39 protein-coding genes, 5 tRNA genes and 1 other annotated feature (1 of these 45 running past the window's edge) are annotated in these 44187 nt (G+C 48.2%); of the genes, 36 read left to right on the forward strand and 8 right to left on the reverse strand.

Annotated features, from left to right (window positions below; all coding sequences use genetic code 11):
• Together M3079_RS04965 and M3079_RS04970 are read left to right on the forward strand one after the other, a co-directional pair.
• On the forward strand, positions 1 to 730 hold the 3' portion of the coding sequence (locus M3079_RS04965) for an SLC13 family permease (protein WP_249077638.1). The gene continues 527 nt to the left of window position 1, outside the view; 730 of the gene's 1257 nt are visible here — the last part of the coding sequence; the start codon falls outside the window, past its left edge; its stop codon occupies positions 728 to 730.
• Between the two features lie 34 nt (positions 731 to 764).
• Positions 765 to 1040, forward strand: a complete 276-nt coding sequence (locus tag M3079_RS04970; protein WP_021715915.1) for a metal-sensing transcriptional repressor — start codon at positions 765 to 767, stop codon at positions 1038 to 1040.
• Between the two features lie 108 nt (positions 1041 to 1148).
• Here the strand turns inward: M3079_RS04970 and M3079_RS04975 are convergent, their stop codons facing one another.
• Complete coding sequence (locus tag M3079_RS04975) at positions 1149 to 1325, reverse strand: hypothetical protein (RefSeq protein WP_021715914.1); 177 nt, start codon at positions 1323 to 1325, stop codon at positions 1149 to 1151.
• 233 nt (positions 1326 to 1558) lie between these two features.
• Here M3079_RS04975 and M3079_RS04980 point away from each other — a divergent pair, with 233 nt between their 5' ends.
• Positions 1559 to 3382: a cation-translocating P-type ATPase gene (locus M3079_RS04980; protein ID WP_249077639.1), complete on the forward strand. Its 1824-nt coding sequence runs from the start codon at positions 1559 to 1561 to the stop codon at positions 3380 to 3382.
• A gap of 51 nt (positions 3383 to 3433) precedes the next feature.
• On the opposite strand, the gene M3079_RS04985 is transcribed toward M3079_RS04980, so the two are convergent.
• The 3 genes from M3079_RS04985 to M3079_RS04995 are packed head-to-tail and all read right to left on the reverse strand — an operon-like array spanning position 3434 to position 5716.
• A complete protein-coding gene (locus M3079_RS04985) occupies positions 3434 to 3913 on the reverse strand; it encodes a DUF523 domain-containing protein (RefSeq protein WP_249077641.1) in 480 nt (159 codons plus the stop codon).
• Complete coding sequence (locus M3079_RS04990; RefSeq protein WP_249077642.1) at positions 3910 to 4809, reverse strand: EamA family transporter; 900 nt, start codon at positions 4807 to 4809, stop codon at positions 3910 to 3912. Before M3079_RS04990 ends, M3079_RS04985 begins: the two co-directional genes overlap by 4 nt.
• Before the next feature lies 1 nt (position 4810).
• Positions 4811 to 5716, reverse strand: coding sequence for a YitT family protein (locus M3079_RS04995; RefSeq protein WP_249077644.1), 906 nt, complete (start codon positions 5714 to 5716; stop codon positions 4811 to 4813).
• Between the two features lie 211 nt (positions 5717 to 5927).
• Here M3079_RS04995 and ispE point away from each other — a divergent pair, with 211 nt between their 5' ends.
• The 7 genes from ispE to M3079_RS05030 all read left to right on the forward strand — a co-directional run bounded on the left by ispE (position 5928) and on the right by M3079_RS05030 (position 13757).
• On the forward strand, positions 5928 to 6791 hold the full coding sequence (gene ispE / locus M3079_RS05000; RefSeq protein ID WP_249077646.1) for a 4-(cytidine 5'-diphospho)-2-C-methyl-D-erythritol kinase: 864 nt from the start codon (positions 5928 to 5930) through the stop codon (positions 6789 to 6791).
• Positions 6792 to 7484 (forward strand): GntR family transcriptional regulator, encoded by a 693-nt coding sequence (locus tag M3079_RS05005; protein ID WP_021715908.1) that lies wholly within the window; start codon positions 6792 to 6794, stop codon positions 7482 to 7484.
• A gap of 17 nt (positions 7485 to 7501) precedes the next feature.
• A complete protein-coding gene (glmU, locus tag M3079_RS05010; RefSeq protein ID WP_249077648.1) occupies positions 7502 to 8872 on the forward strand; it encodes a bifunctional UDP-N-acetylglucosamine diphosphorylase/glucosamine-1-phosphate N-acetyltransferase GlmU in 1371 nt (456 codons plus the stop codon).
• A 112-nt stretch (positions 8873 to 8984) separates the two neighbouring features.
• Entirely contained in the window at positions 8985 to 9944 is a 960-nt protein-coding gene (locus M3079_RS05015) for a ribose-phosphate pyrophosphokinase (RefSeq protein WP_249077650.1), read from the forward strand.
• Between the two features lie 59 nt (positions 9945 to 10003).
• A complete protein-coding gene (pth, locus tag M3079_RS05020) occupies positions 10004 to 10606 on the forward strand; it encodes an aminoacyl-tRNA hydrolase (protein WP_021715905.1) in 603 nt (200 codons plus the stop codon).
• A 164-nt stretch (positions 10607 to 10770) separates the two neighbouring features.
• Positions 10771 to 11040, forward strand: a binding site (T-box leader).
• Positions 11041 to 11132: 92 nt separating this feature from the next.
• A complete protein-coding gene (locus M3079_RS05025; protein ID WP_249077652.1) occupies positions 11133 to 12110 on the forward strand; it encodes a bile acid:sodium symporter family protein in 978 nt (325 codons plus the stop codon).
• A 321-nt stretch (positions 12111 to 12431) separates the two neighbouring features.
• The gene (locus M3079_RS05030) at positions 12432 to 13757 is read left to right on the forward strand and encodes an MATE family efflux transporter (RefSeq protein WP_249077654.1); all 1326 of its coding nucleotides are present in this window, start codon (positions 12432 to 12434) and stop codon (positions 13755 to 13757) included.
• A gap of 45 nt (positions 13758 to 13802) precedes the next feature.
• On the opposite strand, the gene M3079_RS05035 is transcribed toward M3079_RS05030, so the two are convergent.
• From M3079_RS05035 to M3079_RS05050, 4 genes are all read right to left on the reverse strand, one after another.
• On the reverse strand, positions 13803 to 14996 hold the full coding sequence (locus M3079_RS05035; RefSeq protein ID WP_249077656.1) for a pyridoxal phosphate-dependent aminotransferase: 1194 nt from the start codon (positions 14994 to 14996) through the stop codon (positions 13803 to 13805).
• Between the two features lie 117 nt (positions 14997 to 15113).
• Positions 15114 to 15902: an ABC transporter permease gene (locus M3079_RS05040; RefSeq protein WP_021715899.1), complete on the reverse strand. Its 789-nt coding sequence runs from the start codon at positions 15900 to 15902 to the stop codon at positions 15114 to 15116.
• Entirely contained in the window at positions 15895 to 16683 is a 789-nt protein-coding gene (locus tag M3079_RS05045; protein WP_249077658.1) for an ABC transporter ATP-binding protein, read from the reverse strand. The genes M3079_RS05040 and M3079_RS05045 overlap by 8 nt, the downstream gene beginning before the upstream one ends.
• Positions 16684 to 16730: 47 nt before the next feature.
• Positions 16731 to 17747, reverse strand: coding sequence for an ABC transporter substrate-binding protein (locus tag M3079_RS05050; RefSeq protein ID WP_249077660.1), 1017 nt, complete (start codon positions 17745 to 17747; stop codon positions 16731 to 16733).
• Between the two features lie 215 nt (positions 17748 to 17962).
• On the opposite strand from M3079_RS05050, the gene M3079_RS05055 reads away from it, so the two are divergent.
• The 26 genes from M3079_RS05055 to M3079_RS05185 all read left to right on the forward strand — a co-directional run bounded on the left by M3079_RS05055 (position 17963) and on the right by M3079_RS05185 (position 44048).
• Positions 17963 to 19297: a hypothetical protein gene (locus M3079_RS05055; protein WP_249077663.1), complete on the forward strand. Its 1335-nt coding sequence runs from the start codon at positions 17963 to 17965 to the stop codon at positions 19295 to 19297.
• 217 nt (positions 19298 to 19514) lie between these two features.
• Positions 19515 to 20711, forward strand: a complete 1197-nt coding sequence (locus tag M3079_RS05060) for an efflux RND transporter periplasmic adaptor subunit (RefSeq protein WP_249077664.1) — start codon at positions 19515 to 19517, stop codon at positions 20709 to 20711.
• A gap of 13 nt (positions 20712 to 20724) precedes the next feature.
• Positions 20725 to 23838, forward strand: coding sequence for an efflux RND transporter permease subunit (locus M3079_RS05065; RefSeq protein ID WP_249077666.1), 3114 nt, complete (start codon positions 20725 to 20727; stop codon positions 23836 to 23838).
• Between the two features lie 127 nt (positions 23839 to 23965).
• Positions 23966 to 25690 carry an ABC transporter ATP-binding protein/permease gene (locus M3079_RS05070; protein ID WP_249077669.1) on the forward strand — a complete coding sequence of 575 codons (1725 nt, stop codon included), beginning with the start codon at positions 23966 to 23968 and terminating at the stop codon, positions 25688 to 25690.
• Positions 25691 to 25726: 36 nt separating this feature from the next.
• On the forward strand, positions 25727 to 26896 hold the full coding sequence (locus tag M3079_RS05075; protein ID WP_249077670.1) for an FprA family A-type flavoprotein: 1170 nt from the start codon (positions 25727 to 25729) through the stop codon (positions 26894 to 26896).
• 131 nt (positions 26897 to 27027) lie between these two features.
• Positions 27028 to 27438: a CtsR family transcriptional regulator gene (locus tag M3079_RS05080; protein ID WP_249077671.1), complete on the forward strand. Its 411-nt coding sequence runs from the start codon at positions 27028 to 27030 to the stop codon at positions 27436 to 27438.
• A gap of 5 nt (positions 27439 to 27443) precedes the next feature.
• Positions 27444 to 30152, forward strand: coding sequence for an ATP-dependent Clp protease ATP-binding subunit (locus tag M3079_RS05085; RefSeq protein WP_249077673.1), 2709 nt, complete (start codon positions 27444 to 27446; stop codon positions 30150 to 30152).
• Positions 30133 to 31494, forward strand: a complete 1362-nt coding sequence (radA, locus tag M3079_RS05090; protein ID WP_249077675.1) for a DNA repair protein RadA — start codon at positions 30133 to 30135, stop codon at positions 31492 to 31494. The genes M3079_RS05085 and radA overlap by 20 nt, the downstream gene beginning before the upstream one ends.
• A 167-nt stretch (positions 31495 to 31661) precedes the next feature.
• The gene (locus M3079_RS05095; protein WP_249077677.1) at positions 31662 to 32144 is read left to right on the forward strand and encodes a CarD family transcriptional regulator; all 483 of its coding nucleotides are present in this window, start codon (positions 31662 to 31664) and stop codon (positions 32142 to 32144) included.
• Between the two features lie 107 nt (positions 32145 to 32251).
• Positions 32252 to 33382: a PIN domain-containing protein gene (locus M3079_RS05100; RefSeq protein ID WP_249077678.1), complete on the forward strand. Its 1131-nt coding sequence runs from the start codon at positions 32252 to 32254 to the stop codon at positions 33380 to 33382.
• Positions 33383 to 33387: 5 nt separating this feature from the next.
• Positions 33388 to 34587, forward strand: a complete 1200-nt coding sequence (ispF, locus tag M3079_RS09395) for a 2-C-methyl-D-erythritol 2,4-cyclodiphosphate synthase (RefSeq protein ID WP_283162427.1) — start codon at positions 33388 to 33390, stop codon at positions 34585 to 34587.
• Positions 34588 to 34645: 58 nt separating this feature from the next.
• Complete coding sequence (gene gltX, locus M3079_RS05115; protein WP_249077680.1) at positions 34646 to 36121, forward strand: glutamate--tRNA ligase; 1476 nt, start codon at positions 34646 to 34648, stop codon at positions 36119 to 36121.
• Between the two features lie 12 nt (positions 36122 to 36133).
• Positions 36134 to 37576 (forward strand): cysteine--tRNA ligase, encoded by a 1443-nt coding sequence (cysS, locus tag M3079_RS05120; RefSeq protein ID WP_249077682.1) that lies wholly within the window; start codon positions 36134 to 36136, stop codon positions 37574 to 37576.
• Positions 37561 to 38031, forward strand: a complete 471-nt coding sequence (locus M3079_RS05125) for a ribonuclease III domain-containing protein (protein WP_249077684.1) — start codon at positions 37561 to 37563, stop codon at positions 38029 to 38031. The genes cysS and M3079_RS05125 overlap by 16 nt, the downstream gene beginning before the upstream one ends.
• 8 nt (positions 38032 to 38039) lie before the next feature.
• Positions 38040 to 38738: an FAD-dependent thymidylate synthase gene (gene thyX, locus M3079_RS05130; RefSeq protein ID WP_249077686.1), complete on the forward strand. Its 699-nt coding sequence runs from the start codon at positions 38040 to 38042 to the stop codon at positions 38736 to 38738.
• Between the two features lie 10 nt (positions 38739 to 38748).
• Entirely contained in the window at positions 38749 to 39495 is a 747-nt protein-coding gene (gene rlmB, locus M3079_RS05135; protein ID WP_249077688.1) for a 23S rRNA (guanosine(2251)-2'-O)-methyltransferase RlmB, read from the forward strand.
• Positions 39488 to 40000: an NYN domain-containing protein gene (locus M3079_RS05140; RefSeq protein WP_249077689.1), complete on the forward strand. Its 513-nt coding sequence runs from the start codon at positions 39488 to 39490 to the stop codon at positions 39998 to 40000. The genes rlmB and M3079_RS05140 overlap by 8 nt, the downstream gene beginning before the upstream one ends.
• A gap of 73 nt (positions 40001 to 40073) precedes the next feature.
• Positions 40074 to 40805, forward strand: coding sequence for an RNA polymerase sporulation sigma factor SigH (sigH, locus tag M3079_RS05145; RefSeq protein ID WP_021715877.1), 732 nt, complete (start codon positions 40074 to 40076; stop codon positions 40803 to 40805).
• A gap of 141 nt (positions 40806 to 40946) precedes the next feature.
• On the forward strand, positions 40947 to 41408 hold the full coding sequence (brxF, locus tag M3079_RS05150; protein ID WP_021715876.1) for a BREX-3 system P-loop-containing protein BrxF: 462 nt from the start codon (positions 40947 to 40949) through the stop codon (positions 41406 to 41408).
• 32 nt (positions 41409 to 41440) lie between these two features.
• A complete protein-coding gene (locus M3079_RS05155) occupies positions 41441 to 42535 on the forward strand; it encodes an ATP-dependent 6-phosphofructokinase (protein ID WP_249077691.1) in 1095 nt (364 codons plus the stop codon).
• A 193-nt stretch (positions 42536 to 42728) separates the two neighbouring features.
• Positions 42729 to 43532: an undecaprenyl-diphosphate phosphatase gene (locus tag M3079_RS05160; protein WP_349293345.1), complete on the forward strand. Its 804-nt coding sequence runs from the start codon at positions 42729 to 42731 to the stop codon at positions 43530 to 43532.
• 89 nt (positions 43533 to 43621) lie between these two features.
• Positions 43622 to 43697: transfer RNA gene (locus tag M3079_RS05165), tRNA-Thr, on the forward strand.
• A gap of 6 nt (positions 43698 to 43703) precedes the next feature.
• A tRNA-Tyr gene (locus tag M3079_RS05170) sits at positions 43704 to 43788 on the forward strand.
• An 8-nt stretch (positions 43789 to 43796) separates the two neighbouring features.
• Positions 43797 to 43872 (forward strand) — tRNA-Met (locus M3079_RS05175).
• A gap of 14 nt (positions 43873 to 43886) precedes the next feature.
• Positions 43887 to 43962: transfer RNA gene (locus M3079_RS05180), tRNA-Thr, on the forward strand.
• Positions 43963 to 43971: 9 nt separating this feature from the next.
• Positions 43972 to 44048 (forward strand) — tRNA-Met (locus M3079_RS05185).
• Positions 44049 to 44187: the final 139 nt, after the last annotated feature.

The raw sequence follows: 44187 nt of genomic DNA on the forward strand, positions 1-44187 counted from the left end.
ATTTGCCTGGGTTGGCGTGCCCCTTACGGTGCTGACCATACTTTATATGTATTTGGCCGGGCGCAGGCTGCTGCCGGAAGGCGGGGAAGTGCCTGAAAAATTTCTGGCTGAGCTTGACCCCATGCAGCACAATGTGCCGAAGCAGGTAATTGCAGGCTGTATTTTGCTTGGCTGCATAATTGTTATGTGCCTTGATTTACAAAAAATAACCATTGAAATGGCTGCCGTTATCGGCGCGCTGGTATGTGTGCTTACAGGCTGCCTTACGGAAAAACAGGCTTATCATTCTATAGAATGGAGTACAATTTTTCTGTTTGCAGGCATGATGCCCGTATCTCATGCGCTTTACAACACCGGCGCGGCAGAACTTTTGGCTCGCTGGATACTGGAAGCGCTTGGCACGCCTTCGCCGCTTGTAATAACTTCACTGCTGTTTGCAGTAACGGCGCTCCTCACTCAGTTTATGAGCAATTCCGCTTCGGCGGCTCTCATTGCCCCGATAGGCATTGTAATTGCACAGAAGCTTGGCATTTCGCCCTATCCGCTTTTAATGGTAATTGCGGTGGCATCTTCCTGCGCTTATGCAACACCAATCGGCACGCCGCCGTGTACACTTATGGTTGGCCCGGGTAACTACCGCTTTGTGGATTATATTAAAGCGGGCCTGCCGCTGATATTGTTATGTTTTGCTGCCACGGTAATTATTGTGCCGTTGGTTTGGCCTTTTTAAAACTGGCGTCTGACGCCCTGATGGGAGGTATTAGATGAGACAATGTATGGATGCTGACAATCTGCACCGCCGCCTGAAAAAAATTATCGGCCAGGTGCAGGCTATTGACAGAATGGTTGACGAAGATGTGGCCTGCGAGGACATTCTTATGCAGATTAACGCCGCCAAATCGGCACTGCACCGCGTAGGGCAGGTTGTACTGGAAGGGCATATTCAGCACTGCGTGCGCGACGGCATTGAACACGGCGACGCCGAAAAAACCATTCAAAACTTTACCAAAGCAGTTGAGCGTTTTGCCAATATGGCCTGACGCATTAGTTATATAAGCAGTAACCGCTGAACGCAAATACATTATGTGTTTGCGTTATTTTTTTGCATAAAAAAAGCCCCCGCTTAAAGCGGAGGCCAGAGAACGGAGTTAAAAAGCATTTAAAATATAGCTTACAATTCCCATAAAAAACATGTAAATAACCATAAAAAACAAAACCTTAAACATAATGCGGATGGCTTTATCATAAGGGGTCATATTATCAGCTGATTTTTTGGGACGCTTTCTATAATCAAGTTTAATTAAATCGTTATCATAGTTATCCATAACAGCAATCCTCCCTTTATAACAAAGATTTTTCCTTATCTTTATTATAAACCAAATTTGCTGTAAGCGCTATAAATTTTATAACTGGAAAAGCAAAATAACAGTAATCCGGCATAAAAAATAAGTTTGCTGTTGAGTTTTAGATGTGGTTTTTTATTGACATTGCACTTTGCCGGGAGTATATTATAAATATAAATACCTATACCCCTATGGGTATAAAAGAGGCGGTAAAGATGCAGTTTTTTAAAAATATATTGCAAAATGAAGAATTGAGAATGCAGCTTGCGTGCATTGTTATTTCCGGTGCGGCACTATTGGCAAGCATGCTTGATATACGTCCGATGCCGTTTGATTTGGCATGGCTTGCAGTTATTTTATGCGGTGTGCCCATTGTTTGGGGAGCATTGAAAGGGCTTGTAACGGAGTTTGACATTAAAGCGGACGTGCTTGTTTCAATAGCGCTTATTGCTTCGCTTACTATTGGCGAGGATTTTGCAGCCGGTGAAATTGCCTTTATTATGCAGTTGGGGTCGCTTTTGGAAGAAGCAACTGTTGCCCGCGCAAGGGCAGGCATTGAAAAACTGGTGCGTCTTTCTCCGCGTACTGCGCGCAGGATTGTTGACGGCAAAGAAGAAATTATCCGTGCGGAAGATGTACGGAAGGGCGATATTCTGCGTGTGCTGCCGGTAGATAAAACTGCCGGAGATGAAGTGGCAAGCGGGACGGTGAACCAATTTGGCAGTTTTGAAATGAGGGCACTAAAGGTTGGCGAAGACAGCTCCATACAGCGTATGATTCGCCTTGTGCAGTCTGCCGATGCAGGCAAGGCAAAAATTGTATGCCTTGCAGACCGTTGGGCTACCTGGATAGTGGTAATGGCGCTTACAACGGCGGTAGTAACCGGTTATATTACCGGCGAAATAATACGCGCTGTAACGGTGCTTGTAGTGTTTTGCCCCTGTGCTTTGGTGCTGGCAACACCGACGGCGGTTATGGCTGCCATTGGCAATGCGGCGCGCCACGGCTTTTTGGTGCGTGAAGGCGATGCGCTTGAACGGTTGGCACAGGTTAAACGTGTTGCGTTTGATAAAACAGGTACTTTAACTTATGGCAGGCCGCAGGTGGCAGCAGTAAAAAGTTTTAATAACGCTTTAACTGACGATGATTTATATTTATATACCGCAAGTGTGGAAAAACTTTCGGAACATCCTTTGGCGCAGGCCGTTTTTGCAAGCTTTGCTAAAAACGTTTTGCCTGCCGACGCTTTTAAAATGTTTGCCGGCCGCGGGGTGGAGGGCAAAGTAAACGGCCTTAAAATTACCGCCGGTAACGAAAAATTATTTGGCTCTGAGGGCATTATTATTGCCCGGGAAATTACAGCCGCTGCGCAGCAATACGCCCAAAGCGGATGCAGTATAATTTATGTTGCCGTAAACGGCGAAGCCGCCGGATTTATTGCCCTTGCCGATACCGTAAGGCCGGAAGCGGCAGATATGCTTGCCGGAGTAAAGCGCGCCGGTAAAACAACCATGCTGCTGACCGGTGACAATTTTAACGCGGCAGAAAGTGTTGCTGCCATGGTTGGGGTGGACGAAGTTTATGCCGGCTGCCTGCCGGAAGATAAATTAAACATTATTGCCGGTTACGAAGATAATGGCGAGCATATCTGCATGCTTGGCGACGGTATTAATGATGCCCCGGCGCTGAAAAAAGCCTGCACCGGCATTGCCATGGGCGGCGTAGGCAGCGATATTGCCGTTGATGCGGCGGATATAGTGCTTATTAATGATGATTTCAGGGAGTTTGGGCATTTGCTGGAATTATCCGGGCAAATGATGCAGACTATCAGAAAAAATATTATTTTTTCGCTGGTGCTTAATTTTGCGGCTATTGTGCTTGCCGTAACGGGGCTTTTAAGCCCGGTGGCAGGTGCGCTGGTGCATAACGCAGGCTCTGTGGCCGTTATTATAAGTTCGGCACTGCTTTTAAAATGGCGCTGCCATAATGCCTGCTGCCGCAAACAGAACAAAAAACTTGTGCATTGTGCCGTACAATAAACACGTAAGGCAAAATAAAAACGCTGAACATTTTTGTTCAGCGTTTTGCTGTTATTTGTTCTGTAAAATTTTAATAAGTTCTTCTTCCGTAATGGTTTCTTCGGTATAAACTTTAATGCCATGCTGCATTAAAAGTTCTGCTGCCACGCCGTTGCCGCATTTTTTGCCGCCGCTGAAACTGCCGTCGTAAATTTCGCCGCAGCCGCAGGACGGGCTGCGTGCCTTTAAAATGGCGTAATTGGCGCCTTTCTTTTTGGCTATCTGCAAGGCTTTTTGTGCGCCGCTTAAAAATTCCCTGGTAACGTCAAGTCCGGTTTTATCTTTAACGCAGGCTTTGCCGTTTAAAACATCTTCGCCGCTGCCGTTTTGTATCTCTACCGGCGGGCGGGGGATGGGCAGCATTGCCAGGCATTCCGGGCAAAAAGCTGTAAAATCTTCCGTGTTATAATATTTTGCCAGCCACTGGCACAAATTGTTGCCGCCGCTGTATTTTACGTTGCGCCCCAAAAGGCACGCGCTGATTAAAATCATTTTGCAGTCCCCCTCTTAAAAATACTGCCGCTGTTTAAAATAACAATGGCTGCCAGTATAAAAAAGAATCCTGCCGCCTTGGCAGAAGTAAAAGTTTCCCCTAAAAGCAAAAGCCCGGTTAAACAGCCAACAACTGGCTCCAGCATTGCCAGTATGGAAGCGTACCCGGCTTCAACGTATTTAAGCCCGTAGGTATAAAGCAAATAAGGCAGTACCGTGCATAAAATGCTTATGCCTGCCGCTGCGCCTGCTGTTTCTGGTATAATGGCAAAGGCAGTTAACATAACCTCCGGCTGGCAAAACGGCAGCAAAGGCAAAGACGCCATATAAAAAGTCCAGACGGAAATGGTTGCTGAATTATATTTAACAAGCGCATATTTGCTGAAAATGCTGTACAAAGCATAGCCAAAACCGGAAAGAATACCTGTAAAAAAGGCTTCCGGCGGGCACTGCCAGCTGCCGGTAAGCATGCCCGATAAAAACAGGCAGCCTGAAATTGTGGAACACAGAGCCAGTATTTTGCTGAAAGTGAGCCGCTCTTTAAATAAAAGCAGCGAGAGCAGCATTACAAATACCGGCGCGGTGTAAAGCAGCATAACGGCAACCGAAAGGCTGCTGAGCATAAAAGTTGTAAGGTAAAAAAGGTTAAACAGCACTACGCTGATAATGCCTGTGCCAATAAACATCCAGATATCGCGCAGGTTTATTTTTAGCAAGGCAGGCGAACGCACAAGCAGAAAAGCCGTCATAAATAAAGCGCCGGCAATGGTGCGCACGGCTATAACCTGCACCGGGCTGAACCCGTAAAACATTAAAATGTACGAGAACAACCCGATAAAGCCCCATAAACTGGCTGCTGCCATAATGGCAAGCACCGGGCGTGTTTTGCCGTTCAAATTATTTTCCTTCTTCCTCGTAGTGGTTAATCAGGGCAAAAATCTTTTTCTGCTTATGCTTGCCGCTGGGGGCGGAAGTAAAGCCCCTGCCGAAAACGTCGCTGGCTTCGGTGATAATCATAAAAGCGCCGGGGTCTTTTTTGCGTACAATCTGGCGGATGCGCGCTACCTGCGTAAGCTTGGCAACAACAAACAGCACTTTGCGCTGCTGATGAGTGTAAGCGCCTTCGCCGTATAAATAGGTTACGCCGCGGCCTACTATTTTAATAATGCCGCTGGCAATTTCCTCATAATGCTCGCTGATGATGATAATGTTTTTCTTGTAATCGAAGCCGGAAGCAAAAGAGTTTGTTACTTTAAAGACGATAAAGAAGGTCAGCATTGTGTAAAGCACGGCTTCAATGCCGAAGGCAATGGTGCCGCAGAACATAATGAAAATGTTAAAAATAAAATTGGTTGTGCCCTGGCTGATGCTGTAATATTTGTTTATTATGCCGCCGACAATATCCATGCCGCCGGTACCGCCGCCCACGCGGTAAACTATGCCCATGCCGATGCCGTACATAACGCCGCCGGTAATGCAGCTGAGCATTTTTTCCGGTACGTCAGGTGTATAAGCCGTTAAAAAATGCAGTGCGTCAATGGCAAGTGAAAGGAAGGTCATGCTGGCAAGCGAACCGAAAAAGTATTCCTTGTCCATATACTTCCACGCAAGGTAAAACAGCGGTATGTTCAGCACAATGTTCATCATGCCTATGGGCAGGCCCGTAAGGTAGTAAATTAAAAAGCCCAGGCCCGTAATACCGCCGCTGAGCAGCATGTTGGGAATGTAAAACAGGTTAATGGCGGAGGCCGTAATAAGGCAGCCGATAACCACCATGGTATAACGGTAAATATGGTAGCTCATTGATACGCTCCTTTAAAATTTGTTTAACTGTTATAATCTTATCATTTTTTGAAGAAAAAAGGAATTGGCGCAGGCGAATTTACCCAAAAAGCATAAAAAATTTAAAAGAGATTTAAAAATTTTTATAACTTTTTAAACTGTTATAAAGCCAAGATGTTTAAAATATGTTAAAATATATTGTATACAGAATTTTGAGTTGACAGGGATGTTTATGGAAAAAATTACAGAAACAGCTTATGCCAAAATAAACCTTGGGCTTGATGTGCTCGGCAAACGTGCCGACGGCTACCACAAGGTTTCTATGGTAATGCAGAGCATCAGCCTTGCCGATACGGTAACGCTTGAAAAGCACAGCGGTCTGGTTGTGCAAACCGGCCGCAGCGATTTGCCGGGCGACAGCAGCAACCTTGCGTATAAGGCAGCAGTGCTGATGGCAAACCGTTTTGATAAAACGCCGGATGTAAAAATAACGCTTGATAAGCATATTTTTATGGCAGCAGGCCTTGCCGGTGGCAGCAGCGACGCTGCTGCAGTGCTGCGCGGGCTGAACCGTTTGTGGCAGCTTGGCCTGAATGCGGTACAGCTTGAACAACTTGCCGCTGAAATAGGCAGCGACGTGCCGTTCTGCATCTGCGGCGGCACAGCCCTTGCAGAAGGGCGCGGCGAAATATTAACAGCGCTGCCGGAGCCGCAGGAGGCAGTTATTGTGCTTGCCAAACCGCAGCAGGCGGTATCCACAGCCTGGGTGTATAAGGAATTTGATTCTTTAAAAGAGCCGCAGCATCCTGATATTGGCACGCTGAAAGCAGCGCTTTTAAAAGGAAATGCCGTGCTGCCGCTGCCGGGTATGGGCAACGCACTGGAGGGCGTAACCTGTGCCAGATACCCTGAAATTAACAAAATAAAAAAAGAAATGCTTGCCGCAGGAGCGCAGTACGCGCTTATGAGCGGCAGCGGGCCGACTGTTTTTGCCGTTGCAGGCAGCACACAGGAAGCACAGAAAATTATAGAAGCATTGCAGGCATGGAAACTGGAAACAGCGATTGCCACAACTGTGAAAAGGAGTGTAATATAAATGAGCGGACATTTAAGCCCTATTCAGCTTGACAGCTACCGGCCGCTGCGCGAACTGGTATGCGAAACCATCCGCCAGGCGATTGTTGACGGCGTTTTCAGCCCGGGCGAAAGGCTGATGGAAATTCAGCTGGCTGATGAAATGGGCGTCAGCCGTACGCCGGTGCGTGAAGCAATCCGCAAGCTGGAACTGGAAGGCTTTGTGGTAATGATACCGCGCCGCGGTACCTATGTGGCCGATATTTCCATTAAAGACATTAACGAAGTTTACGAAATACGCACCAGCCTTGAAGTGCTGGCAGCAGGGCTTGCCGCCGAACGCATCAGCGACGAGGAGCTGGAAACCATGCAGCGCCTGCTGGTAGAAATCGGCCAGCATATTGAAGACGGCAATATTGAAAAAATCGTAGAAATTGATACCGCGTTCCATGATGTTTTGTATAAAGCCAGCCGCAACAAACGCCTGGCAGGCATTATTAACAATCTGCGCGAGCAGATTACAGTGATACGCCGCCGTTCCATGATGTATCCGGGGCGTTTGCAGAATACCATGGAAGAACACCGCATTCTGGTGGACAGCATTGCCGCCCATGATGTTGACAGGGCGCAGAACGCTGCACGTCTGCACATGGAAAACGCCGAGCATACGTTGCTGAAAGACATGCTTGAAAGCGCTGAACGCAAGAAAAAATAAGAAATGGGGTATAGAAATTGTCAGAACTTGTTGCTGTAATTTTAGCTGCCGGTATGGGCACCCGCATGAAATCCAAACTGCCGAAGGTTTTGCATAAGGTTGGCGGCAAAGCCATGCTGCAAAGAGTGCTTAACGCCGCAGACGGCGCCGGTGCCGCTAAAAAAGTGGTTATTACCGGCCACTGCGCAGAACTTGTAAACGAACTTATCGGCAATCAGGCCGTAAGCGTATACCAAAAAGAACAGCTTGGCACAGGCCACGCCGTAATGCAGGCCGAAGCCGAATTGAAAGATTTTAAGGGCACCGTTATGGTTCTTTGCGGTGACACTCCGCTTTTGGACGCCGGCGAACTGCGTAAATTTTATGACGAGCATGTACAAAGCGGCGCTGCTGCCACCGTGCTTACCGCAATTATGCCCAACCCTTACGGTTACGGGCGCATTATCCGCAATGCGGAAGGCAATGTGGCAGGCATTGTTGAAGAAAAAGACGCCACACCGGAACAGAAGGCCATTACCGAAATCAATACCGGTATTTTCTGCTTTGAAGCACCGCTCCTGTTTGAAGTTCTGCATACTTTAACAAACGATAACGCGCAGGGCGAATATTATTTAACTGATGTGCTTGCCAAATTAAACGGCATGGGCAAAAAAGTAGGCGCCGCCATTACTGCCGATAACGCCATGGTAATGGGCGTAAACAGCCGCCGCCAGCTGGCGGAAGCAGAAGCCGAACTGCGCAGCCGCGTGCTCGGTGCGCTGATGGACAGCGGCGTAACCGTTATGGACCCCGCAAGCACCTTTATCGGCGAAGATGTTAAAGTTGGCAACGATACCGTTATTTATCCGTACACCTGGCTGGAAGGCAATACGGAAATCGGCACTGACTGCGTAATCGGGCCTTCTGTACGCCTTACCAATGTTAAAGTTGGCAGCGAAGTGGAAATGCAGTTTACCTACGGGCACGACTGCACCGTTAAAAATAAAGTTGTAATGGGGCCCTATGTACATCTGCGCCCGGATACCGTGCTTGAAGACAAGGTTAAAATCGGCAACTTTATCGAGGTTAAAAATTCCCATGTCGGCTACGGCACCAAGCTGCCGCATCTTTCCTACATTGGCGATACCGATATCGGCAGCGGCGTAAATATTGGCTGCGGGTGCATTATGGTTAACTATGACGGCAAGAAAAAACACCGCACCACTATTGGCGACAACGCTTTTATAGGCTGCAACAGCAACCTTGTTGCGCCTGTTACCATCGGCGAAGGTGCTTATGTAGGCGCAGGTTCCACCATTACCAAAGAGGTGCCTGAGGACGCGCTTGGCATTGCCCGCGCCAAACAGAAGAACATTGAAGGCTGGGCCGCCAAACAACGCGAAGACTGATAAATTTTGCTATACTACTTGTTAAACCTGTGTAAAAAGTTGTATACTATATTTATAAGGTTACGGAAATTTAATACCTATACAACTCAATCATACTTGGAGGGATATGACCATGTTGTCAGATGAGAGCAGAATGAGGATTTTTACCGGTAACGCAAACCCTGACTTGGCACGCGAGATTGCTGAAAATCTCGGTACAACCGTTGGTGATGCCGTTATCAACCGTTTTAACAATGGCGAAGTACAGGTTATGATTAACGAAAGCGTACGCGGCAAGGACATTTTTATTGTACAGCCTACCTGCGGCCCTATCGTTAACGATAACGTAATGGAACTTTTAATTATGGCTGATGCGTTTAAACGCGCTTCCGCTTCCCACATTACCGCAGTTATTCCGTATTACGGTTATGCCCGTCAGGACCGCAAAGCACGCGGCCGCGAACCTATTACCGCAAAGCTGATGGCAGACCTTCTGGAATGTGCAGGCATTACCCGCGTTGTAACAATCGACCTGCATGCAGCCCAGATTCAGGGCTTCTTTAACGTACCGTTTGACCATATGCCCGGCCAGCCGATTCTGGCAGAGTATATTAAAAGCAAAAATCTTGAGGACCTCATCGTTGTATCACCTGACCTTGGCGGCGTAAGCCGTGCCCGCACCATGGCAGAACGCCTCGGCTGCGGCATGGCCATTATCGACAAACGCCGTCCGGAACCCGGCGTAGCCGAAGTTATGAACCTTATCGGCAACGTTGAAGGCAAAACCGCAATTCTTGTCGACGACATGATTGATACCGCCGGTTCTTTGGTAGAAGCAGCCAAAGCTGTTAAAAAATTTGGCGCAAAAGAAATTTACGCATGCTGCACGCATCCTATTTTGACGGACCCGGCTGTAAGCCGCATTGCCCAGTCGGATATTACGGAAGTTGTTGTTACCAACACCATTCCGCTGCCGCCGTCCAAAAAGCACCCCAAAATTAAAGTGCTTTCCATTGCGCCGATTCTGGCAGAAACCATTCTGCGCATTTACAACAACTGGTCTGTAAGCCAGCTGTTTGAAAAACACAAATAATAAACATTAAGGGCCTGCCGCAGGCGCGGCGGGCCTTATTTTTGCATTAAGGAGTAAACATGAAACTGATAGTTGGGCTTGGCAACATTGGCAAAGAATATGAAGGCACGCGCCATAATATCGGCTTTATGGTGGCCGATGAACTTGCAAAGCGCTGGGGCATTACCACCTGGAAAAATGAACGCAGCGCCATGTGCGCCGAACACCGTATTCCCGAAAAGGTATTTTTAATAAAACCTACCACCTATATGAATTTAAGCGGCGAAGCCGTGGGTGCTTTTGCCAATTTTTACAATATCGATCCGGAAGATATTGCGGTTATTCAGGATGACCTCGATTTACCCTGCGGCAAACTGCGCATCCGCCGTAAAGGCAGCGCGGGCGGGCACAACGGCATTAAGTCCATTCAGCAGCATCTTGGCACGGGCGATTTTCCGCGTTTTAAAATCGGCATCGGCCACCCGGAGCGCAATGCGTCGGCAGTTATCGGGCATGTGCTGCACCGTTTCGGCAAAGAAGAACAGCCATTAATTGAAGAAGCTGTCAAGCAGATGGCTGACGCTGTTGAGTTATGGCTGAAAGGTGATATGGATGCCGTAATGCAGGAATATAATACCAAAAAGGAAAAGAAAAAAGAGGAACCTGCCAAAGAAAATAATTAATTTTGTGTACATTGCCCAAAAACTAAAACACATTAAGATTTTAGTTTGTAACGCATGTTACAATTTTACATTAAAAACAAACCTTTAAAATAAAAATGTAAAAAAATCAGCGCAAAAGTGTTGACAAGGTGTTGTATGCCTATTATAATAATATCATCAAATAACAAATTGCGTTGATTGGGAAAAGTAGTAAAGAAGCCCAGATTCCAGAGAACTTATCATTTAGCTGAGAGATAAGATCAAAGCACTTTATGAAAATCCCCCATGAGCTGCCAGCTGAAGGGCAAACGCCTGTGTAAGTGTGGCCGGAGGACGACCGTTACAGCGTCAGGCATTGAACGTCAGTTGTGAAACTTTCGGTGATGCCGGTAAAGTGGCCGTATTATTACGGCAATAAGAGTGGTACCGCAGAGCTATTCGGCTTTGTCTCTTACAAAAGAGGCAAAGCCTTTTTTGTTGGTAAAAAAGCTTTACAATCGCCGGTTTGTTATTAAACAAATTATTTTATTCAAAGGAGAAATGAAAAATGAGTGTATTGAACAAATTGGCAGAATTCGTAGGCAAATATCTTACTTACATCGTGTTTGCAGTTGTTGTGGCAGCGTTCTTCTTCCCGCAGGGCTTTACCTGGGCGGCTTCGCAGACTGTACTGCTTCTTTCCGTTATCATGTTCGGCATGGGTATGACGCTGCGTGCCAGCGACTTTGCACTGGTGCTCAGCCGTCCTAAAGAAGTGTTCTTCGGCTGCGTAGGGCAGTTTACCATCATGCCTTTTCTCGCATACGTTTTAACCGTTGGGTTTGAACTTCCTCCCGAACTTGCCATCGGCATGATTCTCCTCGGCACCACCCCGGGCGGTACGGCTTCCAACGTAATGACGTATCTTGCCAAAGGCGATGTTACCTTGTCTGTTTGCCTTACTACCGCAACTACTTTGCTTGCACCGCTACTTACCCCGTTTTTAACCTGGATGCTGGCAGGCCAGTGGGTTGAAGTTTCCTTCCTCGCAATGCTTAAATCCGTATCTCAGGTAATCCTTTTGCCAATCGTTCTTGGCATCCTCGTTCATAAAGCAGTCGGCGACAAACTCGTCGTTAAATACTCCAAACTTTTGGTTCTCGTATCCGCATTCAGCGTACTTTCAATCATGGGCGCTATGGTTGCCTTAAACGGCGAAACCATCTTAAGGCTCGGCTGGGTTATGGTTCTGGTTGTAGTGCTGCAAAACTTCGGCGGTTACGCCCTTGGCTGGATGCTCGCCAGAAAAGCCGGCATGGGCAGAGCGCAGTGCACCACCGTTATGCTGGAAGTTGGCATGCAGAACGCAGCGCTTGCCTGCTCGCTCGGTACACTGCACTTCACCTCGATGGCAGCAGTTCCCGGTGCAATCGGCGGCGTAGTACACCAAATCACCGGTTCGCTTCTGGCTTCCATTTTTGCCGCACGCAACGGCAAACAGGAATCCGCACAGGCTGTTATGCCTGAAGCAGAACCTGCTAAATAATTAACCACGCGGCGCGGAAGGCTGAACGGAAATAAGCCGCACCGCGCCTGATAAAACAAACTTGCAGTCTAAAATAAGGGATTTTGTTCGGAACAATAAAACATATAAAGCTGCATTAAAGCAGCTACTTTCCCCCGGCCCCGGTGCTCCGCCGCCGGGGTTTTAATTTGCCCTGTTGACAGCAGTGCGCCGCTGTGGTATATTTTTAGAGAACTAAATACTAAAATTCGCTGTGGATTTTTCTGGCATAGCCACTTTTCGCCACACAGTTGCCTTAGCGGGCGCTGTGTGGTTTTTTTATGCAGCGGAAGGAGAGGGAATATGAACGAAAATTTTATGAAGGAAGAACCGGTGCTGCCGCTGATAACTTCAATGGCGCTGCCCATGGTTATCAGCATGATGGTGAACTCGCTGTACAACATTGTGGATAGTTTTTTTGTGGCGCAAATCAGCGAGGACGCCATGACGGCGCTGTCGCTGGTGTTCCCGGTGCAGAATTTTATCAACGCCGTCAGCATTGGCTTTGGCGTGGGCATTAACGCGCTGATTGCCTATTACCTTGGCGCGGGCGAAGGCGAAACTGCTAACCGCGCGGCGGTGCACGGCATGGCGCTTTCCGCCCTGCACGGTGTGGTGCTGATGGCAGCCTGCATTGCCATTATGCCGCAGTTTTTAAGCGCTTTTACAAATAATGCGCAGGTTATAGATATGGGCGTGCGTTATTCCAATATTGCTTTCAGCTTTTCGCTGATAATCATGCTGGGGCTGGCGTTTGAAAAAATCTTTCAGGCAGTCGGCAACATGAAAGTTACCATGATTGCGTTAATGGCAGGCTGCATAACCAACATTATTTTAGACCCGCTTTTGATTTTCGGCATCGGGCCGTTTCCCGAATGGGGAATAGAAGGGGCGGCTGTGGCAACAGGCATAGGGCAGATAGTAACGCTTTTAATATACTTGTTTGTTTATAAAAATTATCCGCTGCGCATCAGGTTAAGCCGCAGGTATTTAACGTGCGACGCCGGGCTTGATTTTAAACTTTACGCCATCGGCATACCGGCAACGCTGAACTTGGCGCTGCCTTCGCTGTTGGTGTCTTCGCTTAACACCATACTTGCGGCTTTTTCGCAAAGCTATATTGTGGTGCTTGGCATTTATTACAAGCTGCAAACTTTTTTGTACCTGCCTGCCAACGGCATTATTCAGGGCATGCGTCCGCTGATTGGCTTTAACTATGGCGCGGGCGAGCACGAGCGCGTAAGGAAAATTTACAACACAACACTGGTGCTTAACGCAGGCATTATGCTTGGGGGAACGGTAATTTGCCTGACGGTGCCGGATGTTTTAATGGCCATGTTTACCGATAACGCCGTAACGGTAGAAGCCGGGGCGCAGGCGCTGCGCATAATATGCGCCGGGTTTATCGTATCGGCAGTTAGTGTAACCGACTGCGGCGCTCTGGAAGGGCTTGGCAAGGGCGTACCGTCGCTTGTAATTTCGCTTTTGCGCTATGTGGTAATAATTATACCGGCGGCGTGGCTGTTAAGCCGCAGCTTTGGCGCACAAGGCGTCTGGCATGCCTTTTGGCTGGCAGAACTTGTAACCGCCGCAGCGGCACAGCTTGTGTATAAAAGGTTTAGTAAATGAAAACGGCATCACGTTTTACGTGATGCCGTTTGTGCTTTATTATGTTCAGCAGGTTCTGCCGGGGTAAGCTTTTAAGGCTTCGCCTAAAATGTAAATGGCACGTTTTAAATCTTCGCGGTTCAGCACGTAAGCAAGGCGGGCTTCGTTAACGCCAAGGCCCGGTGTGCTGTAAAAGCCGTTGCCGGGGGCAAACATTACGGTTTCGCCGTCAACGTCAAAGTTTTCCAGCAGCCAGATGGCAAATTTTTCTGCGTCGTCTACCGGGAATTTAACCATTACGTAAAAAGCGCCTTTTGGGTCGCTGGCTGCAACGCCGGGCAGTGATTTCAGCCCTGCGGCAATGGTGTCGCGGCGTTTCTGGTATTCTTTGTTTACTTCTTCCAGATAGCTTACCGGTGTTGTGTAAAGTGCTGCTGCGCCAACTTCTTCCAAAATCGGGCTGCACAGCCTGCCCTGGCAGCATTTGTTAATCTGCTGGCAGAATTCTTTATTTTTGCTGATAATGCAGCCGATACGTGCGCCGCAGGCACTGTAACGTTTGGAAACGCTGTCGATAATAATCAGGTTATTGTCAAGCTCGGGCATAGTGCCGAAGCTCTTATATTCGCCGCCGTAAACAAATTCGCGGTAAACTTCGTCGGCAATTACGGCAAGGTCATGCTTAACGGCAAGTGCGGCAATGGTCTGCATTTCTGCTTCGGTGTAAACAACGCCTGTCGGGTTGCCCGGATTGGTTAAGAGAATTGCTTTGGTTTTGGGCGTAATATGTTTTTCAATTTCGGCAGCGTCCGGCAGATGATAGCCGTTTTCCACGCTGGTGGTTACGGCGTTGATTTTAGCGCCGAACTCGGTGGCAAAAGTTGTATAGTTGGCGTAAAACGGTTCAAAAACCATAATTTCGTCATCAGGGTCGCACAAAGCCATAACTGCAAAGGTCAGGGCTTCGCTGCCTCCGTTGGTGATGAAAATATCGCCTGCTTCATAGTTCATGCCTTTTTCGGCATAGTATTTTTGAATTGCTTCAATTAAAAACGGTTCGCCTTTGCTGGCGCCGTAGGCAATAACTTTTTCGTCAAAATTTTTAATGGCGTCCATAAACTGGGGCGGAGTTTCAATATCCGGCTGGCCTATGTTAAGATGGTAAACTTTTTTGCCTGCTTTTTTTGCGGCATCTGCATAGGGCGCCAGCTTTCTGATAGGTGATAATTTTAAATTTTGTACACGCTGGGAAATTTTCATATCGGTTGCTCCTCACTTAATAAATTTACAAAACAAAAAATTGTATGCCGCTATTATACCATAAAAAACGCGGCAAGTTCAGCCCTGCCGCGTAAAAATAATGTATACAATTTTAAATTATCTGTTCCAGGGTATGGCGCGGTTTTCTGCCCATTGCAAAAGCAGGTTAAACACCAGCCCCAAAAGTGAAAGCACAATTACGCCGGCCATTAAGCGGTCGGTAATCATCAAATCGCCGTAATGCAGTATCAGCGCGCCGATGCCCTCCTGTGCGGCAATCATTTCTGCGGCAACCAGAAGCAGAAGCGAGGTTCCTGCCGCAAGGCGCAGCCCGGCAAAAATCATGGGCAGGGCTGCCGGAAGCACAACTTTTTTTAAGGTCATCCAGCGGGTGGCGTTAAAGCTTACGGCTACCTTAATTAAAAGCGGGTCTACATTTTTTACGCCGGAATATGTATTCATCGCTACCGGAAAGAACACGCCCAGGGCGATAATAGTTACTTTGCTGAGTTCGCCGATGCCGAGCCATAAAATAAACAGCGGCAGCAGCGCAATTTTAGGTATTGGGTACAGCGCGTTTACAATGGGCGAGCCAATGCGGTCAATCAGCGCGGAAGTACCGGTAAAAAGCCCTACGGCGAGGCCGATAACGCTGCCGAGCACAAAGCCCAGAATAATGCGGTACATACTTGCGGCAAGGCTTGCAGCGATTTCTCCGCCCGCAACCATAGCGGCAAGTGCGCTTAAAATACCTGTCGGTGAAGGCAGAAACAGCGGCGAAACAATGCCTGCGCGGCAGATGAGTTCCCAGATTATCAGCAGCACAATGACGGAAAGAGCGGAAACCCAGACCGGGTAAGTCTTTTGCCAGCTGTGCATTTTATCGGTAATTTTATATTCATTCATTGCCTTCCACCTCCATTAAGGCTGCGCGCGCGTCTTTGCTGATGTGTTCCCAGATAATGCGGATATATTCGGCAATTTCTTCTGTATGCTGCGGCAGTTCGCGCTCTGCGCGCGGTATGCCGATATTTAAAATGCGGCTTATTTTGCCCGGGCGGCGCGAAAGCAGCACAACACGGTCGGCAAGCATAACGGCTTCCTGAATGTTATGGGTTACATATAAAGTGCTGAGGCGCGTTTTATCCCACAGGGTAACAAGTTCTTCCTGCATAATGGTGCGCGTCTGTGCGTCCAGCGCACTGAAAGGCTCGTCCATCAAAAGCAGGTCGGGGTTAATTACAATGGCGCGGGCAATGCCTACGCGCTGGCGCATACCGCCGCTTAAATGGTGCGGCAGTGCCTTTTCAAAGCCGGTTAAGCCAACAAGGTTTATGTAGTGGCTTATACGGTCTTTTTGTTCCTGCCTGGGCACGCCCATTGCTTCCAGCCCAAAGGCGATATTATCGTAAACGCTGCGCCATGGAAAAAGCCCCGTTTCCTGAAAAACAATGCCGGTGCGCGGCACATGCCCCTGCGGCAGATGCGTGAAGCTGGCGCTGCCGCTTGTCGGCGCAAGCAGCCCGGCTGTGATGTTTAAAAGTGTGGATTTGCCGCAGCCGGACGGACCTACCAGGGCGACAAATTCTTCTTCGTTTACGGTAAGGTTAATATCCTGCAAAACAGGCAGGGTATGCCCCGTGCGCGAAACGAAACTTTTACTTACGTTGTCTATAACGAGTTTCATAAGTGCCTCCAAATAAAAAGGGCGGAAGCTGTTCCGCCCTTAAATTGTTACTGTGCCAGTGCTTTTTCCAGCAGAGTGGTATTTGCCACTTTGGCAGGGTCAAGGGTGCCCTGCATCATACCGTGTGAAGAATACCAGTCAATCTGTGTTTTAATATCGTCCGCCATAAGTTTGCCGTCGCGGTCAATGTACGGCAGGCCAAGTTTAATGTCACCGGCAGGGGCTTTTACGTATTTGGCAATAATGCTTACAACTTCATCAAGCTTTTTGGGGTCTTTCTTTTCAATGGCTGCTTCGTAATAATAATGGCAGGCTTTGTTATAGGCTTTTAAAAAGCGGATGTTGGCGTCTTCGTTTTTCATAAATTCAGGCGAGAAGAACAGTGCGGAAGTCTGATAAGGAATGATGTCGCCAACCTGAACAATGGTTTGCGCCGTGCCTGCGGTCTGCATTTTTGTGATGTTGGGCTCGTTTAAAATTGCGCCGTCAATCTGGTTGCTTTCAAGCGCTGCCATTACGGCACTTACTTTGCCGAGCGGCACAAGTTCCACATCGTCGAGGCTCATGCCCTTTTGTTCAAGCATTCTGCCCAGCATATAATGGAAGGTAGAACCTTTCTGCGTAATGCCGATGCGTTTGCCTTTAATGCTTTCCAGGCTGGTAAAGCCGCTGTTATAAGCGTTTGCCGCCGCAACAAGTGCGGAAGAAGGGAAGCCTTTTTCTTCGCGGCCTTTATCGGCAACTATTGCCAGCTGCTGGCCGCTTGCCGCCATGTTAAAGAGGCTTGCGGTAATGCCGGTTGCGCCTACGTCAACCTGCGAAGAAGCAGTTGCTACGGCAATGGGGTGTGCCGCGTCAAACCATTCCGGCTGTATTTCTATATTCTGTTCGGCAAAAAAGCCTTTGTCCATGGCAATAAACAGCGGCGCGCTGCTGGTAAGGCGCAGCATGCCGAGCTTAACCTGTGCTTTGGCCGCTGCTGGTGCCTGCTTTTCGCTGCCGCCGCAGCCTGTAAGGGCAAATGCCAGGCAAAGTGCTGCCAGTAAAAACAGTAATTTTTTCATCGTCATCATCCTTTGCGTAGTTAGTGGTTATCAGCATAACACTGTGTAAGCGTCTTATCAGTTATTTTACATCAAAAAACCGATAAATGCACTACTTTTATTAAAAAATACACTGTAAAACTTATTTTTGTTTACTGAACAGGTTTTACTTTTGTTATCAGCGCGATGTTGGTATAATATAATTTGTAATGCTGTAAATAACGGAGGCTATATTTATGAAATGGAATAGATTTTTTGCTTTGGCGGCAGGTTTTATTTTGGCGGCGGGGCATAGTGGGGCTCTGGCCGCAGAACCTGTGTGCCTTGCCAGCATTAAAGCGGATACCGACGGCAACGGAACGCAGGAAACCGCCGAGCTGTGGGGCAGTAAACTTACGGGAGGCAGCAGCTATTACGGCGATTTGCTGCTGATGATTAAAGACGGCAGCGGCAAACTGATAACCGCCTATACGCCTTCGCTTGAGGGCGGTTATGCCAATATTTTGCAGAAAGGGCATTTTACCGGTAAGGGAGAGCAGATTATTGTGCGCTCTTTAAGCGGGGCGGCACAGGAAATGCAGGTACGCATTATCGACGCAGCGCTGCCCAATGCCGTACAGGAAATTTATACCGGCAGCGATAATCTGGGCGCAGCCGTTAACGCTGCTTTTAAGCCCGGTTTTAAAACGGAATTTGTGTTTGAAGATTTTAAAGACGGCGTGCGTACGGAAGCCGTTGAATACGGCGTACTGCCGCACGAAAAAGATTATTATATTAACTGTGGGCTGTATGACGGAAACGGAAATTTGCTAAAGCCCTACCGCAAGCCGGAAAGCCGCATGAGCGGGGTTACCGTTATTGCAGACCCCGAAGGCATGGACAAGCTTGCGACCTTGCAGACCGTAAGCGGAACAGGCAGCGAGGACACGCTTGCCAAAATTGCTGCCGAGTGGGAATATGACGGCGGCTGGCAGTTGAAGGACCGCGAATTATATACGCAAATTGTGCAGAACGGCGAATTCCGACGCAACCTCGTTTTCGGCAACGGCATGCTTTACAGGCAGCAGGCAGTAATGGACGGCAGCAGCGTAACTTATCCGCTGATGGCGGTTGAAGGCAAACAGGAACTGCAAAATACCATTAACGGCGAGCTGGAGAAAGTTTGGCAGCCCTATGCCGCAGCGCTTGGCAAAAAAAGCTGCGAGCTTGATTATACGGTGCCTTTTGCAGGTTCCGATATGATGTCGCTGATGTTTTTCGGCGTAATGGGTGAAGGCAGCGAAGAAATTTTTGAACGCCTGCCGCTGAACATATCGCTCAGCGACGGCAAAGTTCTTGATATCAGTGATGTTCTGGATGTTGAAAACCCGGATTTACTGCCGGTGCTTGCTCTGCTTGGCGCTGAAGATAAGGTTGATTTTACAAAGGAAGTGCCGAATTCCTGGTATTATAATGGAAAGAATCTGGTGTTCTGCCAGAAGATGAAAGACGGCACGGGCTGGAATGAAGCCGCAATACCGGCATCTGAACTTGAAAAATTTATGCTTAACAAAAATTTGCTGAAAAAATAACAAAAAATAAACAAATTTGCCACAAAGGAACTGACTGGAGAGTCTAATGGCGAAAAACCGAGAAAATAAAAGCAACGATAAGTAAAATTAATGAAATTTGCTGAAATTAAGGTTTGCCTTTCTGCTTTTGAAGGAATATAATTATATTACTTTGGTTTAAGTATATCCTTTTTGCTTTTTTGTACTTGAAACTTAAGTTAGAAGGAGGAATAGATTTATGTTGAATTTTTTGCGTAAGAACAGGAGCGGCAAAGCAGCAGTTGCAGCGCTTGCTGCCGTAACTGTGTTTTCGCTTGCCGGCTGCGGCGGCGAAAAAGCAGCGGCTCCGCAGGCTACGCTTGTAAAATCCATGCAGGTAATAAAGCGTGATACACCGCTGGTTTACGATTATACCGGCTTTGTGCAGGCTCAGCAGGAAATGGAGCTGAAGGCACAGGTAAGCGGGCAGATTACCGGCAAGTATTTTAACGGCGGCGAAACCGTTCAGGCGGGGCAGATTTTGTACACGATTGACCCGCGTACCTACCGCGCGAACCTTTTGCAGGCACAGGCAAACCTTGCTAATGCCCGTGCTCAGCTTGCCAACGCTTCGGTAGATGCCGAACGCTACACAAAACTTTATGAACAAAGCGCTGTTTCCAAACAGACTCTCGATAACGCCATTATGGCGCGCGACCAGGCACAGGCATCCGTAAACGCACAGGAAGCCATGCTTGAAAATGCGCAGATTGATATGAACGAAACCAATGTAACGGCTCCGTTTACCGGGCGCATTGATACTACTGCCCTTGAAGTAGGCAACTATGTTACCGACGGGCAGACTACCATGGCAACAATTTCCAATACCGACCCGGTATTTGTAGAATTCAGCATGGCTGAGCCTGAATACTTGAAGCTTGCCAACACTGCCGTTGACAGAGGGCAGGCAGCACCGCTGGAAAATTTGAGCATTGTTCTGAGCGATGGCACCACTTATGACCTGCCTGGCCGCATTGCCGAGGTTAACCGTGCGTTGACTGCCAACACCGGTACGCTTACCATTAAAGCGCTGTTTGATAACCCGAACCGCGTTCTGCTGCCGGGAATGTTCGCACATGTGCAGGCAACGGCAGGCACCAGAGCTAACGCACTTCTCATTCCGCAGCGTGCTGTTACTGAATTGATGTATAAGAAATTTGTTTATGTTATCGGCGCAGACAACAAGGTTGAAATGCGCGAAGTTACCCTTGGGCCTCGCGTAGGGCGTTTGTGGATGGTTGAAAGCGGCCTTAACGGCGATGAAACCATTGTTGTTGAAGGTACCGGCAAAATTACAGCCGGCGCGCTTGTAAACCCCGAACCGATGACGGAAGCAGAACTTGACACTACCGCCGACAGAACAGAATCCGGCGATGCTGCCGGTGCAGCAAAATAAGGAGGTAAGCTGAATGGCACGATTTTTTATTGACCGTCCGGTCTTTGCCATGGTGCTGGCCATATTGATTACGCTGCTGGGCGCTATTGCCGGTTTCAGCCTGCCTATTGCCCAGTATCCTAATATTACCAAGCCGCGTATTTCCGTAACTACCAACTATACGGGCGCAAGTGCCCAGACGGTAGAAGAATCTGTTGCGCAGGCAATAGAACAGAAGGTAAACGGCGTAGAAAATATGCTGGATATGAGTTCTACCAGTACCGCTACCGGCGAATACAGCTTAAACGTACAGTTTAACCTGGAAAAGAACGCCGATATTGCTGCGGTAGAAGTACAGAACCGTGTATCGCAGGCAAACAGCTCCATGCCGCAGGAAGTAACCGCATACGGCATTACCACGACGAAGGAATCTGCGGAAACCATCATGTATTTCGCACTTACCTCGCCTAATAATACTTATGACAGTATGTTCCTCAGAACATACGCCGACGTTAACTTTATCGACGCTGTTAAGCGCGTTAAAGGTGTATCCACCGTTGATGAATACGGCCCGGAATATTCCATGCGTATCTGGCTGAACCCGGAAAAACTGGCTCAGCTTAACCTTACAACAAGCGATATTGAAACGGCGGTAGAAGCTCAGAACATTCAGGCGCCTGTAGGTACCGTAGGTGCCCGCCCGACTGTTGACGAGCAGGAAAAACAATACTCTGCCAATGCGCAGGGCCGTTTAAAAACACCTGAAGAATTCGGTAATATTATTATCCGTTCCATTAACGGCGAAAACCTTTACTTAAAGGATATTGCCCGCATTGAAGAAGCACCGAGAAGCGACTTGGTACTCAGCCGTTTGAACGGCGGTGCCTCCGTAGTATTCCCGGTATCCCTTACCAGTGACGCCAACTCCATTGAAACGGTTTCGCAAATCCGCGAAGTTTTGGCTGACGCCGAAAAACGTTTCCCGGCAGATATGAAACTGACGGTTATTCAGGATAACACGCAGTTTATTACCGAATCTTTGAACAAAGTTGCCCATACCTTCTTTGAAGCGCTGGTTCTGGTTATTTTTGTAATCTTTATGTTCCTCGGAAGCTGGCGCGCAACGCTGATTCCGCTGTTGGCAGTACCGGTATCTCTGGTTGGTACTTTTGCTTCGTTCGTACTTTTGGGCTTTACCATTAATACGCTGACGGCTTTCGCACTTATCCTTGCTATCGGCCTCGTAGTCGACGACGCTATCGTCGTTGTAGAAGCAGTAGAACATCATATTCAGGATACGGGCCTTACGCCTAAAGAAGCAACCTACCGCGCCATGAGCGAAGTTTCCGGCCCTGTTGTGGCTATTGCCTTCGTACTTTCTGCGGTATTTATCCCGACTGCGTTTACCGGCGGTACGGTTGGCGAGCTTTATAAACAGTTTGCCATTACCATTTCCGTTTCCATGATGCTTTCGGCACTTATCGCATTGTCGCTGACCCCGGCACTGTGCGCTCTGATTTTGAAACCTAAAAAAGATGAAGCCGAAATTAAAGGCTTTATCGGCAAAGCCGTACATGCTTTCAACAAATGGTTTGAAAGAACGCTGGCTAAATACGTAACTAACGTAGAAAAATGCATCCGCCATGCAAAAGTTGTTATGGCCTGCCTGCTGGTTGGCGTAATTTTAATCGGCTTCCTGTTTAAGATTACTCCTTCCGGTTATGTTCCTAATGAAGATATGGGCATGAGCGCCGTATCCTTCAGCCTGCCGGAAGGCGCTTCCAGCAACCGTAATATTCAGCTGATGGGAGAACTCAGTAAAGAAGTTCAGAAATTCCCGGGTGTTGACTATGTAATGGAAGTATCAGGCGTTGATATTCTGAGTTCTGCGCAGAAAGCGTCTGCCGGCCTCGTAGTTGTAGCCATGAAGCCTTATGCAGAACGTGATACCACCATTCAGGATATCATTCCTATGATTCAGGGCCTCGGCCCTAAATTCCCGGATGCCACGGTTATGGCCTTCCAGCCGCCTGCATTGCCTGGCGCTTCCAGCACCGGTTCGTTAAGCATGTACATTATGAACCTTGGCGGTGAAGATGTAAGCCTGATGAATGACCGTGCACAGGAATTTTTGGCTAAAGCACGCCAGCGCCCGGAAATAGGCATGATTTACACTACACTGAACACCACCACGCCTATGTATAAATTCAACGTAGACCGTGATAAGGCACAGAGCCTGAACGTACCTGTTTCCAGCGTATTCAGCGCATTGCAGACCTTCCTCGGCGGCTACGAAATCAACGACCTGAACAACTTCGGCCGTACATGGAAAGTTGTTATGCAGGCTGATGACAAATACCGCTCCAACGTTGACGATATGCGTTATTTCTTTGTACGCAGCAACGATGGCACGATGGTTCCGCTGAACACTCTTGTAACTTATGACAATGAAAACAGTTCCGTTGTTATGACGCGCTTTAACGGCGCACGCGCTATTAAAATTGCAGGCGACCCTGCCGAAGGTTATTCCACCGGCCAGGCCATGACTGCTCTGGAAGAAGTTGCGGCAGAAACTTTGCCGGTAACTTACAGCTATGAATGGACCGACCAGAGCCGTGACCAGATTGAAGCAGGCAACCGCTCCATGCAGATTTTTGTAATTTCCCTTATCTTCGTATTCCTCTGCCTGGCAGCTTTGTATGAAAGCTGGACCATTCCTCTGGCAGTTCTCCTTTCCGTGCCTACTGCCGTACTGGGCTGCATTCTCGGCCAGTACCTGCGCGGACAGCAAAACGACGTTTATATGCAGATTGGCTTGATTATGCTTATCGGCCTTGCTGCCAAGAACGCAATTTTGATTGTAGAATACGCCAAGATGAATATGGAGAAAGGCATGGGCGTTGTTGATGCTGCTGTTGAAGCATCCCGCCTCCGTCTCCGTCCGATTCTGATGACTTCGTTTGCATTCATCCTCGGCTGCCTGCCGCTGGCTGTTGCAACCGGCCCGGGCGCAGGCGCGCGTGTATCCATGGGTAACGCCGTAGTTGCCGGTATGACCTTCAACACGCTGTTCGGTATCTTCCTGATTCCGGTATGCTTTGTAGTTGTAGAAAAATTCTTCAGCAAAAAGCATAAAGAAGAAGCCTGATAAAAGTAAATAATTAGTGAAAAATGCCCTGCTTGACGGCGGGGCATTTTTTATAGCAGGAATTTTTAAATTTGTGTTGTATAATAGTTAGAGTAAACAAACTATTTTGAAATAGAGGGGAATTTGCTTGAACAGATTAAAAGAACAAAGCCGCTTTCTGCGCAATGTGTGGTTTTTAACCAAAAGCTACTGGCAGTCGGAAGAACGCTTGATGGCGTTTGCCCTGCTGGCGGTAATAATTGCGCTTACACTGGCGGTTGTATATGTAATTGTTTTAATTAACGACTGGTTTAACGTATTTTATGAAGCACTGCAAAATTATGACACCGAGAAAATATTTGATGAACTGATACATTTTTCGTGGCTGGCCGCGCTGTACATTATTTTAATGGTATATTCGTTTTATCTGCAGCAGGTGCTTATAATTAACTGGCGCCGCTGGCTTACAGACCGCTACATTGATGAATGGCTGCGCAATAAAACTTATTACCGCCTGCAGGTTTTCGGCGCTGATACCGATAACCCTGACCAGCGTATCAGTGAAGATGTGCGCCTGTTTGTGGAAATGACGCTGACTTTCAGTATCGGCGTTTTAAAGGCGGTATGTACTTTTGTATCGTTCGTATTTGTTTTGTATAATATTTCCGGGCCGCTCGATTTTACGCTTTGGGAGCACAGCTTCCATATCGAAGGTTATATGGTGTGGGTTGCGCTTATTTATTCGGCGCTTGGCACCTGGGTAACGCATGTTGCCGGCAAAAAGCTGGTTGGGCTTAATTTTGTGCAGCAGCGTTACGAGGCTGATTTCCGTTTCAGCATGATGCGTATGCGCGAAAACGCCGAGAGCATTGCCTTTTACAGCGGCGAAGGGCGCGAGGGCAGCATTTTTAAAAAGCGTTTTGCACTGCTTTTGGACAACTTCTGGAAAATTATTCAAAAACGCAAGCAGCTTATCTGGATTAATTCCGGTTATTCGCAGATTGCCATTATTTTCCCGATGGTTGTGGCGATGCCGCGTTACTTGGCGCACCAGATTACGCTGGGCGGGCTGATGCAGGTAAGCAACGCCTTCGGTAAAGTACAGGAATCGCTTTCGTATTTTGTAGATATGTACGCTTCCATTGCCGAATGGCAGTCTGTTGTTAACCGTCTTACAGGCTTTGGGCTGCACATGCACGAAGTTAAGCAGGAAAAATTGCAGCCGGATTTGCAGCGTGAGTTATCTGATGGCGGCATTGCAGCCAAGCAGCTTGATATAACGCTGCCGGACGGGCATATTTTGATTGACGGTGCGGAATTTAACCTGCGCCGCGGTGAAAATATTTTAATCAAAGGGCCAAGCGGCAGCGGCAAAAGTACTTTGCTGCGCGTTCTGGCAGGCATCTGGCCCTATGTAAAAGGCAGGCTTGCCATGCCGGAGGCGGAAAATACCATGTTTATTCCGCAGAAACCTTATCTGCCGCTCGGCACTCTGCGCGAGGCGCTGCTGTACCCCGGCGGGCATGAATGCAGTGATGAAGAACTGAAAAACGTGCTTGCAAAATGCAGCATAGGCTATTTAGCAGAAAATTTATATGTTGAAGCGGACTGGGCGCATGTTTTAAGCGGCGGCGAACAGCAGCGCGTGGCTTTTGCGCGTGCGCTTATTTATAAGCCGGACTGGCTGTTTCTGGATGAAGCAACCTCCGCTCTTGACGAGGCTACGGAAAAAGCCATGTACACTTTAATTTCTGCCGAAATGCCGCAGACTACGGTTATCAGCATCGGGCACAGAAGTACTTTAAACAGCTTCCATCAGGCAGGGCTGTTTTTAGATAAAAATTTGAAAAAATTATCTTTCGGCTATCTTTAATTTGTTTTATGATGAGTATAAAAGGAGGTACAACCAATGATGCCAATGGAAATAGCGCCCGGTATTTATGATGTGGGTGCAACGGACTGGATTGTGAGGGATTTTCACGGATATAAAACCGAGCGCGGCGCTTCATACAACAGTTATTTAATTGTTGATGAAAAAATTTGCCTTATTGATACCGTTAAGGCCTGCTATGCAGATGAACTTTTGGAGAAAATACGCCGTGTTGCTGACCCTGCCAAAATAGATTACGTAGTGGTAAACCATGTTGAACCTGACCATGCAGGTGCTCTGCCGGAGGTTTTAAAAGCAGCTCCCAATGCTAAATTTGTTATTACCATGCAGGGCAAAAACGAGGCTTTGCGCCATTACGGCGACGGCTTTGATTTTATGGTTGTTAAGGAAGGCGACAAAATAAGCCTTGGCAGCCGTGAACTGACTTTTGTGCCCATGCCGATGCTGCACTGGCCCGACAACATGGTAACCTACTGCCTGCAGGACGGAATTCTGTTCAGCAACGATGCTTTTGGCCAGCATTATGCTTCGTCCAAACGCTTTGATGACGAAGTTGACGAATATGTTTTGTTCTATGAAGCGAAAAAGTATTTTGCCAACATTTTGTGGCCGTATGCGCGTTTAATCGGCGGTGCGCTTAAAAAAGCCTCTGCGCTTGATATTAAAATGATTGCTCCGGCGCACGGTGTTATCTGGCGCAGCAAAATTGCGCAGATTCTTGAAAAATATGCAGTCTGGGGAACTGGCGTTAACGGCAAAAGCGTTGTTATTGCCTACGATACCATGTGGGGCGGCACGGAAGCACTGGCACGAGCTATGGTTGAAGGCGCTGCCGCTGCCGGCGTAAAAGTGCAGCTGATGCGTATGGACAGAACCCCTTGCAGCACTGTTGCGGCAGAATTGTTTGAAGCGGGCGGCCTGCTTGTAGGTTCACCGACTTTAAACAGCGGCATGATGCCGACAATCGGCGGTATGCTGGTTTATTTAAAAGGCTTGCAGCCTAAAGGCAAAAAAGCGGCAGCTTTTGGCACCTGCGGCTGGGCAGGCGGTGCGCAGAAAGATATGGAAGCCATGCTTACGGCAGGAGGGTTTGATTTGCAGCCCGGCTTTAACTGCAAATGGCGTGCCTGCGTTGATGAAACCGAAGCAGCGCGTCAGTTTGCATACGAATTTGCAAAAAATCTGTAATTATTAAATAATGGCAGCGGTGGAATTTACAAAAATTTCATCGCTGTTTTTTATTTATGCCTTGCCAAAAGTCGAAAAGTCAAATATAATAAGTGTAAAACAATACATCTAAATTTATGGGGTAATCAGATATGAGAAATCTTGCTGATGCAATAGAAAATTTTATTATCCGCCAGTTGCTGGAGGACAGCGAGGACACTGTGCTGGTGCAGCGCAATGAACTGGCCGATAAATTATCGTGCGCTCCGTCGCAGATAAGCTATGTTATAAGCACGCGCTTTACGCCGGAAAAGGGCTATCTGGTGGAGTCGCGCCGTGGCAGCGGCGGCTTTGTGCGCATTGTGCGGGTTACGCCGCCCAATAAGGAAGCCAAACGCCGGGAAACTGCGCAGGCTCTTTTGGAGCACTGGGCGCACCGCGGCATGGTTACGGCCCGCGAATATGCTCTTTTAAAATATATGCTTGAAATTATAAATGCGGATGAAAAGAAAAAAATAACTGTATTACAGAATGCCATAAGTAAGATGATGCAGGTGAGGTGACAGATATGTTATGCCAGAAATGCGGCAAAAAAGAAGCCGTTGTGCACGTAGTGTGCATGGTAAATAATAAACAGATTGACAAGTGGCTGTGCGCGGACTGCGCCGAAAAGCTGATGCCGTACGCCGTCAGCGGCGGTGGGCGCGCTGTTGACCCGCGTAATTTGCTTGAAACATTATTTTTTGGCGGTGAGCAGGCAAAACCGCCGGAACGCCGTTTTACCAAACGGATGGCTTCCATTTTGGAAAATGCCATGCGCAGTGCGCTGGACCGCGGGCATGACCACCTCGGTACGGAGCATTTGCTGCTGGCGCTTTTAAACGAAAAAGACTGTTACGGTGTAAGGGTGCTTGAAAAACTGGGTATTAACCCTGTTGCCGTGGCGGAAGAAGTGGAAAAAGCCATGGACCCGGCGGGCAATTTACAGATTATTATCGGCTATACGCCGCGTGCCAAACGCGCGCTTGAAATTGCCGCCGAAACCGCACTGGCCTTAAAATCGCCGCAGGTAGGCTCCGAGCATTTGCTGATGGGCATTTTGCGCGAGGACAAAGGCATGGGCGGCACCGTGCTGCGCAAGTTTAACATTACTGCGGAACAGGTATGGCAGATTATCCGTTCCATCCGTGAACATCAGCCGTCCGTTCCTGGCTTTGAAGAACCGGAAATGCCTTCGTATTATGATGAAATGCCGGAAGAAGCATCGCTTGAAGTTTTAAACGAATTTGGGCGTAATTTGAACGAACTGGCGGCAGCAGGGAAAATTGACCCTGTAATCGGCATGGAAAACGAAATTGAAAGAGTTATACAGATTTTGTGCCGCCGTACGAAGAATAACCCCGTTTTAATCGGTGAGGCCGGTGTGGGTAAAACTAGCGTGGCAGAAGGCCTGGCACAGCGCATTGTTGACGGCAAGGTGCCGGAACTTTTGCGCAGCAAAACCGTTTTTTCGCTGGAAATCGGGTATCTTGTGGCCGGTGCCAAATACCGGGGTGATTTTGAAGAACGCCTGAAAGATATTCTGGAAACCATTAAAGAAAACAAGGATATAATTCTTTTTATAGACGAACTGCATACCATTATCGGCGCGGGCGCAGGGGAAGGCGGCACCGATGCGGCCAATATTATAAAGCCTGCCCTTGCAAGGGGCGAATTGCAGGTTGTAGGTGCTACGACGCTCAGCGAGTACCGCAAGCATATTGAAAAAGATGCGGCTCTGGAACGCAGGTTCCAGCCTGTTGTGGTTGCTGCGCCGGATGCCGATGCGGCACTGTCGATTTTAAAAGGCCTGCGCGAAAAATATGAAGAATTCCATAAACTGCATGTTACCGATGCGGCACTGGAAGCGGCGGTAAAGCTTTCCAACCGCTATATTACCGACCGCAACCTGCCGGACAAAGCCATTGACCTGATGGACGAGGCCTGCGCAAAAGTAAAACTGCAAAACTATAAACTTTCCATACCCGTGCAGGAAAAAGAACGCGAGCTTGCACAGGTACGCAAGGAAAAGGCTTCGGCAATTTCGCGCCAGCAGTATGAACTGGCAGCGCAGCTGCGTGATAAGGAAGCCATACTTGAAATGGGGCTTACATACGAAAAAAGCAATTATGACCGCGCAATTGGCAAACAGCCGGAAGTAACCGATGAAGACATTGCTGCGGTTATTTCGCAGTGGCTTAACATTCCTCTGCAAAAACTTACACAGACGGAATCGGAACGCCTGCTGCATATGGAGGACGATTTGCACAAGCGTGTTATCGGGCAGAGCGAGGCTGTAGAAGCGGTGTCCAAAGCCATCCGCCGCGCGCGTGCCGGGTTTAAGGATAAAAACAGGCCGGTGGGTTCGTTCCTCTTTCTTGGCCCGACCGGCGTAGGCAAAACGGAACTTGCCAAAGCGCTGGCAGAAAATATGTTCGGTGACGAGCGTGCGCTTATCCGTTTTGATATGTCCGAATACATGGAAAAACATACGGCATCCCGTCTTGTAGGCGCGCCTCCGGGTTATGTTGGCTATGAAGAAGGCGGCCAGCTTACGGACGCCGTGCGCAGAAGGCCATATTCCATTATTTTGCTTGACGAAATTGAAAAGGCGCACCCGGACGTATTCAACCTGCTTTTGCAGATTATGGAGGACGGGCGCCTTACCGACGGGCAGGGGCGTACAACCGATTTCCGCAACTGCGTGATTATTATGACAAGCAACGCCGGTGCGCGGATGCTTGCTGATACCAAACCGCTGGGCTTCACGCTTGGCGAAGCACAGGAGGATAAAGACCGCAAAAATAAAGTGCTGGCGGAAATTAAAAATGTGTTCCGCCCGGAATTTTTAAACAGAATTGACGAGATTACGGTTTTCGATTCCCTGCATTATGACGAGCTTGTTGAAATAATTAAAAATATGCTGCGCGATTTGCGCGCCAAACTTGCCGAAAACGGGCTTACACTGGAGGTTTCGCAGGAAGCAAGGGAGCTTTTGGTAAAAGAAGGCAGCGATACTCGTTATGGCGCAAGGCCTTTGCGCCGTGCCGTACGCAAGATGCTGGAAGACCCCGTAAGCGATTTGTATCTGGCGGGTATGTTTAAAGCGGGCGATACCATTTGCGCAAGCGTCGGCGAAAGTGGAAACATTGTTTTTACGCCTAAAAAAGTGGAAGTAGTGTTAACGCACGAAGAAATACATCCGGCGGAGGTAAATAATGGTCAAAACCAAAACTAAATTTGTGTGCCAGAACTGCGGTTATACCACGGCCAAATGGATGGGGCGCTGCCCCGAATGCGGCACATGGGACAGCCTGGCAGAAGAACTGGAAACGCCGGCTTGCGGCCCGCAGCAAAGCTTTTTAATGCCGAAAGAAGCACCCAAACCCAAAACGCTTGACAAAGTAATGCTTACGGAAGTTGAGCGCCTTAAAACGGGCATTAACGAATTTGACAGGGTGCTCGGCGGCGGGCTTGTGCCCGGCAGCCTGGTGCTTCTGGGCGGCGACCCGGGCATTGGTAAATCAACCATGCTTTTGGATGCCGGTATCCGCTTCAGCGCCGGGGGCATTAAAGTTTTATATGTGTCGGGTGAAGAATCGGAAGCGCAGACCGCTATGCGTGCGCGCAGGCTGGGCAAACCGGGCGCGGCGCTTTTGGTAATGACTGCAACCGACCTTGACGCCGTACTTTTGCAGGCCAAAGAAGTGCAGCCGCAGATACTTGTTATAGATTCCATCCAAACCATGTATAATCCAGAGCTGCAAACGGCGGCGGGCAGCGTGGGGCAGGTACGCGAATGTACTGCCAAGCTGCTGCGCTTTGCCAAAGCTACCAGCATTGCCGTTATTATCATCGGGCACGTTACCAAGGACGGCAATATTGCCGGGCCGCGCCTTTTGGAGCATATGGTTGACGTGGTGCTGCAGTTTGAAGGCGACAGGTCATATTCCTTCCGCGTTTTGCGCGCGCTGAAAAACCGTTTTGGTTCTACCAGCGAAAGCGGGATATTTTCGATGGAAACCGGCGGCTTAAAAGAAGTTGCCAACCCTGCCGGGCTGTTTTTGGAAAACCGTGCCGAAAACGCGCCGGGCAGCGTTGTTTGCGCCTGTATGGAAGGCAACCGCCCGATTATGGTTGAAGTGCAGGCTTTGGTTGCCAAAACGCCTTACGGTATGCCGCGGCGCACGGCAGTTGGATTTGATTACAACCGCGTAAATATGCTGCTGGCTATTTTGGAGCGGCGGCTGGGCATGGATTTTGGCAATTTTGATGCTTATTTAAACGTTGTTGGCGGCATGAAAATTACCGAGCCTTCGGCAGACCTTGCTGCTGCGGCAGCGCTGGTATCTAGCTACCGCAACAAGCCCGTGCCGCACGGTGTGCTGGCGGTGGGCGAAGTGGGGCTTACTGGCGAAATACGCCGCGTTGCCGGTACGGAGCGGCGCATACGCGATGCCGCAAACCTTGGCTTTACAAAATTTGTAGTGCCAAAGGGAAAACTTAATATGGAACAGAAAACTGCTGGCATTGTTCAGGCGGCTACGCTTGAAGAAGCGCTGAACGCAATTTTTAATTAAAAAAAGCGGGCTTAACGGCCCGTTTTTTGTATGTTTTATGCGGCAAAAGCGTTGACACAAATTAACTACTATGATAAAATAAATAAATTTTGACATTTTTACTCCTTAGTGTTACAATAAAAGAGTATTAGGGCGAAAGCTGGCATTTTGTACAAGGAGGGGCGCCGATGTTTTCCGTAGGAGATAAAGTTGTATATCCGATGCATGGTGCAGGTATTGTGCAGGCCATAGAGCAGCATGAGCTTGCCGGTGAAGCTGTGGATTATCTGGTTATGGTAATGCTTCTTACTGATATGCGTGTTATGGTGCCGCTTAAAAATGTGGAACGTGTCGGTTTGCGCCATATTATCACTAAAGATGAAATTCCGGGCATTGAAAAAGTGCTCGGCACACCGGTTGAGTTTAACGCAAAAGGCATTACCTGGAACCGGCGCTTTAATATGTATCTTGACAAAATGAAAAGCGGCAATGTGCTTGATGTTGCCGAAGTTATACATATCCTGCAGACGCAGGAAAACGAGAAAAAGCTGTCCACCGGAGAACGAAGGCTTTTGGGAAACGCGCGCCAGATACTGGTGAGCGAGATGATGCTGGTTTGCGATGAAAGCCAGAAAGACGCCGAAAAGTGGCTTGATAAATTTTTTGAATAAAAAACACCGGTAAAAACGGTGTTTTTTATTTTTTTATACTGTTTTTGCCAGCTGATTTGTAGTACAATAAACATAATCCCTAATTATACCCTGAAGGAGGTGAGAAAATGTTAAACAGAGTGCTGCGGATTACAATAGTCGTTGTTTTTGCTGTTACCGGACTTATACTTACAGAATATTTACTGCCTTATATTTCGGATTACTTTGATTACAAATTTTATGGCAACGGCTTTTTCGGCATTGCTTTTACAACAATCGTATCAGGCAGTGTCGGAATTTTTGTTTTTGGCAGTATGGGCATGGCACTGGCTCCTGTTATTATCCGTAAAATGACGAGCTGGACGGAGAAAATTGCCATTTTGCTGGCACGCGTTCCTACCAGTGACATCATGGTAATAACCTTCGGCATTGCCATCGGCCTTGTGCTGGCCAACCTTTTGGGCGGGCCTTTTTCGCATCTGCCTATTATCGGGCCTTATATTCCGCTTATTTTCAGCGTAGTGCTTTCCATGGTCGGCGCCAAGGTAGCTTTGCGCAAGCATCAGGATATTGTGGGCTTTTTTGACAGGAGCCTGCCGTCGCTGAAAGGCGCGGTTAAACCTGCCGCCGTTAAAGACGCTTATGACAGCGACCGCGTTTACTGCGACAATAAGCTGCTTGATACAAGCGTAATTATTGACGGCCGTATTGGCGATATTTTAAAAACAGGCTTTTTGGAAGGCTTTATGATAGTGCCTAAATTCGTTATCCGCGAATTGCAGACACTGGCCGATTCTTCTGACGGCTTAAAACGCGGCAAGGGTAGGCGCGGGCTTGATTTGCTCCATGAAATACAAATAGAGAACCCGGAGCGTGTTTTTGTTGACGATACCGATTATCCGGAACTGGAAGGCGTTGATGCCAAGCTGGTGAAGCTGGCTCAGCAAAAACAGTGGATTATTGTAACCAACGATTTTAACTTGAACAAAGTGGCAGAAATTCAGGGCATTGATGTTTTAAACATTAACGACCTGGCCAACGCCGTTAAGCAGATGGTTGTGCCCGGCGAAAATATTAACGTGTTTTTGCTGCGTGAAGGCAAGGAAGCAGGGCAGGCTATTGCCTATTTTGAAGACGGCACAATGATAGTCGTCGATAACGGCAGACGCTTTATCGGTTCTTCCGTAATGGCGGAGGTTACTTCCGTATTGCAGACTTCTGCCGGGCGCATGGTTTTTGCCAAAGTTGCTAACAGGTGATTTGTATGGATAAACTTACGGTTATTGTGCCTGCCGCCGGTGCGGGAAAAAGGCTTGGCCTCGGCAAAAATAAAGTGTTTGCCATTCTGGGTGGGGTGCCGCTTTTAGTGCAGTGCCTGCGCATGATAAATGATACCGGCATGGCGGATAAAACCATTATCGCCGCAGGCGCAGCTGAAATTAACGATATAAATGATATGCTTGCCAAATACCGGGAGCTTTTTCCGCTGCTTGATACAGCAGTTGTGGCAGGAGGCGCAGAACGCACCGACAGCGTTAAAAATGCGCTTGCCTTAACCGGCAGCGGCGGTTTTATTGCCGTGCATGACGGCGCACGCCCTTTTGCCGGCAAAGAGGTGTTTGAACGCACTTTGAAAGCTGCCGTAAAATATGGGGCTGCCATAGCGGCGGTGCCGGTAAAAAACACTATTAAGCTTATTGATGAAAACGGCTTTGTGGCCGGTACACCGCAGCGCAGCCTGCTGCGTGCCGTGCAGACGCCGCAGATTTTTAAGGCGGAACTTTTGCACCGTGCTTACGGCAGCGAAAACCTGCGCGGTGCGGCAGTAACTGATGACGCTTCGCTGGTGGAGCGTTTGGGAGTAAAAGTTGCCGTTGCTGAAGGAAGTTACGAAAACATTAAAATTACCACGCCGGAAGATTTGCTTTTGGCAGAAAAAATTTGTGCAGACAGGGGAATGGCTATGCAGCAGGAAATAAAAGTTCCGCAGTTTAGGGTAGGCACGGGCTTTGATGTGCACCGCCTTACGGAAAACCGCAAACTTATTTTGTGCGGGGTTGAAGTGCCTTATGAACTTGGCCTTGACGGGCACAGCGATGCTGATGTTGCCGTGCATGCTTTGATGGACGCTCTTTTGGGGGCGGCTGCCCTTGGCGATATCGGCAGGCACTTTCCCGATACTGACGAGCGTTTTAAAGACGCAGACAGCATGAAGCTGCTGGCGCATGTTATTGCGCTTTTAAAAGAGCGATGTTGGCACGTAAACAATGCCGATGTAACAATCATTGCGCAAAGGCCTAAACTTGCCGTATTTATTCCGCAGATGCGGGCTAACCTTGCGGCGGCGCTTGAACTTGGCGAAGACGCTGTAAACGTAAAAGCTACAACAACCGAAAAGCTGGGCTTTACCGGGCGCGGTGAAGGCATTGCCGCAGAAGCCTGCGTAAGCCTGATTAAAATATGACGCATTTAACAGATTATGCTATAATATAAAAGATTAATTTTTTGGAGGAATGAGTTTGATGGCTAATGAAGTTAGAGTAAGATTTGCGCCCAGTCCTACCGGGCCTTTCCATATCGGCGGCGCACGCAGCGCACTGTTTAACTGGCTGTTTGCCCGCAAAATGGGCGGCAAAATGATTTTGCGTATTGAAGATACCGACCTTGAGCGTTCCAGCCGTGAAAGCGAAGAAAATATTAAGGCAGCTTTAAAATGGCTTGGCATGGATTGGGACGAAGGTATTGACGTAGGCGGCGAAAACGGCCCTTACCGCCAGACCGAACGCCTGGAAATTTATAAAAAATATACCGATAAACTGCTGGCAGAAGGCAAGGCATATTACTGCTACTGCACCGACGAAGAACTGGAAGCAGAACGCCAGTCTTTGCTTGCCGAAGGCAAAATGCCGCGCTACATGGGCAAATGCCGCCATTTAACGCCTGAACAGATTGAAAAATATAAAGCCGAGGGCAGAAAACCGACCGTACGTTTTAAAGTGCCTGCCGACAAACAGATTTTAGTGCGCGACATGGTACGCGGCGATGTTGTGTTTGATTCCAACGGCATCGGCGACTTTGTTATCGTTAAATCCGACGGCATCCCGACTTATAACTATGCCGTTGTTATCGACGATTCTTTAATGCATATCACCCATGTTATCCGCGCCGAGGAGCATCTTTCCAACACTCCGCGCCAGTGCCTTATTTATGACGCACTTGGCTTTGAACAGCCTACCTTCGGGCATATCTCGCTTATTCTCGGCAAGGACCACACCAAAATGTCCAAACGCCATGGTGCAACTTCTGTAGACCAGTACCGCCAGCTCGGCTATCTGCCGGAAGCCATTGACAACTTCCTGGCACTTCTTGGCTGGGCGCCTAACAGTGAACAGGAAATTTTCAGCATGGACGAGCTTGTTAAAGAGTTCAGCATGGACCATGTTGCCAAGAACCCGGCTGTATTTGACATTGACAAACTGAACTGGATTAACCAGCATTATATGCGCAAACTGAGCCGCGACGAGTTTTACGAAGCAGCCAAACCGCATATGATTAAAAAAGGCTTTATTAACGGCGAAGAATACGGCGACAAGCTGGAATGGCTGAAAGACGTTGTTGCCACTGCGCAGCAGCATGTATCCTACGCAGCACAGGTACCGGATGATGTTGCCATGTACTTTACCGATAATTTTGATTTTGAAAATGACGATGCCAAAAACGTGCTTTTGGCAGAAACCGTACCGGAAGTAATCCGCCTGCTGTTTGACAAACTGCCGAAGCTGGAAGTTTTGGACGGTCCTTCCGTAAAGGCAACTTTTAAGGCTATCCAGAAAGAAACCAAACTGGGCGGCAAAAACGTGTTCATGCCTATCCGCGTAGCGCTTACCGGCAACCAGCACGGGCCGGAACTTGCGGAAATGGTTCCGCTTCTGGGCCTTGCACGCACCGTAAGCCGCATTAAAAACAGCCTTGATAAAGTTGGGGTTAAGTTATATTAAGGAGCAATTACTATGGCTATTAAAGTTTATAATACGCTCACCAAAAAGAAAGAAGAATTTGTGCCTCTGCATCCCGGCAAAGCCTATATGTATGTTTGCGGCGTTACGCCGTACAACCATCCCCATATCGGCAATGCGCGCCCCTTTGTAACATGGGACGTTATCCGCCGTTTTTTGGAGCATGAGGGCTATGACGTTCTGCATGTGCAGAATTTTACCGATGTTGACGATAAAATCATCAACACAGCGAATAAGGAAGGCGTGCAGTGGAGCGACATCTGCGGGCGTTATATCGACGCTTATTTTGAAGTAATGGATAAGCTGAACGTACGCCGCGCGCATGTTTACCCGCGCGTTTCCGAGCATATGCAGGAAATTATTAATGTTGTGCAGGCCCTTATTGATAAAGGCTATGCCTATGAGCTTGACGGCGACGTATATTACAGCGTTGAAAAGTTTGACCGCTACGGCGAACTTTCCGGACGCAAGCTGGAAGATATGATGGCCGGCGCCCGCGTTGACGTTAACGACAAAAAGCATAACCCGTTTGATTTTGCGCTGTGGAAAGCAGCCAAACCCGGCGAACCGTACTGGGAAAGCCCGTGGGGCAACGGACGTCCGGGCTGGCATATTGAATGCTCTGCCATGAGCATGAAATACCTTGGCGAAAGCTTCGATTTCCACGGCGGCGGCAGCGACCTTATTTTCCCGCATCACGAAAACGAAATTGCTCAGTCCGAAGGCTGCACCGGCGTGCATCCGTTTGTACGCTACTGGCTGCATAACGGTTTTATTACCGTCAACGAAGAAAAAATGTCCAAATCGCTTGGCAACTTCTTTACCGTTGCCGATATTCTGGAACACTTCGAGCCGGAAACACTGCGCTTTTTCATTCTTTCCACGCATTACCGCAGCCCGCTGGATTTCAGCGACGAGCGCCTTAAGGAAGCACAGCGCAGCCTGGCACGTTTAAAAACCGCACAGGACAATTTAAAAGAACTGGCTCAGCTTATCAGCGGCGGCCCGACGGAAACCAGCAAAGCGCTTTACGCAAAACTGGAAGAACTGCGCAGCGGCTTTATGGAAGCCATGAGCGACGATTTCAATACTGCGCTTGCCATCAGCTTTATGTTTGAACTGGCAAAAGAAATTAACATTTATCATCAGCATATCAGCACCGGCAGCGAAAAACCGGACGGCAAGCTGGTTGAAAACATGGAAAAACTTTTTGCGGAGTTCTGCGGCATTATCGGCGTATTGGAAACTTCCGCGCAGCCTGCGGCAGAAAAAGATGCTTCGCTTGAAGACAAGCTGATTGAAACGGTTGTAAGCCTGCGCCAGGAAGCGCGTGCCGCTAAAAATTACGCTCAGGCAGACGCACTGCGCAATGCTTTAACTGGCCTCGGCATTGTGCTTGAGGACACTCCGCAGGGAGTACGGTGGAAAAAACAGTGAAGTTTGAACAGTATAAATTAGTGAAAGAACATGCTCTGGCAGCCGTGCAGGCTGCCGGAGTTTCTTTACCGGAAGCAGGCAGCATGAACCCCGTGCTTTTGGCGTATGTGGGCGATGTGGTTTTTTCGCTGTATGTACGCCTGCGCTTTCTGGCGGCATCAAGCCATGTGCGCGTTATACACGATTTAAGTTCCAAAGCGGTATCAGCTGTATATCAGGCCAGGGCTCTGACAGCTTTGATGGATACGCTTAACGAACAGGAGCTGGCCGTTGTAAAACGCGGGCGCAATACAAAATCTTCTGTGCCCAAAAGTGCCAGCGTGCACGAATACCGTATGAGTACGGCTTTTGAAGCGCTTATTGGCTGGCTGTTTTTAAACAACGAAGATGAACGCCTGGAAAAAATTATGGAACAGGCTTTTAATATCATTATTGATGATTTTAAGACAAAATGAGGTAAAATATGCAGGTAAAATTAGTAAGGCATACGCCGGAACCTGAAAAGACAGTTGCCATGAGCGCGCGTCTTTGCTATTCTCCTATCGGTGCGGCGCAGCTTGAAGAAAAAATTTCTGATGAACAGGCAGCTGCCCTGGTGCGCAAACTTGTTTCGATGGGGCATTTTTCCACGCTGGAACATGTTACCTTTACCTTTGCCATCGAAGGCGTTTCGCGCGTTTTAACGCATCAGCTTGTGCGCCACCGCATTGCTTCTTATTCGCAGCAGTCGCAGCGTTATGTTAAAGAACATAATTTTGAGGTAATTATGCCTCCTTCCATTGCGGCCAAACCGGAAGCAAAAGCTGAGTTTGAAGATTTAATGCAGAAGCTGCAGGATGCCTACAATAAATTTACGGAAATGGGCATTCCGGCAGAGGACGCGCGCTATGTGCTGCCGAATGCGGCGGAAACAAAAATCGTCTGCACTTTTAATGCCCGTTCGCTGCTGAACTTTTTCAGCCTGCGCTGCTGCATGCGTGCACAGTGGGAAATCCGCGCGCTGGCGGAAAAGATGCTGGCAGAATGCAAGCGCGTTGCGCCGGTTATTTTTGAAAACGCCGGCCCGACCTGCGTAAGCGAAGGCATTTGCCGCGAAGGTGCCATGAGCTGCGGACGCCTTGAAGCTATTTTAAAAGCTAAAAAAGCCGCAGAAAAAAACTAAAGGTGAAGTTATGAAAGAAGAATTTATTGCCGGAAGAAACCCCGTTGCTGAGGCTTTGCGCAGCGACCGCGCGCTGAATAAAGTAATGGTTCAGGACGGCGCGAGGGGCGTAACGGAAATTATTGCCGCAGCCAGGGAAAAAGGTGTGGCGGTGGAATTTGTTAAAAGCGACAAACTGGATAAACTTGCACAGGGAGTGCGCCATCAGGGCGTGGTTGCTTATGCTGCTCCGGTAGAGTTTAAAACTCTGGAGGACGCGCTAAAAAAAGCTGCCGCTAAGGGCGAAGCACCGTTTTTGCTGCTGCTTGACGAACTGCAGGACCCGCAGAACCTTGGCGCGCTTATCCGCACGGCAGACGCTGCCGGTGTGCATGGCATTCTGCTGCCGAAACGCCGCAGCTGCCCGCTGAACGCCGTTGTTGCCAAAATTTCCGCCGGTGCGGTGGAATATGTGCCGGTTATACAAATAGGCAATATTGTGCAGCAGCTTAAAGATTTGAAAAAACAGGGCTTTTGGGTTGCCGGTGCCGATATGGACGGCGAACCCTACACCAAAGCCAATTTAACCGGGCCGCTGGTGCTGGTTATCGGCGCGGAAGGCAAAGGGCTCGGACGGCTTGTTAAGGAAAACTGCGACATTATCGTCAGCCTGCCGATGCAGGGCGGCGTAAATTCGCTTAATGCAGCGGCGGCGGGAGCCGTTTTGATGTATGAGGTTGTGCGCCAGCGCGGGCAAGAGGCGGCAAAAAATGCGTGAGTGGCTTATTGTTGACGGTTATAACGTAATAAACAACTGGAACGATTTTAAGAAAATCCGCAGTGAAAATTTGGAGCATGCACGCGATTTGCTGCGCGAAAAAATTGCCGAATACGTAGCCTTTAAAGGATATCTGGGACTTGTAGTGTTTGACGCGCAGGAGGTTCAGGGAAATTCCGAAGAAGAAAATTACGGCGCTGTAACCGTTATTTATACTGATGAAGGCGAAACGGCAGATTCGTGGATTGAACGCAAAACCTATGAGCTGAACAGAAACGGCGACAAGGTATTTGTTGTTACCAGCGACTACGCCGAACAGATTAATATACTCGGCAGCGGCGCTTACCGCATTTCGGCGCGTGAGTTCCGCGAAGAATACAAACGCGCCAAAAAACAGATAGAAGAAAAAGTGCATGCTTCGGCAGGCGGCCTGGGGCGCAATGAACTTGGCGGAAGGCTGCATGAGCATGTGCGTGCACATTTTGAAAAACTGCGCCGCCGGTAAATTGACGCGCCCGAAAGAAATATTGTATAATTAAAGCACTTATCTTATAAAGAAATTAACGGAGGGCGTTCAGATGAGCGCAGAAACACCGACTAATCCATACAGCGCTTTTGAAAAAATGACCGATGAGGAAGTTGTTTTAAAAGCGAAGGAAGACAATGTGCTGGCTCAGGAATATTTGCTGCACAAATACCGTAAATTTGTGCGTGCCAAAGCCAGAAGTTATTTTTTAATAGGGGCGGAACGCGAGGACATCATACAGGAAGGCATGATAGGCCTTTATAAAGCAATCCGCGATTTTAAAGGGGACAAACTTTCAAGTTTCCGCGCTTTTGCGGAGCTTTGCGTAACAAGGCAGATTATTACAGCCATTAAAACGGCAACGCGGCAGAAGCATATACCGCTTAATTCGTATGTATCGCTCAATAAGCCTATTTACGAGGAAGATTCCGACCGTACGCTGATGGACGTGGTTTCGGGAGTGAAGGTTGCCAACCCCGAAGATATGATTATCAGCCGCGAGGAATTTGTCGATATCGAAAACAAAATGAACAATATTTTGAGCGATCTTGAATGGCGCGTGCTGATAAGCTATCTTGACGGCAAATCGTATCAGGAAATTGCAACCGAACTGAACCGCCATATCAAGTCCATTGACAACGCTTTGCAGAGAGTAAAACGCAAGCTTGAAAAATATATTACCAGCGAAGGCAGCGGCACCGATTTAAGCAGCGTTTATTCCGGCCTGCTTGCCATGGACCCCAGCGAGCGTTTTGCCAGCCGCAGCCTGAAAAACAAGCGCTGAGAGCGTTAATATTGAAACAGAAAATAACATCGTTTAGAAATTTCTGAATGATGTTATTTTTTTTAGAGGATTTTGCGCCTTGACAGCGAATATATTTTTTACAAAGTAAAAAGTCCGTAAAATTTAAGGGAGGTAATACAAATGAATCAGGTAGAGGAATTTGAAAAAGTAGTTGAAGAAGCTAAAAACCAGCCGGTGAAGGTGGTTGTTGTAACAGGCAAACCCGGCAGCGGCAAAAGTAAAGTTTTAAGAGAAGCGGCAGCAGACAAAAAATGGGATTATATTGATTGCCGCCTTTTGATTACCGAACAGTTTTTGGAAATTCCTCCCGCAGAACGCAGGGACAAAGCAGCTGTAATGATGGGCGAAATTCTGGATACCTATAATTCCGATGTTATTTTGCTGGACCGTCTGCAAACTTTGTTTGTTCCGGTGTTCCATATTGATATTGCCGAGCTTTTGGCAAAACTCAGTGAAAAATATGTTATTGTAACGGCATGGCCCGGATACATGGAAGACGGCAATCTCTGCTATGATAAATTTGACGGTACCGAGTCCATCCGTATCAGCGCCGAGGGCTTTACCCTCTGGAATGTAGACTGAAAGTTGTTTGATAAATAAGTGCGGGGGTTATCATGGCACAGGTAAAAGGCAGGTTAGCAGTGCTTACGGGCGGCGGTGACTGCCCGGGATTGAACGCAGTTATCAGAGCGGTTGTTAAGACTGCGCTTAAGAACGGTTACGAAATTTATGGTATAGAAAACGGATTCAATGGTTTGATTACCGGAACGATGAAACTAATGGATTATGCGTCTGTATCAGGGATTCTTCCGCGTGGAGGAACGATCTTAGGAACGACTAACCGTGATAACCCCTTCCACTTTGCCGTGGAAGAAAACGGCAAATATGTTTTTTATGATAAGCGCGAAGAAGTTATAAAAAACCTGCGTGACAGGAATATTGAAGCGCTTGTGGTTATTGGCGGGGACGGCAGCCTCAATATCGCAGCCAAACTTGCTGCGGAATGCGATGTTAAAGTGGTGGGAGTGCCCAAGACGATTGACAATGATTTGCAGTGTACGGAGCGCACATTCGGCTTTGACACGGCAATGGCAATGGCGACAGAAGCATTGGACAGGCTGCACACAACGGCAGAATCACATCACCGCGTAATGGCGCTTGAAGTTATGGGCCGTTATGCCGGGTGGATTGCCCTGCATTCAGGAATTGCGGGCGGTGCGGATGTAATTTTGCTGCCGGAAATCCCTTACGATATAAATTCTGTGCTGAGGAAGATTGAGGAGCGCAGAAAAAGCGGTAAAAAGTTCAGTATTATTGTTGTGGCTGAAGGTGCGAAACCGATTGGAGGTGAGCTGTCCGTAGCCAGAGTAGTTGAAGGAAGTTTTGAACCCCTCCGCCTTGGCGGGGCAGGCGAAAAACTCGTACGTGAAATTGAAAATCGGACAGGAATTGAATCGCGGTGTACAGTATTAGGTTATTTACAGCGCGGCGGATCGCCTACAGCGTTTGACAGGGTGCTTTCCACCCGCTACGGTGTAGCAGCAGCCGAGGCTTGCATTCGCAAGGAATACAACGTAATGGTGTCACTGCAAGGCGACAAAATTGTAACGGAACCTATTGCTAAGGTCGCCGCACAACCACGGTTAGTCCCGTTAGACAGTGAAATTATACGCACAGGAAGGCAAATGGGTTTGTGCTTCGGTGACTGAAGCCTCGTGAAACGGATTTTTCAGCAGCAGCAATATACAGAAGGCAGCGGTTATGGACGCCGCTGCCTTTACTTTTGCCTGTTTAAGGTTATTTTAATATTTAAGTATTATATTTTTAGTTGGCGGATTGCCGGAATAATAGTATAATTAAAATATTATATACTAAAGCCCTTACGGCGGAAGGCAGATGAACATGGACAACAATTTAATTGCAGTAATTATAGGCATTGTGGAAGGCGTTACCGAATTTTTGCCGGTATCGTCAACCGGACATATGATAATAGTTGGCAATATGCTTGGGTTTGACGGCCCTGTTGCCGATTTGTTTGATGTATTTATTCAGCTTGGCGCAATACTTTCGGTTGTTTTTATTTACAAAGAACGCTTTGCACGCTTTTTTACAAAAGAAGGCTGGCAGCCTGATAAAGGACTCAGCGTATGGCATGTGGCAGCCGGAATCGTACCCGTAATGGGCGTTGCTTATCTGGGGTACAGTTATATTAAAACCTACCTTTTCTCGCCGTTTACGGTAGCTGTAGGGCTTGTTCTGGGCGCTTTCTGGATGATGTTTGCCGAATACAAAACCAAAGACAGGCAGCACCAGCTTGAAAATGACATTGATAAACTTACATTAAAACAGGCCGCTGTTGTCGGAGCTTTTCAGCTGCTTTCGCTGTGGCCCGGTTTTTCGCGCAGCGGCAGCACCATTGCCGGTGCCCTGCTTGTTGGTTTAAGCCGTGAGGCGGCAGCTTCCTTTGCGTTTTTAATTGCTGTGCCGCTGATGTTTGCGGCCTGCCTTTATGACCTGATGAAGAATATGCACCACCTTACAGGCAGTGAATTTCAGATGCTGGCCATCGGTTTTGTAACGGCTTTTATCGTTTCTTACTTTTCCGTTTTATGGTTTTTGAAATTTTTAAACAAATATAGCTTGACAAGTTTCGCATATTATCGTATTATACTTGCTGTAGCTGCTCTTTGGTATTTCTACTTTTAAAAGATTTTGAAAAAAATCTAAAAAATAAGTAAAAATACTGTTGACAAATGGTTAAACATAATGTAGAATATCATTTGTCACTAGCGAGTGCTGGCATAGCTCAACAGGTAGAGCAGCTGACTTGTAATCAGCAGGTTGTGGGTTCAAGTCCTATTGCCAGCTCCAAAATATGGAGAGGTTCCCGAGTGGCTAAAGGGAGCAGACTGTAAATCTGCCGCGTTTCGCTTCGTTGGTTCGAATCCAACCCTCTCCACCAACTTTCATCGCGGGGTGGAGCAGTTGGTAGCTCGTCGGGCTCATAACCCGAAGGTCGTTGGTTCAAGTCCAGCCCCCGCAACCAAATTCAGTTAGGACGCTGATGTAGCTCAGTCGGCAGAGCGTATCCTTGGTAAGGATAAGGTCACCAGTTCAATCCTGGTCATCAGCTCCAAATAAATATGGCGGCGTAGCTCAGTTGGCTAGAGCATGCGGTTCATACCCGCAGTGTCCGCGGTTCAAATCCGTGCGCCGCCACCAAAAAAATTTACCTCAATTTTATATTGAGGTTTTTTTATTATATTCTCTGTTACATAGTTTACAGCAAGCAGACAATGTGGTACAATTGCCGTAAAGGCCAAATTTAAAACAAAAACCACTATGATTTGGAGGAAAGATG

Source organism: Phascolarctobacterium sp. ET69, from assembly GCF_023336935.1.
GTDB classification, from domain to species: domain Bacteria; phylum Bacillota; class Negativicutes; order Acidaminococcales; family Acidaminococcaceae; genus Fusicatenibacter_A; species Fusicatenibacter_A intestinipullorum.

Excerpts from the sequence above, each read along its gene's own strand:
- M3079_RS05055 (WP_249077663.1), top strand. The coding sequence starts at position 17,963 with ATGAAATGGAATAGATTTTTTGCTTTGGCGGCAGGTTTTATTTTGGCG.
- sigH (WP_021715877.1), top strand. The coding sequence starts at position 40,074 with ATGAGCGCAGAAACACCGACTAATCCATACAGCGCTTTTGAAAAAATG.
- M3079_RS05065 (WP_249077666.1), top strand. The coding sequence starts at position 20,725 with ATGGCACGATTTTTTATTGACCGTCCGGTCTTTGCCATGGTGCTGGCC.
- rlmB (WP_249077688.1), top strand. The coding sequence starts at position 38,749 with ATGAAAGAAGAATTTATTGCCGGAAGAAACCCCGTTGCTGAGGCTTTG.
- M3079_RS05040 (WP_021715899.1), bottom strand. The coding sequence starts at position 15,902 with ATGAATGAATATAAAATTACCGATAAAATGCACAGCTGGCAAAAGACT.
- M3079_RS05035 (WP_249077656.1), bottom strand. The coding sequence starts at position 14,996 with ATGAAAATTTCCCAGCGTGTACAAAATTTAAAATTATCACCTATCAGA.
- M3079_RS04970 (WP_021715915.1), top strand. The coding sequence starts at position 765 with ATGAGACAATGTATGGATGCTGACAATCTGCACCGCCGCCTGAAAAAA.
- M3079_RS04995 (WP_249077644.1), bottom strand. The coding sequence starts at position 5,716 with ATGAGCTACCATATTTACCGTTATACCATGGTGGTTATCGGCTGCCTT.
- M3079_RS05030 (WP_249077654.1), top strand. The coding sequence starts at position 12,432 with ATGAACGAAAATTTTATGAAGGAAGAACCGGTGCTGCCGCTGATAACT.
- M3079_RS04980 (WP_249077639.1), top strand. The coding sequence starts at position 1,559 with ATGCAGTTTTTTAAAAATATATTGCAAAATGAAGAATTGAGAATGCAG.
- cysS (WP_249077682.1), top strand. The coding sequence starts at position 36,134 with ATGGCTATTAAAGTTTATAATACGCTCACCAAAAAGAAAGAAGAATTT.
- M3079_RS04985 (WP_249077641.1), bottom strand. The coding sequence starts at position 3,913 with ATGATTTTAATCAGCGCGTGCCTTTTGGGGCGCAACGTAAAATACAGC.
- M3079_RS05050 (WP_249077660.1), bottom strand. The coding sequence starts at position 17,747 with ATGAAAAAATTACTGTTTTTACTGGCAGCACTTTGCCTGGCATTTGCC.
- M3079_RS05095 (WP_249077677.1), top strand. The coding sequence starts at position 31,662 with ATGTTTTCCGTAGGAGATAAAGTTGTATATCCGATGCATGGTGCAGGT.
- M3079_RS05085 (WP_249077673.1), top strand. The coding sequence starts at position 27,444 with ATGTTATGCCAGAAATGCGGCAAAAAAGAAGCCGTTGTGCACGTAGTG.
- brxF (WP_021715876.1), top strand. The coding sequence starts at position 40,947 with ATGAATCAGGTAGAGGAATTTGAAAAAGTAGTTGAAGAAGCTAAAAAC.
- M3079_RS05015 (WP_249077650.1), top strand. The coding sequence starts at position 8,985 with ATGTTGTCAGATGAGAGCAGAATGAGGATTTTTACCGGTAACGCAAAC.
- ispE (WP_249077646.1), top strand. The coding sequence starts at position 5,928 with ATGGAAAAAATTACAGAAACAGCTTATGCCAAAATAAACCTTGGGCTT.
- M3079_RS05155 (WP_249077691.1), top strand. The coding sequence starts at position 41,441 with ATGGCACAGGTAAAAGGCAGGTTAGCAGTGCTTACGGGCGGCGGTGAC.
- M3079_RS05100 (WP_249077678.1), top strand. The coding sequence starts at position 32,252 with ATGTTAAACAGAGTGCTGCGGATTACAATAGTCGTTGTTTTTGCTGTT.
- M3079_RS05025 (WP_249077652.1), top strand. The coding sequence starts at position 11,133 with ATGAGTGTATTGAACAAATTGGCAGAATTCGTAGGCAAATATCTTACT.
- M3079_RS05140 (WP_249077689.1), top strand. The coding sequence starts at position 39,488 with ATGCGTGAGTGGCTTATTGTTGACGGTTATAACGTAATAAACAACTGG.
- M3079_RS05005 (WP_021715908.1), top strand. The coding sequence starts at position 6,792 with ATGAGCGGACATTTAAGCCCTATTCAGCTTGACAGCTACCGGCCGCTG.
- radA (WP_249077675.1), top strand. The coding sequence starts at position 30,133 with ATGGTCAAAACCAAAACTAAATTTGTGTGCCAGAACTGCGGTTATACC.
- M3079_RS05045 (WP_249077658.1), bottom strand. The coding sequence starts at position 16,683 with ATGAAACTCGTTATAGACAACGTAAGTAAAAGTTTCGTTTCGCGCACG.
- M3079_RS04975 (WP_021715914.1), bottom strand. The coding sequence starts at position 1,325 with ATGGATAACTATGATAACGATTTAATTAAACTTGATTATAGAAAGCGT.
- M3079_RS05060 (WP_249077664.1), top strand. The coding sequence starts at position 19,515 with ATGTTGAATTTTTTGCGTAAGAACAGGAGCGGCAAAGCAGCAGTTGCA.
- pth (WP_021715905.1), top strand. The coding sequence starts at position 10,004 with ATGAAACTGATAGTTGGGCTTGGCAACATTGGCAAAGAATATGAAGGC.
- M3079_RS05160 (WP_349293345.1), top strand. The coding sequence starts at position 42,729 with ATGGACAACAATTTAATTGCAGTAATTATAGGCATTGTGGAAGGCGTT.
- M3079_RS05075 (WP_249077670.1), top strand. The coding sequence starts at position 25,727 with ATGATGCCAATGGAAATAGCGCCCGGTATTTATGATGTGGGTGCAACG.
- thyX (WP_249077686.1), top strand. The coding sequence starts at position 38,040 with ATGCAGGTAAAATTAGTAAGGCATACGCCGGAACCTGAAAAGACAGTT.
- ispF (WP_283162427.1), top strand. The coding sequence starts at position 33,388 with ATGGATAAACTTACGGTTATTGTGCCTGCCGCCGGTGCGGGAAAAAGG.
- gltX (WP_249077680.1), top strand. The coding sequence starts at position 34,646 with ATGGCTAATGAAGTTAGAGTAAGATTTGCGCCCAGTCCTACCGGGCCT.
- M3079_RS05080 (WP_249077671.1), top strand. The coding sequence starts at position 27,028 with ATGAGAAATCTTGCTGATGCAATAGAAAATTTTATTATCCGCCAGTTG.